Genomic DNA, 56,712 nt, shown 5'->3' on the forward strand with positions numbered 1-56,712 from the left:
TGTGTGTGGGGGTCGTGTTTAGCTTCCCGTCCGCTGGGGGTCCGCGCGGCCGCCCCCGCCCGCCGGGCCGGCCCCCCCCCCCCCTTCCACTCGACGGCCAGCGGCCAGCGGCCAGCGGCCAGCGGGCCAGCGGGGTCGGCGGGTCAGGCTGCCGTGGTGGCGCCGAGGCGGGTCGTGGTGTCCGCGGCGAGGGCCGCGGGGTCCACGCCGCAGCGGCGGAGCAGCGCGTGGCCGTCGGTGTCGTCGAGGCGGATGATCGCGAGCAGCACGTGCCCGGCCTCGATGCGCCGGTGCCCGAGCCGGAGCGCCTCGCGGAGCGCGACCTCGAGCGTCTTCTTCGCGTCCCGGGTGAACGGCAGGTGCCCGGGGGTGCGGCGCGGCCCGCGGGCCCGGGGGTGGGCTCTGTCGAGGGCGCCGGCGCCGAAGGTGCTGTCGGTGGAGCGGCGCACCGCGTCGAGGTCGATGCCGAGCGCGGCGAGGGCGCCCGCGTCGAGGCCGTCGGTGTCGAACCGGTCGAGCAGCGTCTCCCGGTCGGCGCCGTGCGCGGCGAGCGCCGCCCGGGTGCCCGGGTCCGCGTCTGTGAGCGCGACCAGCAGGTGCGCGGGCGTGATCCGGGGGTCGCCGAGGTCGCGGGCGACCTGCTGGGCCTGCACGACGGCCTCGCGGGCGCCGGTGGTGAACCGTTCGAACATGGGTCTGCTCCTCTGCGCGGTGACGGGTGGTCAGGGGGTGCGGCGGTGGTGCTTCTGGTGCACGGCCTGACGGCTGACGCCGAGGGCCTCGGCGATGTCCTGCCAGGACCAGCCGAGCTCGCGGGCTCGGCCGACCTGGAGGGTCTCGAGCCGGTCGGCGAGGACGCGCAGGGAGCGCACGGCGCGCAGGCCGGTGGCGGGGTCGCCCGCGGTGGCGGCGGTCAGGGTGCCCGCGGTGTCGTCGGCGTCGTCCATGCCGTCAAGGTTGGTTGACGCCCGGCGATCTGTCAAGACGTGTTGACGGTGCGACCCGGGTCACATATCTCGACGTGGAGATAAACCCCGGGCCCCGGGCTACGATCGTCCGCGGCAGAGCAGCCGATCCCGCAGGGATGCAGGGCGACGGAAGGACCGCGACAGGTGGACCTGTTCGAGTACCAGGCACGCGACATGTTCGAGAAGCACGGGGTGCCCGTCCTGGGCGGGATCGTCGCGACGACGCCCGCCGAGGCGCGCGCGGCGGCCGAGACCCTGCTGGGCGCCGACGGCGCCACGGGCGTGGTCGTCGTGAAGGCGCAGGTGAAGACGGGCGGCCGCGGCAAGGCGGGCGGCGTGAAGCTGGCCCGTTCCGCGCAGGAGGCCGAGGAGCGCGCGGCCGAGATCCTCGGGATGGACATCAAGGGCCACACCGTCCACCGCGTGATGATCGCGGCGGGCGCCAGCATCGCGACGGAGTACTACTTCTCGCTGCTGCTCGACCGGGCCGAGCGCCGGTACCTCGCGATGGCGAGCGTCGAGGGCGGCATGGAGATCGAGCAGCTGGCGGTCGAGCGGCCCGAGGCGCTGGCCAAGGTCGCCGTGGACCCCCGGGTCGGCATCGACCAGGCCAAGGCCGACGAGATCGTCGCCGCCGCGGGCTTCGACGCGGACGTCGCGCCGAAGGTCGCCGCGGTCCTGACGAAGCTGTGGGACGTGTACCGCGAGGAGGACGCCACGCTGGTCGAGGTGAACCCGCTCGTGCTCACCGAGGACGGCCGGGTCGTCGCGCTCGACGGCAAGGTGACCCTCGACGGCAACGCCGAGTTCCGCCACGAGGACCACGCGGCCCTCGAGGACGCCGCCGCGGCGGACCCGCTGGAGGCCCGCGCGAAGGAGAAGGACCTCAACTACGTCAAGCTCGACGGCGAGGTCGGGGTCATCGGCAACGGCGCGGGTCTCGTCATGAGCACCCTCGACGTCGTCGCGTACGCCGGGCAGCAGCACGGCGGCGTGAAGCCGGCGAACTTCCTCGACATCGGCGGCGGCGCCTCGGCCGAGGTGATGGCCGCGGGCCTGGACATCATCCTGTCCGACCCGCAGGTGAAGTCGGTGTTCGTCAACGTCTTCGGCGGCATCACCGCCTGCGACGCGGTCGCCAACGGCATCGTCGCGGCGCTGGGCATCCTGGGCGACCACGCCACGAAGCCGCTGGTCGTGCGGCTCGACGGCAACAACGTGGTCCAGGGCCGGCGGATCCTGCGCGACGCCGCGCACCCGCTGGTGACCCTCGCCGAGACGATGGACGGGGGCGCCGCCGAGGCCGCCCGTCTGGCATCCGTCTGACCTCCCGAACCTCCTGACGCAGCGACGCGAGAGACGAGACAGCACACACATGGCGATCTTCCTGACCGCGGAGTCCAAGGTCATCGTGCAGGGCATGACCGGGTCCGAAGGCAGCAAGCACACCACCCGCATGCTGGCGGCGGGCACCACCGTCGTCGGCGGCGTGAACCCCCGCAAGGCGGGCACCAGCGTCGAGTTCCCGCGCGGTGACGGCTCCGGCCTCACCGTCGCGATCCCGGTGTTCGGCTCGGTGGCGCAGGCCGTCGAGTCGACCCGCGCCGACGTGTCCGTGATCTTCGTGCCGCCGGCCTTCACCAAGGCCGCGGTCATCGAGGCCGTGGACGCCGGCGTCCCGCTGATCGTGATCATCACCGAGGGGGTGCCCGTCGCGGACACCGCCGAGTTCTTCGCCTACGCGCAGGCCAAGGGCGTGCGGCTGCTCGGCCCGAACTGCCCCGGCCTGATCAGCCCCGGGAAGTCCAACGTCGGCATCATCCCGTCGGACATCACCGGCCCGGGCCGCATCGGCCTCGTGTCGAAGTCCGGCACGCTCACCTACCAGATGATGTACGAGCTGCGGGACCTCGGGTTCTCGACGGCCGTCGGCATCGGCGGCGACCCGATCATCGGCACGACGCACATCGACGCCCTCGCGGCGTTCGAGGCCGACCCCGAGACCGACCTGATCGTCATGATCGGGGAGATCGGCGGGGACGCCGAGGAGCGCGCCGCGGCGTACATCGCCGAGCACGTGACCAAGCCGGTCGTCGGCTACGTCGCCGGGTTCACCGCCCCCGAGGGCAAGACGATGGGCCACGCCGGCGCCATCGTCTCCGGCTCCGCGGGCACCGCCCAGGCCAAGAAGGAGGCCCTCGAGGCGGCCGGGGTCAAGGTCGGCACCACGCCGACCGAGACCGCCGAGCTCGCCCGGGCGCTGCTGTCCTGACCCACCACGCGACCGCCGTGGCGCCGCGCACCCGCGCGCGCACCGGCGGTCGCGTGCTGCCCGGGCGGGCGTGGGGGACGCCACGCGCGGCGCGCCGGGCCGGTTGGGACCGTGCGGGCGCCACCGCGGGGACGATGGGGGAGTGAGCAGCGCACCCGGCACCCGGCCCGACCGCCGCGCCCCGTCGGGCGCCCGGTCGCGACGGCGGCTGCTGGACGACACGCCCGCGTCGGGGTTCTTCGTGAGCGACCTCGACGGGGCGCCGCGCTGGGTCGGCGGCGCGCTGGCGGGGCTGCAGGCCGCCCTGCTGCCGCTGCTCGTGGTGGTGCTGCCCGCCGTGGCCGCGTACGTCGCGACCTCCGCCGCGCCGGCGACCACGGGCGTGCCGTGGACCCGCGCCGTGCAGGTGGCCGCCGGGCTGTGGCTGCTCGCGCACGGCGTCCCGCTGACGCTGGCCCCCACGGTGACGCTGGTCCCGCTGGGACTGACGCTGCTCGCGGTGTTCGGCTGCTACGCGTCGGCCCGGCGGTCCGGGTACGCGACGCGGTCCTCGCTCGGTGCCGGGGTCGCGGCCTACGCGGGGGTGGTCCTGGTCGTCGGGCTCACGACCGGCACCTCCCTGCTGCACCTCGGCGCGGGCCTGCTCGGCGCCGTGCTGGTCGCGGTCACCGGGCTGGGCGCCGGGCTGCTGCGCCGGCCCGAGGCGCCCCGGCTGCGCGACGTGCTCGACCCGCTGGTCACCCGGCTTCCCGCACCGGTCGCGCACGGCGTCGCCGCGGGCCTCGCCGCCCTCGCGTCGCTGGTGCTGCTGGCGGCGCTGCTCACGACGCTCTGGGTCGTGACCGGGCGCACGATGATCGCCGAGATGGTGCAGGGCATGCGCATGGACGCGGTCGGTGGCGTCGTGCTCGCCGTCGGCGAGCTCGCCTACGTGCCGACCCTGGTGCTGTGGGCGTTCTCGTGGCTCGCGGGGCCCGGGTTCGCCGTCGGCACCGGGACGGTGTTCGGCGTCGCCGAGGTGCAGGCGGGCGCCCTGCCCGCCGTCCCGCTGCTGGGCGCGCTGCCGGAGCCGGACGTGGTCGGCGGCGTGCTGGTCCTCGTGCCGGTGGTGACCGTGCTCGCCGGGGCGGTCGCCGCGCTCGTGCTGCGCCGGCGCCTGGCGACGGAGCGGGCGCTCGACCCGCTGGTGGCGGGGCTGGTGACCGCGGCGACCGCCGGGCTCGGCGCCCTGGTGCTCGCGGCGCTGTCCCGCGGCGGCATCGGGCCGGGCCGGATGACCGAGCTCGGGCCGCAGCCGCTGCTGGTCGCGCTCGCGGTGGCCGCCGGGGTGGCGGTCGGTGCGCTCGTGGTGCTGCTCCCGGGGGACCGGCACGTCCGCGGCGCGGTGCTCGGCCTCGCGCGGCGCACGGGGGCTGCGGCGGCGGGCGCGGTCCGCCGAGGGTGACGCGGGCGGGCGGGCGGGCCTCAGGGCCTGCCCGTCAGACCGCCGGTCAGCCCGCCGCTGAGGTCGTCGAGCCCGTCCTGGTAGGCGCGCTCGCACGCGGCCTCGGCGGACCGGGTGAGCGCGCCCTGCAGGCACGCCTGCCGGTCGGTGTCCAGGTCCCAGGTGAGCAGGGACCCGAACGTCCCCACCAGGAGGATGCCCACCATCACCAGACCGGCGGTGAGCAGCGGCAGCAGGCCGCCGCGCAGCCGTGCGGTGCCCACGGCGACCAGCGCCCGGACGCCCGCCCAGCCGGCACCGACCAGGAACGCCACCGTCGCGAGCCGCCACGGCAGCGGCAGCAGGCCGACGACGACGCCCGCGACCAGCCACACGCCGAACTGCCGCACGAGCCGGCCGATCCGGGCGAGCACCTCCGGCGGCGGGGTCGGGGCGGGCGGCGGCGGGGTCGCGCCTGGGCGCGGGGTCGCGCCGGGGCGCGGGGTCGCGCCGGGGCGCGGGTCGCGTCGCGGGGTCGCGTGCGGGGAGGCGTCCCCCGGGGAACCGCCCTGCGCCGGCCCGCCCTGCGCCGGTGCGACCGGTCCCGGCGCCCGCTCGCCGTCCTGCGCGGGGCTGCCGTCGGGCGTGCGGTCCGGGGACGGCGGGGCGTACGGGTTGCTCACCGGCCCATTCTCGCGCACGCGCCGGTTAGGGTCGGGCCCCATGAGCGCCCCCGACGCCCCGCCCCGTCCCGCGACCCGCTCCGGCGGCCGACTCGTCGTCCTCGTCTCCGGCGCCGGCAGCAACCTCGCCGCGCTGCTGGCGGCCCACGACCGGCCCGGCTACCCCGCGCGGGTGGTCGGCGTGGTGGCGGACCGGGCGTCGGCCGGGGGCCTGGAGCTCGCGCGCCGGGCGGGGGTGCCGACGGCGGTCGTCGCGCCCGCGGACTTCGCGGACCGGGCGGCGTGGGACGCGGGGGTCGCCGAGGCGATCGCGGTGTTCCGGCCCGACCTCGTCGTGTCCGCCGGGTTCATGCGGATCCTCGGTGCGGCGGTGCTGGACCGGTGGCCCGGGCGCGTGGTCAACACCCACCCCGCGCTGCTGCCGTCGTTCCCGGGAGCGCACGCCGTCCGCGACGCGCTGGCGTTCGGGGCCAAGGTCACCGGCTGCACGCTGCACGTCGTCGACGCGGGCGTCGACACCGGCCCCGTGATCGCGCAGGTCGCGGTCGCCGTGGAGCCGGGTGACGACGAGGCGGGCCTGCACGAGCGGATCAAGGTCGCGGAGCGCGCGCTGCTGGTCGACTGGGTCGCGCGGGTGGTCGCCGGCGGGATGCGGGTCGACGGGCGCGTGGTCACGGTCGGCTGACCTGCGGCTCCGCCCGCGTCGGTGGACCTCGCGCGGGCCTCCGGTAGGCTCGTCCCCAGGTCGTGACTGGCGCGAGGTGGAACTGACCACCGGGGAGCGGCCGCAGCAGTTCCGCCGTCGCACCGGCCGCCTGGGTGCTCGGGTCCTGACACCGTCGCACCCGCACGGGTGCCGTCCGACCCGGAGGACCTGATGTCCCACGCCTCGCTGCCCGCCGTGCCCACCGTCGCCGACCCGACCGCCGACAGCACCCGCCGCCCCGTCCGCCGCGCGCTGCTCTCCGTCTACGACAAGTCCGGCCTGGTCGAGCTCGCTGCGGCGCTGCACGAGGCCGGCGTGGAGCTGGTGTCCACCGGCTCCACCGCGGGCACCGTCGCCGCCGCGGGGATCCCGGTGACGCGCGTCGAGGACCTGACCGGGTTCCCCGAGTGCCTGGACGGCCGCGTGAAGACGCTGCACCCCCGGGTGCACGCCGGCATCCTCGCGGACACCCGCCGCCCCGAGCACCTGGCGCAGCTGGACGAGCTCGGCGTGGCGCCGTTCGAGCTGGTGGTGGTGAACCTGTACCCGTTCACGGCGACCGTCGCCTCGGGCGCGACCCCGGACGAGTGCGTCGAGCAGATCGACATCGGCGGGCCGTCGATGGTCCGCGCCGCGGCGAAGAACCACCCGAGCGTCGCGGTCGTCGTCGACCCCGCCGCGTACGGCGACGTGGTCGAGGCCGTCCGGGCCGGGGGCTTCACCCTGGCGGCGCGCACCCGGCTCGCCGCGCAGGCGTTCGTGCACACCGCGAGCTACGACGTCGCCGTGGCGTCGTGGATGGGGAACGTCGCGACCACGACGGACGAGGTCGACGGCGTCGCCACCGGGTTCCCGGCGTGGATGGGGGCGACCTGGGAGCGCGCGGACGTGCTGCGCTACGGCGAGAACCCGCACCAGCGCGCGGCCGTCTACACCGCGGGCCACGGCGCGACCGGTCTCGCGCAGGCGACCCAGCTGCACGGCAAGGCGATGAGCTACAACAACTACGTCGACGCCGACGCGGCCTGGCGCGCGGCGCACGACCACGAGGGCCCGGCGGTCGCGATCATCAAGCACGCGAACCCCTGCGGCATCGCGGTCGGCGCCGACGTCGCGGACGCGCACGCCCGCGCCCACGCCTGCGACCCGGTGTCCGCGTTCGGCGGCGTGATCGCGGCGAACGCGACCGTCACCCTCGCGGCGGCCGAGCAGATCGCGGAGGTGTTCACCGAGGTCGTCGTGGCGCCCGGCTACGAGCCCGCCGCGCTCGAGGTCCTGCAGCGCAAGAAGAACATCCGCCTCCTGGTCGTCGAGGGCGCGCCGTCCGCGGGCGTCGAGACCCGGCCGATCAGCGGCGGCCTGCTGGTGCAGGAGGTCGACCGCGTCGACGCCCCCGGCGACGACCCGACCACGTGGACGCTGGCCGCCGGCGAGCCCGCCGACGCGGCGACGCTCGCCGACCTGACGTTCGCCTGGCGGGCGGTGCGCGCGGTGAAGTCGAACGCGATCCTGCTCGCGGACGGCGGCGCCTCGGTCGGCGTCGGCATGGGCCAGGTCAACCGGGTCGACTCCTGCCGCCTGGCGGTGGAGCGCGCGAACACCGGCGACGCCGAGCGGGCGCGCGGCGCGGTCGCCGCGTCGGACGCGTTCTTCCCGTTCGCCGACGGCCTGCAGGTGCTGCTCGACGCCGGGGTCCGGGCGGTCGTCCAGCCCGGCGGCTCCGTGCGCGACGAGGAGGTCGTCGCGGCGGCCCAGGCGGCCGGCGTGACGCTCTACCTGACCGGGACGCGCCACTTCGCGCACTGACGTCGGCATAATGCGACGCACCCCCGGTCGCGTCGGCGCGACCTGAGCGCCGGACCGGGGCCGCCCCGGGGCCGACCCGGTGCGGAGCCGACGGGAGGGGCGGGCATGCGCCGCGGGACCAACCTGCCCCGGATGGGCGACTTCAACCAGACCGTCGTGCTGGACGTCATCCGGCGCGCCGGCGGCGGGCTGGCCCGCGCGGAGGTGGCGCGCCGGACGGGACTCTCGGCGCAGACCGTCACCAACGTGGCGCGCCGCCTGCTCGACCTCGGCCTGGTGGTCGAGGAGGGCGAGGCGGCGCGCCGCGGCCCGGGCCGCCCCGGGACGCTGCTGCGGCTGAACGCGCCGAGCCGGTTCGCCGTCGGGGTGCACCTGGACCCCGCGACGATGACGTTCGTGCTGCTGGACCTGTCGGGCGCCGTGGTGGCGCGGGCGCAGTCGCCGACCCCGGTGCCGGAGGACCCGCAGGCCGTCGTCGACGGGCTGGTCGCCGAGATCGAGGGGCTGATCGCCGCCGCCGGGGTGGACCGGGACCGGGTGCTGGGGGTCGGGATCGCCGCGCCCGGGCCGATCGACGTCGAGGCGGGCGTCGTGCTGGACCCGCCGCACCTGCCCGGCTGGCACGACGTGCCGCTGCGGGACGCCGTCGCGGAGCGGACCGGGCTGCGCGCCGTGCTCGACAAGGACGTGATCGCCGCGGCGTGCGCGCACCTGTGGGCGCCCGCTGACGCGGCCGGCGCGGGCCCCGCGCACCCCTCGGACTTCGTGTTCTGCTACCTCGGCACGGGCGTCGCGGTGTCGATCGTGCTGCGCGACGAGGTGGTGCGCGGCATCTCGGGCAACGCGGGGGAGTCGGGCCACCTGGTCGCGGACCCGGACGGTGCGCCGTGCTGGTGCGGGCGGCGCGGCTGCCTGGGGGCGGTGCTCCGCGCGGAGGCGCTGGCGCAGCAGGGCCGCGCGGCCGGGGTCGACCTGCCCGACTGGGGCGACGGCACCGACCCGCGCGCCGTCGACCGCGCGGTCGCCGGGCTCTGCGCGGCCGCGGACGCCGGGCACGCGGGGGCGCGGGAGGTGCTGGCGCTCGCAGGCCGGCGGCTCGGGGCCGCCGCCGGGGTGCTCACCGACCTGCTCGACGTCGGCAGCGTCCTGGTCGGCGGGCCGCTCTGGGACCGGATCGCCCCGTACGCGGAGCCCGCGCTGACCGAGACGGTCGCGCAGCACCCGGTGCCCGGCGCGCACGCCGTGACGGTGTCGTCGTCCGGGTACGGCCCGCAGGTCGGTGCCGTGGGGGCCGGGTGCATCCTGCTGGGGCGGGCGTTCACGCCGCGGCCGAGCGATCTGCTGCTGGTCAGCTGAGCGACCTGCTGCTCGTGGGCTGACGCACCCGGTCAGGCGACCCGCAGCACGACCTTGCCGCGCGCCGCCCCGGACGCGAGGTGGTCGATCGCGGCACCGGCCTCGGCGAGCGGGAAGGTGCGGTCCACCACGGGCACGAGGCTGCCGTCGGCGAGCAGGTCCCGCAGCCGGGCCAGGTCGGTCGGGTTCGCCCGCGCGACGACGCTGCGCAGGCGCTGCCGGACCCACGGGTCGAGGGCGGCGGCGCGGGCCTGCCGGGCGAGCCCGCCGCCGACCACCGTGCCCCCGCCCTCGGCGCCGACCAGCACGAGGGTCCCCCGGGGGCCGAGCAGGCGCCGCAGGTCGCCCAGCGGGGTCAGGCCGCCGGTCACGAGCACGACGTCGAAGCCGCCACCCGACCCGGTCGGCAGGTGCTCCCGGTCCACCACCGCCGCGGCGCCGAGGCCGCCCAGGGCGTCGGCCTTCGCGGCGGTGGTCGCCGCGGTCACCTCGGCGCCCGCGAGCACGGCGAGCCGCACCGCGAGCGACCCGACCCCGCCGCCCGCGCCGAGCACCAGCACCCGGTCCCCGGGCGCGACCCGGCCGGACCGCAGGGCGTGCAGGGCGGTCGTCCCGGCCAGCGGCGTGGCGGCCGCGCGGTCGCCGGGCACGTGCGCGGGCAGCGTCACGAGGCGGTGCTCGCGGGTGAGCGCCTGCTCGGCGAACGCGGCGTCGCCCGTGCCGAGCACCCGGTCGCCGGGCCGCAGCGCGCGGACGTCGGGCCCGACGGCCTCGACCGTGCCCACCAGGTCCTGCCCGAGCCCGTGCCGCCGGGGAGCCCGCAGGCCGAGAGCCAGCCGCGCCACCGACGGCAGCCCGGTCATCAGGTGCCACTCGGCCATGTTCACCCCGGCCGCCGCCACCCGGACCAGCGCCTGGTCCCCGGTGGGCGCCGCGAGCTCGCGGTCGACCACCCGCAGCACCGACGTGTCCCCGTAGGTCTCCCGCTCGACCGCTCTCATGTCCCGCTCCCGTCCGGCTCGTACGCGAACACCTGGTCGATCGGCCGTCCGAGGACGTGCGCGATCTGGAACGCCAGCTCGAGCGAGGGCGACCAGCGTCCCTGCTCGACGGCGATGACGGTCTGCCGGGTGATCCCGAGCGCCTGGGCGAGCTGCGCCTGGGTCAGACCGCGCTCGGTGCGCAGCGCCCGGATCGTGTTGGTGACGGCGGTCGGCCTCACCACGGGCCGGCTCCGGACCGGGATGCCGCGACCCGCGCGACCGCCGACAGCACCGCCGAGGCCACGAAGCCCAGGTAGAGCGCGTTCGCGATCCAGAACCTGTCGGCCTCGGCGAGCGCCAGGGCGAGCCCGGCCACGCCGCCGAGCACCAGGAACGCCTGACCGACGCGGGTGCCGAGCCGCTCGATCTCGCGCTCGCGCTCGTCCCGGACACCCCGCTCGGCCCCGGCGAGGGCGCCGAGCACGACTCCGGTCAGGATGCCGGCGACGACCGCGGCGCCGACGCTGACCAGCAGCGGCCCGGCGTACGGGACCGCGGTCAGCGGCCCGCCCGCCGCGCGGGTGAGGACGACGGCGAGGTAGGCGGCGTAGCCGAGCACGGCGATCACGCCGGACGCCCACGCGCTGCGCTCCTGGTAGGACATCGTCGCTCCCGTCGTCCGTGTCAAAGATCTTTGACACCCGGACCGTAGGGCCGTGGCGTCGCCGTGTCAAACATCTTTGACACGGCAGGGGTGGGCCCCGGTTCGTCACGGCCCGGTCACGGTCCGGCCCGACCCCTTGACAGCAATTCATCCAGACGTTGTAGTTATCGGGTCCCGGCAGCGCCGCCCGGACCGTGCACGTGGAGCAAAGGAGCATCCATGCGTCAGCAAGCCCTCATCGCCTCGTCCGGCGTCCTCGCCCTCACGATCGGCCTCGCTGCGTGCAGCAGCGGCGGCGGCGGGGGCGGGCAGGACGACTCGACGATCACCGTCGCCTACCAGCGGACCGCCCAGTTCGTGCAGCTCGACGAGCTGCTGAAGAAGGCCAAGGAGGAGTACGAGGCCGCGAACGAGGGCATGACGATCGACCTCGTCGCCATCGAGGCCGAGCAGGACCAGTACTTCACCAAGCTCGCCCTGATGAACGGCTCGCCCGACACCGCCCCCGACGTCATCTACGAGGACACGTTCCAGATCCGGTCCGACGCCGCCGCCGGCTACCTGCTGCCGATCGACGAGTACGTCGAGGCGTGGGAGGACTGGGACCAGTTCCCGGAGAACGCCCGGCAGGCCGGCCTCGGCGACGACGGCAAGGTCTACGGCGTCTCGATGGGCACCGACACCCGCGGCATCTACTACAACAAGGACCTGTTCGCGCAGGCCGGGCTCCCGACCGACTGGCAGCCCGAGACCTGGGACGACATCCTCACCGCCGCGCGCACCGTCAAGGAGAAGCTGCCGGACGTCACCCCGCTGAACGTCTACGCCGGCAAGGCGGCCGGTGAGGCCACGACGATGCAGGGCTTCGAGATGCTCCTGTACGGGACCGGCGACGAGCTCTACGACGCCGACAGCCAGAAGTGGGTCACCGGCTCGCAGGGCTTCACCGACTCGCTCGCGTTCCTCGAGACGATCTACTCCGAGGGCCTGGCGCCGTCGCTCGACGTCGCGCTCGACGCCTCCGTGGGCGCGCGCGTCGCCACCGAGCTGCTGCCCGAGGGCAAGCTCGCGATGGCGGTCGACGGCTCGTGGCTGCCCGGCGGCTGGATCGAGGGCGACAACGCCTGGCCCGAGTGGGAGCAGACCCTCGGCATGGCGGCGATGCCCACGCAGGACGGCCAGGAGCCCGGCTTCACCTCGATGTCCGGCGGCTGGACGCTGTCCGTCGGCGCGAACGCGGGCGACCCGCAGGCGGCCTTCGACTTCATCGCGACCGCGCTGAACCGCGAGAACTCGCTCAAGTACGACACCGAGAACAGCCAGATCGCGGTCCGGACCGACGTCGCCGAGGACCCGGAGTACCTGGGCTACAACCCGTCGTTCGAGTTCTTCAGCTCGCTCGTCGAGTACACGCACTTCCGCCCGGCCACGCCGGACTACTCGCAGATCTCGTCGAACATCCAGGTCGCCGCGGAGTCCGTGGCCACCGGCCAGCAGACCGCCGAGGAGGCCGCGGCCACCTACGACGACGGTCTGCTGTCCATCGTCGGCGAGGACGCGACCCAGGCCGCCGGCTGATGACGGCCGCCACCCTGGACCGGGCGACGGCGGCGGGCCCCACCCGCCCCCGCCGTCGCCCGGGGCGGGCCGCCCTGCGGCTGCTGCCGCTGCTGCCCGCCGTCGTGCTGATGCTGGTGTTCCTCGCCGGGCCGGTGCTGTGGTCGTTCTACGGCTCGCTCACCAACCAGGCGCTCACCGGCTACCGGGCCGCGGCCCCGGAGTTCGTCGGCCTCGACAACTACGTCGCGCTGCTCGGCGACGACGGGTTCTGGAAGTCCGTCGTCCTGACCGTGGTGTTCGTCGGGGCGTCGGCCGTGGTCGGGCAGAACGTGCTCGGCATGGGCCTGGCGATGCTGCTCCGGGCCGCCGCGAAGCCGCTGCGCGCCACGGTGTCCGCGATCGTCGTCATGGCGTGGGTGCTGCCGGAGATCGTCGCCGCGTTCGCGCTGTACGCGTTCTTCTCCACCGACGGCACGCTCAACCAGGTGCTCGGCTGGTTCGGGCTGACCGGCCCGACCTGGCTGATCTCCGTGCCGATGCTCGCGGTGATCCTCGCGAACATCTGGCGCGGCACCGCGTTCTCGATGATGGTCTACGGCGCCGCGCTGGCCGAGGTGCCGCCCGACGTCACCGAGGCCGCCGCCATCGACGGTGCCACCGGCCCGCAGCGGTTCTTCCGGATCACGCTGCCGATGATCCGGCGGTCCATCTCGACCAACCTCATGCTCACCACGCTGCAGACGCTCGCCGTGTTCACCCTGATCTGGGTGATGACCGGCGGCGGTCCGGGGACCGACTCCTCGACCCTGCCCGTGCTGGCCTACCAGGAGGCGTTCAAGTTCGCGCAGGTCGGCTACGGCACGGCCATCGCGACGGTGACCCTGCTGGTCGGCGCGGTGTTCTCGCTCGTGTACATCCGCGTGCTCAAGCCGGAGGTCGACTGATGACCGCGCTCACCGCCCCGCCCGCCGCGACCGGGACCCGGCGGGCCCGGCCCGTCCCGTCGGTCGCCTCGCCCCGCCGGCGCACCGGCCGGCTGCTCGTCACGCTCGCCCTGCTGGTCGTGGCCGTCGCGTTCCTCGTGCCGCTCGCGTGGATCGTCCTCGCGTCGCTCGACCCCGCCGCGACGGTCTCGGTGAAGCTGCCGGAGCGCCTGACGGGCGACAACTTCAGCCAGATCCTCACCTGGGACGCCACGTTCCGGCCGCTGTGGAACTCCACGGTGCTGTCCGGCGGCACCGCCGTCCTGACGGTGCTGGCGTCGCTGCTCGCGGCGTACCCGCTGTCGCGGTACCAGATGCGGTTCCGCAAGTCGTTCCTCTACGGCATCCTGTTCGGCACCTGCCTGCCGATCACCGCGATGATGGTCCCGGTCTACGCGCTGTTCGTGTACCTCGGGATGCTCGACTCCGTGCCGGGCACCGTGTTCTTCCTGGCCGCGACGTCGCTGCCGATGGCCATCTGGATGACCAAGAACTTCATGGACTCCGTGCCGGTGTCCCTGGAGGAGGCCGCGTGGGTCGACGGCGCCGGGTCGATGACCGCGCTGCGCCGGATCGTCGTCCCGCTGATGCGGCCCGGCATCGCGGTGGTGTTCATCTTCGTGTTCACCGGGGCGTGGGGGAACTTCTTCGTCCCGTTCGTGCTGCTCTTCTCGCCCGACAACCAGCCCGCCGCCGTCGCGATCTACAGCTTCTTCGGCACGTACGGCACCGTCGCCTACGGCCGGCTCGCGGCGTTCTCGATCCTCTACTCCGTCCCCGTCCTCGTGCTGTACCTCGTGGTGCAGCGGTTCTCGGGGGGCTCGTTCGCCATGTCCGGGGCGGTCAAGGGCTGACGCCCGGCCCGCGCCCCACGCACCCCTCCCGCACCCCACGCACTCGTCGCACCCCTGATCCCCGGAGGTCCCTCCATGCCCGTCGACGTCGACGTCGCCCGTGTCGTCCAGCGCGTGCAGCGCTTCCTGCACGAGCGCCTCACCCCCGCCCTGGTCGCCGACCGCGCCCCCCTCACCGTCACGGCGTGGACCGCGCCGGGGGAGCCGGTGCCGTTCGCCGAGGCGGTCGCGCAGGACTACGCGCCCGCCCCGCTCGGCACCCCCTGGGGCGCGCCGTGGAGCACCACCTGGTTCCGGATGACCGGCGACGTCCCCGCGGCCTGGGCCGGCTCCGCCGAGGTCGCCGCCGGGCGGCACGCCGTCGAGCTCGCGATCGACCTCGGGTTCACCACCACCCAGCCCGGCTTCCAGGCGGAGGGCCTCGTGCTCCGTCCGGACGGGGTCGCGGTCAAGGGCCTGTCCCCGCTGAACCAGGCCGTGCCGTGGTCCGACCCGGTCGTGGACGTGTACGTCGAGGCCGCGGGCAACCCCGACGTCGGCAGCAGCACCTGGTACGGCCCGACGCCGCTCGGCGACCCGCTGACCGCCGGCACCGACCCGCTGTACGCGCTGCGGTCCGCGGAGGTCGTGCTCCGCGACGTCGAGGTCTGGGAGCTGTGGCAGGACCTGCTCGCGGTGCAGGGGCTGGTCGAGGTGCTCGACGCCGGCTCCACCCGGCACGCCCGGGCGCTGCGCGCGCTCGACCTCGTGGTCGACGCGATCGACCCGTTCGACGTCGCCGGGACGGTCGCCGCCGGGCGCGCGGTGCTGCGGCCGGTGCTCGACGTGCCCGCCGGCGCCGGCGGGCACCGGGTGCTCGCCACCGGGCACGCCCACATCGACTCGGCCTGGCTCTGGCCCGCCCGGGAGACGGTCCGCAAGTGCTCCCGGACGTTCGCGAGCGTCGTGGCGCTGATGGACGAGCGCGAGGACTTCGTGTTCGCCTGCTCGTCCGCGCAGCAGTACGCGTGGGTCGCCGAGCGGCACCCCGAGCTGTTCGAGCGGATCCGCGCGAAGGTCGCCGCGGGGCAGTTCGTGCCGGTCGGCGGGATGTGGGTCGAGTCGGACACCAACATGCCCGGCGGCGAGGCCCTGGCCCGGCAGATGGTCGAGGGCAAGCGGTACTTCCTCGACGAGCTCGGCGTCGAGACGCAGGACGTCTGGCTGCCCGACTCGTTCGGCTACACCGGGGCGCTGCCGCAGATCGTCCGCGCCGCCGGGTCGCGGTGGTTCCTGTCGCAGAAGCTGTCCTGGAACGACACCAACCGGATGCCGCACCACACCTTCCGCTGGGAGGGCATCGACGGCTCCCGGGTGCTCGCGCACTTCCCCCCGGTCGACACCTACAACTCCGACCTGTCGCCGCGCGAGCTCGCGCACGCCGAGCGGGAGTTCCGCGACAAGGACGTGGCGACCGAGTCGCTGGTGCCGTTCGGCTGGGGCGACGGGGGCGGCGGGCCGACGCGCGAGATGCTCGCGGCCGCCGACCGCGCCCGGTCGCTGGCCGGCCTGCCCGAGGTCGAGCTCGGCTCGCCGAACGACTTCTTCGCGCGCGCCGAGGCCGAGCTCGACGAGGCCGAGGCCGCCGAGCCCGGCCGGTCGTCGGTGTGGTCGGGGGAGATGTACCTCGAGTACCACCGCGGCACCTACACCTCGCAGGCCCGGACCAAGCGCGGCAACCGGCGCAGCGAGCACCTGCTGCGCGAGGCCGAGCTCTGGGCCGCGACCGCCGCCGTGCGCACCGGCCACGCCTACCCGGCCGACGAGCTCCGCGCCCTGTGGCGGGTGGTGCTGCTGCACCAGTTCCACGACATCCTCCCGGGATCGTCCATCGGCTGGGTCTACCGGCAGGCCGAGGAGGCGTACGCGGACGTCGAGCACCGCGCGGAGGCCGTGATCGGGGCGGCGCTCGCGGCCCTGGCCGGCGACGGCGACGGCACCGTCCGGCTCAACGCCGCGCCGCACGCCCGCGACGGGGTCCCGGCCCTGGGCGGGGTGCTCGCGTCCGACGAGGGCACCGCGACCGGCACGGTCGAGGTGCTGCGCGCCGACGACGGCACCCTGCGCGTCCGCACCGACGTGCTCGACGTCCGGCTCAGCGCCGGCGGGCAGCTCGCGTCCGTCCGGGACCTCGCCGCGGACCGCGAGGCCGTCGCGCCGGATGCCCTCGCGAACCTGCTGCAGGTGCACCGCGACGTGCCGCGGCAGTGGGACGCGTGGGACATCGACGCCGAGTACCGCCGCACCGTGCAGGACCTGCTCGACGCGGACTCCGTCGAGGTCGTCGCCGAGAAGCCCGACCGCGCGGTGATCCGCACCTCCCGCACCGTCGGGGCCTCGACGATCGTGCAGGAGCTGACGTTCCGGCCCGGCACCCGCGCGGTCGACATCAGCACCGAGGTCGACTGGCACGAGCGGCAGCTGCTGCTCAAGCTCGCGTTCCCCGTCGACGTGCACGCCGACCGGTCCGCGGCGGAGACCCAGTTCGGCCACGTGCTGCGCCCGACCCACACCAACACGTCCTGGGACGTCGCCCGGTACGAGATCTGCGCGCACCGCTGGGTGCACGTCGGGGAGCCCGGCTACGGGGTGGCGGTCGCCAACGACGCCACCTACGGCCACGACGTCACGCGGTCGGTCGCACCGGACGGCGGCACGTCGACCGTCGTCCGGCAGTCGCTGCTGCGCGCACCGCTGTTCCCCGACCCCGAGGCCGACCAGGGCCGGCACGTGTTCCGGACCCTGCTGCACGTCGGCGCGGGCATCCCCGAGGCCGTCGTCGACGGCTACCGGGCGAACCTGCCGGTGCGGGAGGTCCGCGGGTCCCGGCCGGTGGACCCGCTGGTGACGGTCGACGCGCCCGGGGTGGTCGTCGAGGCGGTCAAGCTCGCCGACGACGGGTCCGGCGACGTCGTCGTCCGGCTGTACGAGGCGCACGGCGCCCGCGCCCGCGCGCGGGTCGGCTGGGGCTTCGCCGCCGGCGCGGTCACCGAGGTGGACCTGCTGGAGCGCGAGGTCCCGGCCCGCGCGGTCCGGGGGGCCGCCGGGTCGGACGGGGCCGTGGACCTCGAGCTGCGGCCGTTCCAGCTGCTCACCCTCCGCGTCGCCCGCGCCTGACGTCCGTCGTCCCCGCACCCGCCCCCCGCCGCCGTTCCCGCACCGGGACGGCGGCGGGGGCGGCTATCGTCCCGGTATGGGTACCTGGGGCTCTGGACCGTTCGACTCCGACAGCGTGGGCGACCTGCTCGACAGCATCCGGAAGGGCACGTTCACGTTCGCGGACGTGGAGGAGTACGCCGAGGACGACGAGTACCTCGACGCGGACGGCGGCCAGGCGGTGCTGGCGCTCGTCGAGATCGCGCTCGCGCTGCGCGGGCTGCCGCACGCGGAGGTCCCGGACGAGGCGGAGGTGCTCGCGGCGGCGGCCCCGCACCTCACCGCGGAGCGCACCGCCTGGCTGCTGGTCCAGGCCGACCGGGCGCTCGCGGACGCCGACACCTCGGAGCTCTACGAGCTGTGGGACGAGGTCGGCGTCGACGAGTGGCGGGTCCCGGCGCTCGAGTCGGTCGCGCGGCTCCGGGCGGCCACCGCCGGCTGAACCCCGCGGGACGACCGCGGGCGGCCCGGCTCAGCCCGCGACGGTGCGCGGCAGCGGGACCGCCGGGTCCGCGGCCAGCGCGCGGTCGAGCACCGGCAGCGCCGCTCCGGCGAGCAGCCGGCGCGCCCCGCCGACGTCGCGCGGGCGGTCGACGGCGAACACCGCGGTCAGCCGGTCGGTCCCGGGCGCGAACCACAGCGCCGTCCAGCCGTCGCCCGCCGCGGGGTCCCCGCGCAGCAGCACCTCGTCGTCGACTCCCGGCGTGCCGTAGAGCGCCAGCTCGTGCCCCAGCTGGGTGGAGAACACGTAGGGCGCGAGGTCCGGCTCGGCGGGCTCGTGGCCCAGCAGCCCGGCGACCGCCACCGCCGGCCCGCGCAGCGCCGCGTCCCAGTGGCCGCCGGGCACCCAGCCGTGGCGGGGGGACCGGCGTCGGGCCGCGTCGCCGACGACCCGGACCCGCCAGGACCCGTCCACCGGCGCGTGCCGCTCGTCCACCACGACCGCGCCGACCGCGTCGACGGCGACCGGCGCGCCCGGGGTGTCGGGACCTGCGCTGTCGGGACCCGGGCCCGCCAGCCACGCGGTCGCGGGTCGGGCGCCGACGGCGGCGAGCACCACGTCGGCGGGCAGCACCGTGCCGTCGGCGAGCGTCACGGCACCGGCCGACGTGCCGCTGCCCGGATCCACGGCGGCGACCGCCACGCCGGTCCGCAGCCGCACGCCCGCCGCGGCGAACCAGGGGGCGGTCAGCCCGCCGACCCGCTCGCCGAGCGCCGCCGCCAGCGGCACCGACCGGGCCTCCACCACCGTGACGTCGACCCCCGCCGCCGTGGCGACCGTCGCGACCTCCGCGCCGATCCACCCGGCACCGATGACGACGAGGCGCCGGGGACCGCCGTCGGCGCCGGTCCCGGCCAGCGCCTCCCGCAGCCGCTGGGCGTCCGCGGCGGTGTGCAGCGTGAGCGCCGAGGGCCAGGCGGGCGGGTGCACGGCGGCGGCCCCGGTGGCCACGACCACCGCGTCGGCGCGCACCGGCCCGGCGTCGGTGTGCACGGTGACGCCGTCCTCGTGCACCCGCAGGCCCGTGGCCCGCGTCGCCAGCCGGACGTCGTCGGCCTGGGCGAGCGCGTCGACGCCCAGCTCGTCGGCGAGCCACGCCGGCGCGGGCCGGTCCAGCAGGTGCTTGGACAGCGGCGGCCGGTCGTAGGGGGCGACCGGCTCGGCGCCCAGCACCGTCACCCGGCCGGTGAAGCCCTGCGCCCGCAGCTCCAGCACGGTCCGGACCCCGGCGAGCCCGGTCCCGACGACCACCACGTGCCCGAGCGGGCCGCGGGCCGTCGGCGCGGCGGGTGCGTCGGGACGGGTGGAGAAGGTGGCGTGAGGTCCGGGATCAGGCACGACGCCACCGTAGCCCCGGGACGACCAGGTCCGGGCGGTACCCTCGGTGGCTGGTGCGCGGCCCGAGCCGCGCCGGTGGACGGTCCCGGTGCACGGGCCCGGCGGACGGGGCTGGAGGCGGCGATGAGCCAGGACGGCGCGGCGACCCCGCTCCCGGAGGACAGGTTCGACTCCGAGGGCCGCCCGCTCGACCCCCGCGCCATCGCCCGCGCGTCGCTCGCCGCGGACCGGAACTGGTCGCTGTGGGTCATCCTCGGGGCGGTGCTGGGCAGCGTCGGGCTCGCGCTGCTCGCCGGCACCTCGGTCGGGGCGCTCGCGCTGGCGGCGTTCCTGGTCTGCTGCGCCGTGGTGCGCGGCGTGGTCCGCGGCGGTCCGGCGGCGCTGGTCGTGCGCAGCCGGGTCACCGACGTCACCGTGCTCGCCGGGCTCGCGCTGGCGATCGGCGTCCTGTCGCAGATCGTGCCGACGATCGTCCGCTGACGCCCCGCGGGACCGACCGCCGCCGTGCCCGCCCCACCGCCGCCGCAGCGACGAGCCTTCCGCACCGTCGACGCAGCGACGCCGAGACAGGTCCGCCGCGCCGAGGGAGGACCGTGGAGGGTCCTGTCTCGGCGCGGACGTCCTGTCTCGGCGTCGGGGGGTGGGGATGGCGGCGTCAGCGCGCCGGGTGCACCTCGACCTCGACCTCGTCGAGCTCCAGCTCGAGCTCCTCGTCCAGCAGGTCGTCCTCGGCGGGAGCCGTCGCGAACGCCCGGTACAGCAGCGCGGCGAGCGCGGCGCCGACCAGCGGCGCGACCCAGAACACCCAGATCTGGCCCCACGCCCACGACTCGGCGAAGATCGCCGCCGCGGTGGACCGGGCCGGGTTCAGGCCGCCGCCGGTGACCGGGTAGGCCACGAGCACGGCGAACGCGAGCGTCAGGCCGACCGCGAACGCGGCCTGGTGGCGCGCGCCGGTGCGGTGCGTCGCGCCGAGGTACACGCCGACCAGCACGGCCGCGAGCACGACCTCGATCAGCAGGGCGGCGATCAGCTCGAAGCCCGTGCCGCCGGTGGACGCGGCGATCGGCGAGTGGTCGCCGTAGCCGTTCGCGAGCGCGCTGAAGAACGTCCGCTCGTTGCCGCTGAGGGCGGGCAGCGAGGACCAGGTCACGAACAGCACGGCCGTCGCGAGCGCGCCGCCCACGAGCTGCGCGAGCCAGTAGGGCAGCACGTGCGTCCACGGCGTGCGTCCGGCCAGCGCGGCGCCGAGCGTGATCGCCGGGTTGAAGTGGCCGCCGCTCACGTGCGACACGGCGAGGAACGCGCCGATCGTGCCGAAGCCGAAGGCCAGCGCGACGCCGGGGACGTCCGTGCCGGTCAGCGTGAGGAACATCGCGGCGCCGAGCCCCGCGAGCAGCACGACGAACGTGCCGAACAGCTCCGCGCCGACGCGCGCGACCAGCGACGGGCCGGTCACGGTGGTCCGCAGCGCGGCGACCGCGACCTCGTCGTCCAGCGGGTCGACGTCCGCGACCGGGCGGGCCGTGCCGTAGCCGCTGGCGGCGCCGAAGCCCGTCGGGATCGCGGCGGGCGCGGGGGCGGCGGCCGGGGCGGGCGCGGCCGTCGGGGCCGGGCTCGTCGCCGGCGCCGTCCCGGTCGTCGCGGGCTCGGGGGCCGCGGTGGGCTCCTCGGCCGTGGTGCGCTCCGGGGCCGTGGCGGGCTCGGGCGCCGTCGCGGGCTCCGGCGCCGTGGGCTTCGCGGCCTCGGTGGGCTCGGGCGTGTCCTGGGGCATGGTCATCCGTTCGTCCGGGGGTGACGGGCGCGAGGCCCGTGCGATGTCGGGCGCGGGCCCCGGGGGGGCGCTGCGCGCCGGTGCGGCTCCGGGGCCGTCGTGGCGGCCGCCCGGGGTCGGGGCACGGCTGTCAGCATGCCAGGGTTCGCTGTGCCGTGCCTGGACGTCGGGCGACCCAGCGCCCGCGAAGTCTCTCGACGTCAAGTAATCTGGCCCGCATGGCGAAGATCAAGGTGGTTGGACCGGTCGTCGAGCTCGACGGTGACGAGATGACGCGGATCATCTGGCAGTTCATCAAGGACCGCCTGATCCATCCGTACCTGGACGTGGACCTGCGGTACTACGACCTGTCGATCGAGAACCGCGACGCGACGGACGACCAGGTGACGGTCGACGCGGCGCACGCGATCCTCGAGCACGGCGTCGGCGTGAAGTGCGCGACGATCACGCCCGACGAGGCGCGGGTCGAGGAGTTCGGGCTGAAGAAGATGTGGCGGTCCCCGAACGGGACGATCCGCAACATCCTCGGCGGCGTCGTGTTCCGCGAGCCCATCATCATCAGCAACATCCCGCGGCTGGTGCCGGGCTGGAACAAGCCGATCATCATCGGCCGCCACGCCCACGGCGACCAGTACAAGGCGACGGACTTCGTGGTGCGGGGCGGTGGCACGCTGACCCTGACGTTCACGCCGGCGGACGGCTCCGAGCCGATCCAGCAGGAGGTCGTGACGTACCCCGAGGGCGGCGGCGTCGCGATGGCGATGTACAACTTCGACGAGTCGATCCGCGACTTCGCGCGGGCGTCGTTCGCGTACGGCCTGCAGCGCGGGTACCCGGTGTACCTGTCGACCAAGAACACGATCCTCAAGGCCTACGACGGCCGGTTCAAGGACCTGTTCCAGGAGGTCTTCGACGCCGAGTTCGCGTCGGCCTTCGCCGAGAAGGGGCTCACCTACGAGCACCGCCTCATCGACGACATGGTCGCCTCGGCCATGAAGTGGGAGGGCGGGTACGTCTGGGCCTGCAAGAACTACGACGGCGACGTCCAGTCCGACACCGTCGCGCAGGGCTTCGGCTCGCTGGGCCTCATGACGTCCGTCCTCATGACCCCGGACGGGAAGACCGTCGAGGCCGAGGCCGCGCACGGCACCGTGACCCGGCACTACCGCCAGCACCAGCAGGGCAAGCCGACGTCGACCAACCCGATCGCGTCGATCTTCGCCTGGACCGGTGGCCTGAAGCACCGCGGCAAGCTGGACCAGACCCCCGAGGTCACCGAGTTCGCCCAGACGCTCGAGGACGTCGTCATCAAGACCGTCGAGAGCGGCAAGATGACGAAGGACCTCGCGCTGCTCGTCGGCCCGGAGCAGGCCTGGCTCACCACCGAGGACTTCCTCGCCGCGCTGGACGAGAACCTGGCCGCCCGCCTGGGCTGACCGCCTCGACCGCGACCCGACGGCCGCCGCCCGCACCCGCGGACGGCGGCCGTTGCCGTCACCCCCTGAACGCACCCCGGCGACCCCGCCCGGGCGGTGCCGGGGTGCCTCGTCCGCCTGTATCCTCGGCTACGTGGGCACTGAGAGGGTGACCCCGGGTTCGCAATCTTCACTGCGTGAAGCCAACCGCGCCCGGATCGTGAGTGCCGTCCAGCAGCGTGGCTCCCTCACGCAGGTCGAGCTGGCCGGTGTCACGGGGCTGTCACCCGCCACGGTGTCGAACATCGTCAAGGAGCTCACGGGCGCCGGGGTCCTGCACACCGCGCCCACCTCCCGCAGCGGCCGCCGCGCCCAGGAGGTCACGCTCGCCCGCAACCTCGGGCTGGTCGGCGGCATCCACTTCGGCTCCCGCTCGCTGCGCGTCACCGTCGCCGACGTCGCGCACCGGGTCGTCGCGGACCAGCGGATGCCGCTGCCGCCGGACCACCGCGCCGACGCGGGCCTGGAGCGCGCGTCCCTGCTGCTCACCGAGCTGGTCGACTCCGTCGGCACCACCGTCTCGGAGGTGCTCGCCGTCGGGGTCGGCGTGCCCGCCCCGGTCGACCCGGAGACGGGCCGGATCGTCTCGGTCGGTGTGCTGCGCGGCTGGGACGGCGTCTCGGTCTCCGACGTGCTGGAGCGCCGGCTCGGGGTGCCCGTGCGGGTCGACAACGACTCGAACCTCGGGGCGCTCGCGGAGCTGCGGCACGGCGCCGCGCGGGGTCGCCGGCACGTCGTCTACCTGAAGGTGTCGCACGGCGTCGGCAGCGGCCTGGTCGTCGACGGGCGCGTGTTCCACGGTCGAACCGGAGCGGCCGGCGAGTTCGGGCACATCACGATCGACGAGAACGGCCCGATCTGCCGGTGCGGGAACCGCGGCTGCCTGGACGCGCTGATCGGCGCGCCCGCGCTGCTGCGGATGCTCGAGTCCAGCCACGGGCACCTGACGCTGGCCGACGTGATCTCCCGCGCGCAGGAGGGCGACCCCGGGTGCCGGCGGGTGATCTCCGACGCCGGTCGGCTGCTCGCGGTGGCCGCCGCGAACACCTGCAACCTGTTCGACCCGGAGCTCGTCGTGGTCGGCGGACGGCTCGCGGAGGCGGGCCCGATCCTGCTGGACACGTTCCGGAACGTGCTGGCGCAGCGCACGCTGCCGAGCACCGCCGGGCCGGTCGAGGTGGTCGTCTCCGAGCTCGGCACCGCCGCGGAGGTCCGCGGGGCGCTGGACCTGGCGCTCGACCACGCGGGCATCGCCCGGACGATGGCGGTGGCAGGATGAACCGGTGCAGCACGGCACGCGGCAGGGACGCAGCGGAGGAGGACCAGTGAGCTCACCCGCGGCTGCGTCGACGAGCACGCCGGTCCTGTCGGTGCGGGGGGTGTCCCGCAACTACGGCGCGGTGCGTGCCCTCGTCGACGTCGACCTCGACATCCACCCGCACGAGGTCGTCGCGATCGTCGGCGACATCGGCGCGGGCAAGTCGACGCTCGCGCGGGTGATGTCGGGTGCCCTGGCCCCCGACTCCGGGCACATCGAGCTCGACGGGTCGGCGGTGCAGCTCGCGTCGACCCGCGTGGCCCGGGAGCACGGCATCGCCGCGGTGTTCCAGGACCTCGCGCTGTGCGAGAACCTCGACGTGGTGCAGAACCTGTTCCTCGGCCAGGAGCTCCGGCGCGCCGGGATGCTCGACGAGCGGCAGATGGAGCGGCGCGCCTGGGAGGTGCTCAGCCAGCTGGCCGCGCGCGTGCCCTCGGTGCGTGCGCCCGTGCGGGCCCTGTCCGGCGGCCAGCGCCAGGCGGTGGCGGTCGCGCGCAGCCTGGTCGGCAACCCCCGCGTGGTCGTCCTGGACGAGCCGCTGGCGTCGCTGGGCATCTCGCAGACCGCCGAGGTGCTCAACATGGTCGAGCGCCTCCGGGAGAGCGGCCTCGGCGTCGTCATGATCAGCCACTCGATGGTCGACGTGCAGGCCGTCGCGGACCGGATCGTGGTGCTGCGCCTCGGCCGGATCAACGGCGACTTCGACGCGCAGCACGCCTCCTACGAGGACCTGATCGCGGCGATCACCGGCATCACGCCGACCGGGCGGATGCCGCGCCCGACGAGGCCCGCGGCGCTCTGACCCGGGCGCGCGGCCTCATGCGGGCAGCGACGTCCCGGATCAGCGGAAGACGATCGTCCGGTGCCCGTCCAGCAGCACCCGGTGCTCCGCGTGCCAGCGCACCGCGCGGGCCAGGGCCCGCCGCTCGACGTCCTGGCCCAGCGCGACCAGGTCCGCGACCGCGCGGCTGTGGTCCACGCGCTCGACGTCCTGCTCGATGATCGGGCCCTCGTCGAGGTCGCCGGTCACGTAGTGCGCCGTCGCGCCGATCAGCTTCACGCCGCGGTCGTGGGCCTGCGCGTAGGGGCGGGCGCCCTTGAACGACGGCAGGAACGAGTGGTGGATGTTGATGACCCGGCCGCTCAGCGCGCGGCACAGGTCGTCCGACAGGATCTGCATGTAGCGGGCCAGCACGACCAGCTCGACGTCGAGCTCCTCGACCAGGGCGAGCAGCCGGGCCTCCGCCGCGGCCTTGGTGTCCCGGGTGACGGGGACGTGGTGGAACGGGATCGCGTAGAACGCCGCGAGGTCGGCCAGGGCGGTGTGGTTCGACACCAGCCCGACGATGTCGATCGGCAGCCCCTCGGACCGCTGCCGGAACGCGAGGTCGTTGACGCAGTGCGCCGCCGTCGAGCCCAGCACGAGGGTCCGCATCTTCCGGCCGGCGACGTCCAGCGACCAGTCGAGCCCGAACCGCGGCGCCAGGGCCGACAGCGCCGCCTCCAGGTCCGCGCGCGGGCTCGTCGACGCGACCTCGACGCGCATGAAGAACAGCCCCGACAGCGGGTCCCCGAACTGCTGGGACTCGGTGATGTTGCCCCCGTGCTCCGCGAGCAGCCCCGCGACCGCGGCGACGATGCCGGGCTGGTCCGGGCAGGACAGCGACAGGACGAACGAGGTGGGGTCGGGCGCGGAGGTCTGCACGAGGGTCGAGCGTACCGGCGGGGTCTCGTGGGGCCGGGCCGGGTGTCCGACGGGTGGAATGTTCGTGAGCACGGGACCTCTGGGTGGTCCTGCGCGCGGAGCGGCTGAGACGATGGGGGCATGAGCGAGCCCGAGGTGACCATCCGGCCCGTCGTCGACGCGGACGCCGGGGAGCTGCTGACCCTGCGCCGTGCGGCGTTCGTCACCGAGGCCCAGCAGTACGACGACCCGCACATCCCGCCGCTGACCCAGACGCTCAGCGAGCTGCGCGCGGACCTCGCCGCGGAGGGCGTCGTGACGCTCGGCGCGTGGGCCGGTCACCGGCTCGTCGGCTCGATCCGGGTGGTGCTCGAGGGGCCGAAGGCCACGCTCGGCCGGTTCGCGGTCGCGCCCGACCAGCAGGGCCACGGCATCGGGACCCAGCTGCTGCTCGCGATCCTGCCGCACCTGCCCGAGGGCGTGGAGGAGATCTGGGTGTTCACCGGCCGCGACTCCGTGCAGAACCTCGCGGTGTACGAGAAGCACGGCTACACCCACGAGCACGACCAGACGGTCGGGGACCTCACGTACGCGTACCTGCGCCGCATCCTCGGCGACCCGGACGAGGCCCAGGCGCCCGCCTGACCTCACCCGTCGTGAGACACCCCGCCCGGGACGGCGGGGACGTTGCTAGGCTGACGGGGTCGCGACTGGCGCAGAGGTGGGTCACCACCGGGGAGCGACGCAGCAGCATGACGTCGGGTCGGACGCCTGGGCCCCGCGGTCACCCCACACCATCGGTGTGCGGTCGACAGACCGCGCACGCCGACGCCGAGGAGACGCATGAGCGCCGAGAACACGCCCCTGCTCGACCAGAACCTGTCCGAGGTCGACCCGGAGATCGCGGCCGTCCTGGACGGCGAGCTCGCCCGCCAGCAGGGCACGCTCGAGATGATCGCCAGCGAGAACTTCGTCCCGCGCGCCGTCCTGCAGGCGCAGGGCTCCGTGCTGACCAACAAGTACGCCGAGGGCTACCCGGGCCGCCGCTACTACGGCGGCTGCGAGCAGGTCGACATCGCCGAGGACCTGGCGATCACCCGCGCGAAGGACCTGTTCGGCGCCGAGCACGCCAACGTCCAGCCGCACTCCGGCGCCACCGCGAACGCCGCGGTCCTGCACGCGCTCGCCGACGCCGGCGACCGCATCCTGGGCCTCGAGCTCGCGCACGGCGGTCACCTGACCCACGGCATGAAGATCAACTTCTCCGGCAAGCTCTACGACGTCGGCGCCTACGGCGTGAACCCCGACACCTTCCTCATCGAGCCGGAGGCGATCCGCGAGGCGGCGCTCAAGCACCGCCCGCAGGTCATCATCGGCGGCTGGTCCGCGTACCCGCGGCACCTCGACTTCGCCGCGATGCGCGAGATCGCCGACGAGGTCGGCGCGAAGCTCTGGGTCGACATGGCGCACTTCGCGGGCCTGGTGGCCGCGGGCCTGCACCCGTCGCCCGTGCCGTACGCCGACGTCGTGTCGTCCACCGTGCACAAGACCATCGGCGGCCCCCGCTCCGGCTTCATCCTGAGCAAGCAGGAGTACGCCAAGAAGATCGACTCCGCCGTGTTCCCGGGCCAGCAGGGCGGCCCGCTCATGCACGTCATCGCCGCCAAGGCCGTGTCGTTCAAGATCGCCGGCGGCGAGGACTTCAAGGACCGCCAGCAGCGCACCATCGACGGCGCGCGGATCATCGCCGACCGCCTCGTGGCCCCCGAGGTCGCGGCCGCGGGCGTCTCCGTGCTGACCGGCGGGACCGACGTGCACCTCGTGCTCGTCGACCTGCGGAGCTCGTCGCTCGACGGCCAGCAGGCCGAGGACCTCCTGCACGACGTGGGCATCACCGTGAACCGCAACGCGGTGCCGTTCGACCCGCGCCCCCCGCGCGTCACGTCCGGCCTGCGGATCGGCACGCCGGCGCTCGCGACCCGCGGGTTCGGCGACGCCGAGTTCACCGAGGTCGCCGACATCATCGCCACGGCGCTGGTGGACGGCGCGTCGGCCGACGTCGAGGGCCTGCGGGCGCGGGTGGCCAGGCTGGCCGACGCGTACCCGCTGTACCCCGGCCTGCAGCAGTACTGAGAGGCGCGCTGATGACGGCGAAGACGCTCGACGGCAAGGCCACCGCGGCCACGATCAAGGCCGAGCTGCGGACCCGGGTGGAGGCGCTCGCGGCCCGCGGCGTCACCCCGGGCCTCGGCACGCTGCTGGTGGGGGAGGACCCGGGTTCGCTGTCCTACGTGGCCGGCAAGCACCGGGACTGCGCGGAGGTGGGCATCGCCTCCATCCGCGAGGACCTGCCGGCCGACGCCACGCAGGAGGAGATCGAGGCCGCGGTGCGGCGCCTGAACGAGGACCCGGCGTGCACGGGGTTCATCGTGCAGCTGCCGCTGCCGCGCGGGATCGACGCCAACCGGGTGCTCGAGCTCGTCGACCCCGACAAGGACGCCGACGGCCTGCACCCGACGAACCTGGGCCGGCTGGTGCTGCGGGTCAACGAGGAGATCACCTCCCCGCTGCCCTGCACGCCCCGCGGCATCGTCGAGCTGCTGACCCGGTACGGCATCGGGCTCGACGGGGCGGACGTGACGGTGGTCGGGCGCGGCACCACGGTGGGGCGGTCCATCGGGCTGCTGCTGACCCGGCGCGAGGTCAACGCCACGGTCACCCTCACGCACACCGGGACGGTCGACCTCGGCGAGCACACCCGCAACGCGGACGTGATCGTGGCCGCGGCCGGCGTCCCCGGCATCGTCACCGCGGACCTGGTCAAGCCGGGTGCCGTCGTGATCGACGTCGGCGTCTCGCGGGTCACCGACGTGGACTCGGGCAAGGCCCGGATCGTCGGCGACGTCGACCCGGGCGTGGCGGAGGTCGCCGCGTGGGTCTCCCCGAACCCCGGCGGCGTGGGCCCGATGACCCGGGCGATGCTCCTGGCGAACGTGGTCGAGACGGCCGAGCGCCGGCGCTGACGCCCGTCCCGCGAGGTCGAGGGTTTCGCCCGCTGGAGGGGGCTGAAACCCTCGACCTCGCGTGAAACCCTCGACCTCGACTGCCGACCCCGCCGGGTCAGGTGCGGGAGAGCAGCGCGCGGGCCGTGGGCGTCGGCACGACGTCCGCCAGGGGGGCGTAGAGGCGGATCGCGTCCAGGGCGCGGGCGTGCGCGGCGTCGTCGGAGCCCGCGCAGCCCTCGGCGACGACGCGGACCGCCACGCCCGCGTCCGCCGCGGCGAGCGCCGTCGACAGCACGCAGCAGTCCGTCGAGACGCCGACCAGCAGCATCGTGTCGCCCGGCGCGACGTGCGCCGCGAGGTCCGGCCCCCACTTGCCGAACGTGGTGGCGGTGACGACCGCGGTCTCCGCAGCCAGGTCCGCGAGGCCCGGGACCACCCGGTACGCGGGCGCGTCCGGGGGCTGGAGCGCGAACGGCCAGTCCGCGTAGTACGCGACCCACGCGCCCGCGGGCTCGTCGGGGGCCACGAACCGGGTGAACACCGTCCGGTCCGGCCCGGCCGCCTCGGCGAGCTCCCGGACGACCGGCAGCGCCTCGGCGAACCGCGGCGCCGCCCACGGGCTGCCGGCGTCGGCGAACACGGGCTGCATGTCCACCACCACCAGGACGGTGCGCCCCGGCCCGCCCGCGCCGGTCACCGCAGCGCCTCCTGCCGGCGCACCGCGCCGGACTCCTGCCGGCGCACGGCGCCGCGGCGCAGCAGCAGCGTCCCGCCGAACCCGACGACCAGCGCGACCAGCACCCCGAGGTTCGCGTACGCCCACGCGCCCTCGGTCCCGCCGAGCCCGAGCGGACCGAGCAGGTAGCCCTGCCAGCCCAGCCACGCGGCCGAGCCGTTCGTCACGAGCCCCCAGCCCAGCAGCGTGCCCGCGCCGAGCAGGGCGAGCGGGACGGCGGGCGCCCGGCCGTAGCGCCCCTCGGGCCGGTACAGGTCGAGGTCGTCGTAGTCGCGGCGCCGCAGCAGCACGTCGGCGAGCATGATCCCCGCCCACGCCGCGATCGGGACGCCGAGGGTGATGAGGAAGCCCTGGAACACCCCGAAGAACGAGTCGGACCCGAACACGATGTACACCGTGCCGAGCACCATGATGACGCCGTCGATCCCCGCGGCGACGGGCCGGCTGACCGGCAGGCCGGTGGAGACCAGGGCCAGGCCCGAGGAGTAGATGTCCAGCACCGCCCCGCCGACCAGGCCGAGCACGGCGACGACCGCGAACGGCACCAGGTACCAGGTGGGCAGCACGGTGGTGAGCGCGCCGATCGGGTCGGCGCTGATCGCGGTCCGCAGCTCGGGGTCGGACCCGGCCAGCAGCAGCCCGAACACCAGCAGCACGACCGGCGCGAGCGAGGCCCCGAACGTCGTCCACACGACGACGCCGCGCCCGGAGGTGTGCCGGGGCAGGTAGCGGGAGTAGTCCGCCGCCATGTTGACCCAGCCGAGGCCGAACCCGGTCATCATGAACACCAGCGCGCCGATGAACGCCTGCGCGGTGCCCGCCGGGATCGCGGTGACCGCGTCGAGGTCCACGTGGTCGAGCACGAGCAGCACGTACCCGACGGTCAGCACCGCGGTGACGACGGTGATGACCGTCTGCATGCGCATGATGAGGTCGAACCCGAACACGCCGCCCGCGATGATGAGCGCGGCGACCACGAGCAGCGCGACGACCTGGACGGCGGACCCGCCGCCCCAGCCGAGGGCCTCCACGACGGTCGCGGTGGCGAGGGTCGCCAGGGCGGTGAGGATCGTCTCCCAGCCGACCGTCAGCAGCCACGACAGGACGGCCGCGACCCGGTTGCCGTGCACCCCGAGCGCGGCGCGGGACAGCACCATCGTCGGCGCGGACCCGCGCTTGCCGGCCAGGGCGACGACCCCGCAGAGCAGGAACGAGAACACGATCCCGACGACGCTCGCGACCACCGCCTGGCCGAACGACACCCCGAAGTCCAGCACCCACGCGCCGTAGGACAGGCCGAGCACGGAGACGTTCGCCGCGAACCACGGCCAGAACAGCTGCCGGGGCGTGCCCTTGCGGTCGGCGTCGGCGATGACGTCGACGCCCGCGGACTCGACGGTCAGGGCGCCGCCGGTGCTGCCGGCGGTGGTGGGGACGGTCATCGGACCTCCTGGGTGCGGCGGTGAGGTGCCCATCCCACCACCCGCGCGGGCCCGGCGGGAGGGGTGGTGGGTGTGGTGTCGGTGGCATGCGCCAGGATGGTCCGCGTGCTGACGGTAGCGACTGTGAACGTGAACGGGATCCGGGCCGCCTTCAAGCGGGGGATGGCCGACTGGATCGAGGCCCGACGGCCGGACGTCCTGCTGCTGCAGGAGGTGCGCGCGACGGACGAGATCCTCGGCGACCACCTCGCGGCGGACGGCTGGCACCTCGCCCACGAGGCGAGCGAGACGAAGGGGCGGGCGGGGGTCGCGATCGCGTCGCGGCTGCCGATGCACGCGGTGCGGATCGGCATCGGCACCGGCGTCCCGACCGACAGCGGCCGGTGGGTGGAGGCCGACCTCGAGCTCCCGGGCGGCGAGCTGCTGACGGTGGTGTCCGCGTACGTCCACTCCGGGCAGGCGGACACGCCGAAGATGGCCGAGAAGTACGCGTTCCTCGACGTGATGACCAAGCGGATGGCCGAGCTCGCGGGCCCCGACGCGCGCGCCGTGGTCGCGGGGGACCTCAACGTCGCGCACCGCGAGGTCGACATCAAGAACTGGCGGGGCAACCGCAAGGCCGCCGGGTTCCTCCCGGAGGAGCGCGCGTACCTGGACCGCTGGTTCGACGAGCAGGGCTGGCGCGACCTGGGGCGCGAGCACGGCGGCGAGGGCCCGGGGCCGTACACGTGGTGGTCGTGGCGCGGGCAGGCGTTCGACAACGACTCCGGCTGGCGGATCGACTACCAGCTCGCGACCCCGGCGCTCGCGGACCGGGTGCGCACGGTCGAGGTCGACCGCGCGGCGACCTACGACGCCCGGTTCAGCGACCACGCCCCGGTGGTCGTCGCGTACGACGTCTGAGGCGCGCCCGGGCGCGCGGGCTCAGCCCGCGTGCTCGGCCTCCCAGGCCGCCGACTGCGAGCCGGGCGCCCCGCCGCGCATCGACACGATCGCGCCGGTCGCGTCGGCGGTGACCCAGCCGTCGTAGTAGTCGTCGTCGACGGACAGCACGATCTCGACCGGGGCGATCGCGTCCGACGCCGTCCCCCGTCGGACGTACACGACCGGGCCGTCGGCGTCGTCGATGCCGGTGAGCTCCGTCATCTGCGCGGTCAGGCGCTCCACCACGGACCAGTCGAGGTCGCGGACGTCGTAGAGCGCGGCGGGCAGGTCGGCGGGGTCGGGCTGGATCAGCTCGGCGCCCTCGCGCACGGCGCCGCCGTCGCGCCAGCTGAACGAGTCGGTGGTGGTCGCCCCCGGGGAGGTCGGCGCCTCCGCCACCGCGTAGGTCCGGAACAGCACGACGTCGACGAACTGGGTCCCGCCGGCGACCTGGGCGAGGTCGTCGACGACCTGCTGGGTGCGCGCGGCCGGGAAGATGCTCGCCGCCTCCGCGCGGGCGCGGTCGCCCTGCTCGCGGGCCTCGTCGAGCGACGTGCCCTGGACGAGCGCGACGACCAGGTCCCGCTCCGGCCACGCCCGCGCGCCGAGGCCGACGACGAACGCCAGGAGCAGCAGCGCCGCGGGGATCCGCAGCAGGCCCTGCCGGTCGCGGCCGCGAGCGGGCGCGACCTCCCAGGCGGGCGGCTCGGGCATCGCGGCCACGGTCGTGTCGCGGTCGGCGGCGGCCTGCCAGTCGCCGGGGGCCGGGTCCAGCAGCGCGACGTCGGGCCGGTCGGCGTGCAGCTGCGCGACCACCACGACGGCACCGCGCTGCAGCGACGGCAGCCGGCCGAGGTTCACCAGGGCGCGCGTCGACGTCGTGTACGCCGGCCGGGTGCGGGACGCCACGGCCAGGCGGATGTCGCACAGCGGCTGGTCGTTGACGGAGCTGCCGGTGGCGCGGGTCTCGATCACCCGGGCCAGCGAGACGCGGTTCTCCCGGACCGCGGCCTCGACGTCGGCCGCGCTCGCGCCACGGACCCCCGCGAAGCCGCGGCCGATCGAGACGACGACGAGCAGGATCGTCATCAGCGCACCCGAGACGGGCACGGCCCAGGGCCAGGCGTCACCTCCGACATCGGCGGTGAGGAGGACGACGGACGCGGTGAAGAAGCCGATGGTCGCGGCGAGCAGCAGGCGGAGCACGTCCAGCATCCTGCCTGCGGGCGCGGCGCCGGTCCACCCGAGCGGCCCGCTGACGTGCGAGGACGCGGTCAGGCCGGGGTCGGCGCACCCGGCAGGTCCCGCATCCGCAGCAGCGGGGACAGCAGCACGGGCAGCGCCGCCAGCACCGCACCGCCGGCGGCGACCCACAGCGCGGGCAGCACACCCCAGGAGTGCCCGATCCACCCGCCGAGCAGCGCCCCGAACGGCGTCGTCCCCCAGACGATGAACCGGACGGAGGCGTTCATCCGGCCGAGCAGCGCGGGCGGGCAGACCCGCTGCCGGAAGCTGACCTGCGCGACGTTGTAGACGACCACGGCGAAGAAGAACAGCACGCCGCCGACGACCAGCGTCACCTGGGGGTCGACCGGCAGCACCGACGCGAGCGGCGTCAGCGCGGCGCCCGGGGCGAACGCCAGCGCGGCGAGCGGGATCAGCCGCCCCTCGCCGACCCACCGCTGCAGCCGGTCGGCCGCGACGGCCCCGGCCAGCCCGCCGACCGCGGACGCCGACAGGACGGTGCCGTAGGCGGCCGCGTCCAGCCCGAGGACGCGCAGCGCGTAGATGACGCCGACCGCGGCGCCGACGGCGGAGAACAGGTTGCCGACCGCCGTGCAGGCGACGATCCGGCGCAGCAGGGGCTGGTGCACCACGAAGCGCAGGCCCTCGGCGATCTCGACCCGCAGCGGGCGCCGGTCGGCGACGGGCGGCAGCTGCTCGACCTGCCGGATCCGGCCGACCGCGAGGGCCGAGACCAGGTACGTCACGGCGTTGACCGCGATCACCGCCGGCGCGGGGACGACCCGCAGGAGGGCGCCGCCGAGCGCCGGGGCGGCGACGTGCGCGACCGACGCGGTCGCCTGGAGCTTCGCGTTGCCCTCGCCGATGTGCTCCAGCCCGACCAGGCCCGGCACGTAGGACTGGTGCGCGACGTCGAAGAACACCGTCGCCGCGCTGATCACCAGCGCGCCCGCGTACAGCACGGGCATCGACGCCAGCCCCGCGAACGCGAGCGCGATCACCGCCGCGAGGGTCGCCGCCCGGACCAGGTCGGCCGTGACGAGGACGCGCCGCTTGCGCATCCGGTCGACCCACGCGCCGGTCGGCAGGCCGATCACCAGGAACGCGGCGGTCTCGGCGGCGGTGAGCACGCCCATCTGCCACTCGGTGGCGGCGAGGTCCCGCACCGCGAGCACCGGCAGGGCGATCCCGGTGAGCTGTGCCCCGAGCTGGCCGAGCGCGTCCCCGACCCACAGGCGCCGGAAGTCCGGGTGGTGGACGAGCGAGCGCCGGCGCGGCGGTGCCTCGGTCCCGGTCATGGCGGTCAGCATGGCGCCACTGATTGGGAAGTGTCAATCAGTGGCTAGGATCGGCGCATGACGCAGCCCGCCGACGCCGACGCCGACGACCACGCCGAGCTCGACGCCGACGCGCGGGCGCTCGCCTCGGTGCTCCGGCTGCGGATCCTGCGGCTCTGCCTCGACGAGGCGCTGACCAACCGGGAGATCGCCGAGCGGCTGGGTCGCAACCCCGCGACCGTGCTGCACCACGTCCGCACCCTCGTGGACCGCGGGTTCCTCGCGGCCGACCCGGTGCGCCGCGGGGCCCGGGGCTCCCGCGAGGTGCCGTACCGCGCGACGAGGAAGTCCTGGCGCGCCCCCGACTTCCCCGGCAAGTGGCAGCTGATGGCGGCCACGTTCCTCGAGGAGCTGCACGAGTCCGACCCGGCGACCGTGCGGATGACCCGGCTCGGTGTCCGGCTCAGCGCGGCCGAGCGGGACGAGCTCCTGGCGCGGGTGGACGCGTTCGTCGAGGAGCTCGCCCAGCGGCCGCCGACCCCGGGAGGGCGGCCGTACTCGCTGCTGGTCGCGATGCACGAGGACGCGGCGCGGCTGCCGCGGCCCGACGCGCTGCCCGACGAGCGGCCCGGGCGGTAGCGCGACGACGGCCGCCGCCCGCACGGTGGCGGGCGGCGGCCGTCGGCACGCCGGGTGGGTCGGCGGGAGTCGCGGGATCGTCCGCGGGGGAGCGACCGGTCAGGCCGCGGGGCCGCTCGCCGTCGCGACCAGGAACGCCGGGGCGTGCAGGTCCTGCGCCGCGAACGCGTCCGCGACGGCCGCGGCCACCGCGTCGACCGCGTCGGCGCGCACGAGCGCGATCGCCGAGCCGCCGAAGCCGCCACCCGTCATCCGCGCGCCGAGCGCCCCGGCCGCGCGCGCGGCCTCGACGGCGACGTCCAGCTCGCGGCAGGAGACCTCGTAGTCGTCGCGCAGCGAGGCGTGCGACGCGTCCATCAGGTCGCCGACCTCCTCGACGCGGTCCTCGTCCAGCAGCGCGACGAACTGCGTCACGCGCTCGATCTCCGTCACCACGTGCCGGACGCGGGTGACCAGCACCTCGGCGTCGCCGGAGCCGTCGCCCACCGGGCCGGTGCCGTGCGCGAGCGTCGCGAGGGCGTCGCCCAGCCGGTCCGGGGCGATCTCCCGGAGCGTCGGCACGCCGAGGATCGCCGCGGCCTCGTCGCACGCGGCGCGGCGCGCGGCGTACTGGCCGTCGACGAGCGCGTGCTCGGCCTTCGTGTCGATGACGAGCAGCGCCAGGTCGTGCGCGGCCAGGTCGAACGGCACGTGCCGCACCGACCCGTCCCGGCAGTCCAGCAGCAGGGCGTGCCCGGCGCGGCCGCGCAGCGACACCGACTGGTCCATGCCGCCGGTGCTCGCGCCCGCGATCTCGTTCTCGGCGCGGATGGACGCCGCGGCGAGGACCGTCCGCCCGGCGTCGTCCGGCTCGTCCGCGGTGCCCGCCAGGCCCAGCCCGTAGAGCGCGTCGATCGCGACGGCGGCGGCGCACTCCAGCGCGGCCGAGGACGACAGGCCCGCGCCGTAGGGCACGCACGAGTCCACGGCGACGTCGAACCCGCCGACCTCGTGGCCCGCCTCGCGCAGCGCCCACGCGACGCCGACCACGTACGCCGGCCAGCCGCTGACGGTCCCGGGGGCGACCTCCGACAGCGCGACCTCGCGGACGCCCGTGGCCTCCTGCGCCGAGACGAGGCGCACGGTGTCGCCGTCGGTCCGGCGCACGGCGACGTACGTGCGGTGCGGCAGGTCGAACGGCAGGCACAGGCCGCCGTTGTAGTCGGTGTGCTCGCCGATGAGGTTCACCCGGCCCGGCGCCGACCACGTGCCGTCGGGCTCCGCGCCGAACCGGTCCGCGAACAGGGCGCGCACCCGCGCGGCACCGTCCGTGGGCTCCCAGGCACCGACCCACACGGGGGTGGTCGCGGGCTCGTGCTGCTGCTCCATGAAGGTCATCGCTCCTCGGCGTGGGGTGGTGCGGGGTGTGGTGCGGTCGGGGTCAGGCGGTCCGGGTCAGGCGGGGTCGGGCGTCAGCAGCGTGCAGCCCGCGTCGGCGAGGACCGCGCGTGCGGGCTCCGGCAGCGCGGCGTCGCTGACCAGCACGTCGACCTCCTCCAGCGCGGCGATCCGGGCCAGGCCCATCACGCCCCACTTGGTGTGGTCGGCCAGTACGGTCACCGCGGCCGAGCAGTGCAGCAGCGCCCGGTCGGTCGCGGCCTCGGCCAGGTTCGGTGTCATCAGACCCGACTCGTCCAGCCCGTGCACGCCGAGGAACAGCCGGTCGACCCGCAGCGTCGCCAGGGCGGTGTCCGCGACCGGGCCGACCAGGGCGTCCGACGGCGTCCGGGTGCCGCCGGTGAGGATCACGTCCAGCGCCCCCGCGCCCGGGACCGCCCGGTGCAGGGTCTGCGCGACGGGCAGGGAGTTCGTCACGACGGTGAGCGGGCGCAGCGCCGGGTCGGCGGCGATCCGCTGGGCCAGCAGGTGCGTCGTCGTGCCCGCGGACAAGGCGATCGCCTGCCCGGGCTCGACGGTCGCCGCGGCCAGGTCCGCGATGGCGTCCTTCTCGGCCGTCGACCAGGTGCTCTTCGCCTCGAAGCCGGGCTCGTCCGTGGGCCGGCTCGCCCCGTCGACCGCCACCGCGCCGCCGTGCACCCGCCGCACGAGGCCCGCGCGGTCGAGCTCGGTGATGTCCCGGCGCACGGTCATCTCGGAGACGTCGAGCTGCTCCACCAGGTCGGCCACCCGGACCGCCCCGTGGGCGCGCACCTCCGCGACGATGCGGTCCTGCCGTTGACTCGCGAGCACGGGGCCAGTATCCACCAGGAACGAACAGGAACCAACACGCCCGACCGGCGCCTGCCGCCCCTGCCTACCGCCCGACCGGCGTCAGCCCCAGCGACTTCCCCGCCAGCCCGCGCGACCGCGACGTCAGCGTCGTCGCGACCTGCCGCAGCGCGACCGCGGCGGGGGAGTCGGGGTCGGTGAGCACGACGGGGGTGCCGCCGTCGCCGGCCTCGCGCAGCCGGATGTCGAGCGGCACCTGGCCGAGCACCGGCACGGTCGTGCCGGTCGACCGGGTCAGGCCCTCGGCGACCCGCGCGCCGCCGCCCGAGCCGAACAGCTCGAGCCGGCTGCCGTCGGGCTGCTCCAGCCACGCCATGTTCTCGACGACGCCGACCACGGACTGCCGGGTCTGGGTGGCGATCGACCCGGCGCGCTCGGCGACCTCCGCGGCGGCGAGCTGCGGGGTGGTGACGACGACCAGCTCCGACCCGGGCAGCAGCTGCGCGACCGAGATGGCGATGTCGCCGGTCCCGGGCGGCAGGTCCAGCAGCAGCACGTCCAGGTCGCCCCAGAACACGTCCGCGAGGAACTGCTGGAGCGCGCGGTGCAGCATCGGCCCGCGCCAGACGACGGGCTGGCCGGGCGGCACGAACATGCCGATCGAGATGACCTTCACGTCGTGCGCGATCGGCGGCAGCAGCATCTCGTCCACGCGGGTCGGCGGCTGGGTCACGCCCAGCATCCGGGGGATCGAGAAGCCGTAGATGTCGGCGTCCACGACGCCGACCCGCAGGCCGTCCTGCGCCATCGCGACCGCGAGGTTCGCGGTGACGGACGACTTGCCGACGCCGCCCTTGCCGGACGCGACCGCGAACACCTTGGTCAGCGAGGTGGGCTTGCTGAACGGGATGACGGGCTCCGCGCCGCCGCGCAGCCGCTCGGTGAGCGCGGCGCGCTGCTCGGGGCTCATCACGCCCATCGCCATCCGCACGTCCGCGACGCCCTCGACGGTGAGCACCGCGGCGGTGACGTCCTTCGTGATCGTGTCGCGCAGCGGGCAGCCGGCGGTGGTGAGGTCGATGCCGACGGTTACGCGGGTGCCCTCGGGCGCGGCGGTGTCCACGTCGACCGAGCGCACCATGCCGAGGTCGGTGATCGGTCGCCGGATCTCCGGGTCGAGCACCCGGGTCAGGGCCTGGCGGACGGCAGCGGCGACGGCCTCGGGGTCACGGGTGTCCGGCATGCGCCCATCGTAGGTCGGCCGCGGTGTGCACCCGGCGGGACCGGCGTCAGGACGGCTCGGTCGACCGACGGTCCCGGCGCTCGGTGCGGCGCTCCTGGGCGCCGTCGGAGTCGGACTCCGCGTCGTCCCGGTCCTCGAGCAGCTCCTCCATGAGGTTGCGCAGCTCGGACCGCACGAAGTCGCGGGTGGCGACCTCGGACAGCGCGATGCGCAGCGCGGCCATCTCCCGGGCCAGGAACTCGGTGTCCGCGAGGTTCCGCTCCGCGCGCTGCCGGTCCTGCTCGGCCTGGACGCGGTCGCGGTCGGTCTGCCGGTTCTGCGCGAGCAGGATCAGCGGCGCCGAGTACGACGCCTGCAGCGACAGCATCAGCGTCAGGGCGGTGAACCCGTTCGCGGCCTTGTCGAACCGCAGGCCCTCCGGGCCCCACGAGTTCCACGCCAGCCACGCGACGCAGAACAGGCTCAGCCAGAGCAGGAACCGCGGGGTGCCCATGAACCGGGCGATCCCCTCGGAGACCTTGCCGAACGCGTCGTCCTCCAGCTTGGGCAGCCAGGTCCGGCGCGCGGTCTTCGGGGTGTCCAGGCGCTCAGCCACGGCGGCCTCCCCGGGGGGCGGGCGCTCCGACGTGCCGGGGTCCGGCGGGGGCGGCCGGGGCGGGCTGCACCTCCTCGTCGGTCTCGCGCCAGTCCTCGGGCAGCAGGTGGTCGAGCACGTCGTCGACGCTGACCGCGCCGAGCAGGCGGCGCTCGTCGTCGACGACCGGGATCGCCAGCAGGTCGTAGGTCGCGAGCCGCCGGGTGACGGCGAGCAGCGGCGCGTCGGCGGGCACCGGGTCGATGTCGGTGTCCACCAGCGAGCCGATCGCCTCGTGCGGGGGCTCGCGCAGCAGCCGCTGCAGGTGCACGACGCCGATGAACCGGCCGGTCGGCGTCTCCAACGGCGGGCGCACGACGAACACCATCGAGGCGAGCGCGGGCGTGAGCTCGCGGCGGCGGACGTGGGCCAGCGCGGCGGCGATCGGCGTCTCCGGCCCGAGGACCACCGGCTCCGTGGTCATCAGACCGCCGGCGGTGTTGTCCTCGTAGGCGAGCAGCCGCCGGACGTCGCGGGCCTCCTCGGGCTCCATCAGGCCCAGGAGCTCGGCCTGCTGGTCGTCGGGCAGCTCGCCGAGCAGGTCGGCGGCGTCGTCGGGCTGCATCGCCTCGAGCACGTCGGCCGCGCGGGACCGGGCGAGGCCGGACAGGATCGCGACCTGGTCGTCCTCGGGGAGCTCCTCCAGGACGTCCGCGAGCCGCTCGTCGTCGAGCGCGGTCGCGACCTCGAGGCGGCGGGTGGCGCCCATGTCGTGCAGCACGTCGGCGAGGTCGGCGGGCTTGAGCTCGTCGTACTGCGCGAGCAGCAGGGTCGCGTCCTGCGCGTCCGCGGCGGTGCGCGCCAGGCCCGCGATGGCGTCGATGTCCAGGAGCTCCGGCTCGCCCCGCCGGCGCAGCAGGCCGCCGCGTCCGGGCCGGTGCTTGCGGACGAACACCTTCGACACCAGCCAGTCGCCGTTGCGCTGCCGCTCGATCGCCACGTCCTCGACCGCGGCGGAGCCGGAGCCGTCCGCCAGCTGCACGGTGCGGTCGAACAGCTCGCCCACGACCAGGGTCTCGAACGGGCGCTGCTCGAACCGCCGCATGTTCACCAGGCCGGTCGAGAGGACCTGCCCCGCGTCGATCGCGGTGACCCGGGTCAGCGGCACGAACACGCGGCGCTTGCCGGGGACCTCGACCACGAGGCCCACGGCGCGCGGGGCGCCCTTGGGCCGGAGCAGCACGACGACGTCGCGCACCCGGCCCACCTGGTCGCCGATCGGGTCGAAGACGGAGGTGCCGGCGAGCCGCGCGACGAACACTCGGGTCCCGGAGGCGCTCACGGGGGCCAGCGTAGACGCCGCGTCCGGTGCCCCGCAGGGCCGGGGTCGGGTGACCGCCGTCACGTCCCGGGTCGCTGACAGGAACCTGGACGTCGGCCATGAGGTTCCTGCGTCCTGGCCCGGACACCTGGCGGCGGCACCGCGGGATCGGCAGGATGGGGCCATGTCCTTCTCCAGCCGCTCGCGCGTCCCCGGGACGCCCACCCTCCCGCAGGGCGAGACCGTCGCGTCCTACGGCACCTACCTCGAGGCGCAGCGCGCGGTCGACCACCTGTCCGACCGGCAGTTCCCCGTCCAGCTGGTGACGATCGTCGGGACCGACCTGCGCATGGTCGAGCGCGTCACCGGCCGGCTCACCTACGCCCGCGTCGCGATCACCGGGTTCGGCTCGGGGGCGTGGTTCGGCGTGTTCGTCGGCCTGCTGTTCCTGCTCACCAGCAGCAACGCCGGGATCCTGTTCACGTCCGTGCTCGTCGGCGGCGGGTTCGGGCTGCTGTTCTCGGTGATCTTCTACGCGTTCACCGGCGGCAAGCGGGACTTCACGTCCCAGAGCCAGATCGTCGCCTCGCAGTACGCGGTGCTGTGCCAGACGGAGAAGGCCGGCGACGCGCGCCAGCTGCTCCGCGAGCTCCCCGGCGGGCGGCCCGGACCCGGCGCCCCCGCGGCGCCGACCGGCCCGGTCGCCGGTCGGCCGTCCGACCCGTCGGCGACCTACCCGCAGCCGGGCGCCCCCGGCGCGCCGGTGCCGCCGCCCGCGCAGCCGACCACGCCGACGCAGCCGCCCCGCTACGGCCAGCTGGCGCCCCAGCCCGGCGCCGAGGCGGGCGAGCCGCGCTACGGCCAGCGCGCCCCGCAGCCTCCGACGACGCAGCCCCCGACGCCTCAGCACCCGACGCCTCCGGCCGACCAGCAGGACTGACGTCACGACGGCCCGGCACCCCCACCCGACGAGGGAGGGGTGCCGGGCCGTCGCGCGTCCCGGGGTCGGTGGTCAGCGCCCGGACAGCCCCGCCATCCACGCCTCGACGTCCGCCGGCGTCCGCGGCAGCGCCGCCGACAGGTTCTCGTTGCCGTCCGCGGTCACGAGCACGTCGTCCTCGATCCGCACGCCGATCCCGCGCAGCGCCTCCGGCACGCGCAGGTCGTCGACCTGGAAGTACAGCCCGGGCTCGATGGTGAACACCATCCCGGGCTCGATCACCGCGTCCAGGTACATCTCGCGCCGTGCCTGCGCGCAGTCGTGCACGTCCAGGCCGAGGTGGTGGCTGGTGCCGTGCACCATCCAGCGGCGGTGCTGCTGGCCCTCGGGGCTCAGCGACTCGGCGGCCGGCACGGGCAGCATGCCCCACTCGTCGAGGCGTGCCGCGATGACCTCCATCGCGGCGGCGTGCACGTCCCGGAACCGGTTGCCCGGGACGGCGGCGGCGAACGCGGCGTCGGCGGCGTCCAGCACCGCCTGGTACACCCGGCGCTGGTCGTCGGTGAACGTCCCGTCGACGGGGATCGTCCGGGTGACGTCCGCGGTGTAGAGGGAGTCGACCTCGACGCCCGCGTCGATCAGCACCAGCTCGCCGGGGCGGACCTGGCCGTCGTTGTCGGTCCAGTGCAGCGTCGTGGCGTGCGCGCCGGCCGCCGCGATGGTCTCGTAGCCGACCGCGTTGCCCTCGACGCGCGCCTGGGACAGGAACGTGCCCTCGATGACCCGCTCGCCGCGGCGGTGCGCGACCGCCTCCGGGAGCCGGCGCACCACCTGCTCGAAGCCCTCGGCCGTCGCGGCCACCGCCTTGCGCAGCTCCGCGACCTCGAGCTCGTCCTTGACCAGCCGCAGCTCCGACAGCGCCTCGACCAGGGCGGCGTCGCGCTCCCCGGCCTCCTCGGCGGCCCGGATGTCCGCCACGACGGCGTCGACGGACTCGTCCACGCCGGGGACCACGAGGACCTGGACCCCGTCGGCGCCCGCGTCCTTGGCCAGGGCGTCGCGCAGGTCGTCGCTGTGCGCGGTCCGGATCCCGGTGGTCGTCTCCATGTCCTCGAGCGTCGGCCGCGGGCCGACCCAGAACTCGCCGTACCGGGCGTCGGAGAAGAACTCCTCGGTGTCGCGGCCCGCGAGCGGGCGCATGTACAGCACCGCGTGGTGGGTCGACCGGCCGCCGCCGGGCAGCTCGTCGCCCTCGCCGTCGGCCGCCGGGTGCAGGACGAGCACCGCGTCGGGCTCCTGCTCCGCACCCAGGCCGGTCAGGTGCGCGAACGCCGAGTGCGGCCGGAACCGGTAGTCGGTGTCGTTCGACCGGACCTTGTACGTGCCCGCGGGCACGACCAGGCGCTCGCCGGGGAACCGGGCGCCGAGCCGGGCGCGGCGCGCGGCGGTGAACGGCGCCGCCTCGGCGGGGACCGCGCCGCTCGCGGGACGCTCCGCCCAGCCCGACGTCACCCAGTCGAGGAACGCGGCGGACTGCGGGCGCTGGCTGCGGTTCGACCCGCGGTCGGCGAGCGTCTGCTCGGCCGGGACCTGGGCGGGCGCGGAGGACTCGGGAGTCGTGTCGGTGGCCATGCCCCCAGTCTGGCACCGCCCCGGGCGCGCGGGTGAGTACGCTTCCGCGGTGCGCATCGACCTCCACACCCACTCGTCCGCCTCGGACGGCACCGAGCCCCCGGGCGGCGTGATCGCCTCCGCGGCGGCCGCCGGGCTGGACGTCGTCGCGCTGACCGACCACGACACGACGTCCGGCTGGGCGGCGGCGGGCGAGGCCGCGGTGGCCCACGGCGTCGTGCTCGTCCCCGGCACGGAGGTGTCCGCGCTGTCCCGCGGGGTCAGCGTGCACCTGCTGTCCTACCTGCAGGACCCGGCCGCCCCCGCGCTCGCCGACCTGATCGCGCAGACCCGCGAGGCACGCCTGCACCGCGGCCGGGCGATCGTGGAGCGGCTGGCCGAGGACCTGCCGATCACCTGGGACGACGTCCTCGCCCAGCAGCAGCCCGGGACCGTCGTCGGTCGCCCGCACATCGCCGACGCCCTGGTCGCGCTCGGGGTCGTCGCCGACCGCACCGCCGCGTTCGACGACCTGCTGTCGACCCGCGGCCGCTACTACGTGCCGTACTACGCGCCCGAGGCGGTCGAGGCCGTCGAGGCGATCCGCGCCGCCGGGGGCGTCCCCGTGTTCGCGCACCCCGGCGCCGACGGCCGCGGCCGCGTCGTGCCGGACTCCGACATCGCGGCGCTCGCCGAGGCCGGTCTGGCCGGGCTCGAGGTGCACCACCGCGACCACACGCCCGCGCAGGTCGAGCGGCTCACCGCGCTCGCGGACCGGCTCGGGCTGCTCGTCACCGGCTCCAGCGACTACCACGGCGCCGGCAAGCCGAACCTGCTGGGGGAGAACCTGACCGCGCCCGAGGTGCTGGCCGAGATCGAGCGCCAGGGACGCACCGGCGTCGTCGGCCGCCCGGGGGTGGGACGATGAGCGCCGTGCTCGACTGGCGACTCCTCTCCGAGGTCTTCATCACCCTGTTCGTCATCATGGACCCGCCGGGGACGGTGCCGATCTTCCTCGGCCTGACCGGCGCGATGACCCGGCAGCAGCGCAACCGCGCGGCCCGGCAGGCGATCCTCGTGGCGTTCGGCGTGATCCTCGCGTTCGCCGTGTTCGGGCAGAGCCTGCTGTCGTACATGCACATCTCGCTGCCCGCGCTGCAGGCGTCCGGCGGCCTGCTGCTGCTGCTCGTCGCGATGGAGCTGCTGACCGGCAAGTCCGAGGAGCCCCAGCCGTCCGGCAACGCCAAGGTCAACGTGGCGCTGGTGCCGCTCGGCACGCCGCTGCTCGCCGGGCCCGGCGCGATCGTCGCGGTCATGGTGTTCGTGCAGCAGAGCGACGGAACCCTCGCGGACTGGCTGGCGATCGCCATCGGCATCGTGCTCGTGCACATCTGCCTCTGGCTCGCGATGCGGTTCGCGGGCGTTATCCACCGCCTGCTCGGCGACTCCGGCACGACGCTCGTCACCCGGATCGCCGGTCTGCTGCTCGCGGCGATCGCCGTCCAGCTGGTGGCCGACGCGGTGAAGGCGTTCATCCAGGCCGCCTGACGCCCGGGTCGCGGTGTCCGGGTCGCGCTGACGCCCGGGTCGCGGTGCCCGGGTCGCCGGACGCGGTGCGCGGGGCGAGGATCGGCGCGTGACCACCTCCACCCCCACGCTGCGCGGCCGGCTCGGCGGCGAGCTGTTCGCCCGCGTCGCCGGCCCGCGCGGACCCCAGGTCCGCGACCGCATCCACGGCACCCCCGGCGAGCGCTGGTTCGGCCCGGACGACGCCATCCGCCGGGTGCACGGCGACGCGTCGATGTTCGTCGGCGGGCTCACCGCCCTGCTCCTGCAGTCCTGGCACCCGCTCGCGATGGCGGCCGTCGCCGCGCACTCCGGCTACCGGGGCGACCCGTGGGGACGGCTGCAGCGGACCAGCACGTTCCTCGCCGTCACCACGTTCGGCACCGTCGAGCACGCCCAGCAGGCGATCGGGATGGTCCGCCGGATCCACGACGGCATCGTCGGGACCACCGCCGACGGCGAGCCCTACGCCGCCTCCGACCCGCACCTGCTGCGCTGGGTGCACGTCACCGAGGCGCACGCGTTCCTCACCGCCCACCAGCGCTACGGCGCCCGGCCGCTCGACGCCGCGGGCTGCGACGACTACGTCGCCCAGGGCGCGCGGGTCGGGCGCGCGCTCGGCGCCACCGACCTGCCCGAGACCGCCGCCGGGCTGCGCGACGCGCTCGACGCGTACCGCCCGGAGCTGCGCGGCACCCCCGAGGCCCGCGAGGCGGCTCGGTTCCTGCTCGTGCACCCGCCGCTGCCGGTCGCGGCGCGGGTGCCGTACGGCGTGCTCGCGGCCGCTGCGGTCGCCGGGCTGCCGCGGGCCTCCCGAGGCCCCCTGGGGCTGCCGGACGTGCCGTGGCTCGACGCGACGGTCTCCCGCGCCGCGGGGCACGGGATGACCCGCCTGATCCGCTGGGCGCTGGCGACCCAGCCCCCGCCCCCGACGCCCGAGCCCTGACGCCCCGCCGAGGTCGCACCCACCGGCCGAGGTCGCCCCGTGCACCGGGAGACCTCGGCACAGCGCGAGGGCGCCCTCACCGGTGGTGGGGGCGCCCTCGTGGCGTGCTGCGGTGCGGGTCAGGCCTCGGTGGCCGGGGCCTGCTCGGCGCCCTGCTCGCCGCCGCTGCGGGTGCGGCGGCGGTTGCGACGCCGGCGCGGGGCGGCGCCGTCCTCGGTGCGACCCTCGGCGGGTCCGGTCGAGCCCGTCGAGCCCTCGGTGGGGCCGGTCGAGGCCTCGGTGCCCTCGGCCGCGCGCTCGCCGCCGCGGCGACGGCGCTGCCGGCCCTCGCCCTCGGCGCGGGGAGCCCGCTCCTCGCCCTCGGCCCGCGGGGCACGGCCGCCGTCACGGCCACCACGCCCGCCGTCGCGCCCGCCACGCCCGCCGTCGCGGCCGCCGCGGTCGGCGTCGCGGCCGGACGTGTGCCGCTTGCCGGTCTCGCCGAGGTCCTCGAGCACCTCGGCGCCCAGGCCCTCGCGGGTCCGCTGCGAGCGGGGGAGCCGCCCGGTGGTGCCGGCGGGGATGTTGAGGTCGGTGAACAGGTGCGGCGAGCTGGAGTACGTCTCCTGCGGCTCGGGGAAGCCGAGCTCGAGCGCCTTGTCGATCAGGCCCCAGCGGGGGACGTCGTCCCAGTCGACGAACGTGACGGCCGTGCCCTTGTTGCCCGCGCGCCCGGTGCGGCCGGTGCGGTGCAGGTAGGTCTTCTCGTCCTCGGGGCACTGGTAGTTGACCACGTGCGTGACGTCGTCCACGTCGATGCCGCGCGCGGCGACGTCGGTGGCGACCAGGACGTCGACCTTCCCGTTGCGGAACGCGCGCAGCGCCTGCTCGCGGGCGCCCTGCCCGAGGTCGCCGTGCAGCGCGCCGGCGGCGAACCCGCGGTCGACCAGCTCGTCCGCGACCTTCGCCGCGGTGCGCTTGGTGCGCGCGAACACGATCGTCAGGCCGCGGCCCTCGGCCTGCAGGATGCGGGCCAGCACCTCGACCTTGTCCAGCGCGTGCGCGCGGTAGACGACCTGCTTGATGTTCTTGACGGTCTGGCCGATGTCGTCCGGCTCGCTGGCGCGGATGTGGGTCGGCTGCGTCATGTAGCGGCGGGCCATCGCGACGACGGCGCCCGGCATGGTGGCCGAGAACAGCATGGTGTGCCGCGACGCGGGGGTGCGGGACAGCAGCTTCTCGACGTCGGGCAGGAAGCCGAGGTCGAGCATCTCGTCGGCCTCGTCGAGCACGACGCACTTGACGCGCGACAGGTCCAGGTGGCCCTGGTTCATGAGGTCGATCATGCGGCCGGGCGTGCCGACGACGACCTCGACGCCGCGCTGCAGCATGTCGATCTGCGGCTCGTACGCGCGGCCGCCGTAGAGCAGGCAGATGCGCACCGAACGGCGCTTCGAGGCGGTCTCCAGGTCGCCGGCGACCTGCACCGCGAGCTCGCGGGTCGGGACGATGACGAGGGCCTGCGGCTTGCCGGGGGCGGGCAGGGCGTCGAAGCCCTCCTCGTCCGGGGCGACCACGCGGTGCAGCAGCGGGACGCCGAAGCCGAGGGTCTTGCCGGTGCCGGTCTTGGCCTGGCCGATGATGTCGTGGCCGGAGAGGGCCACCGGCAGGGTCATCGCCTGGATCGGGAACGGGGTGGTGATGCCGGCGTCGGCGAGCGCGGCGACGATCTCCGGGCGGACGGCGAAGTCCGCGAAGGTCACGTCGGCGGCCTGCACCGAGGCGGCGGTCGGGGTGACGATGGTCTCCACCGCGACGTCCTCGGGGGCCAGGGCGTCGTCGGTGGTCGTGGGTTCGGTCGAGGTCACGGACTGCTCTTCACTCGTGAAGGTGGCGTGCCGCGCGTCGCGCCCAGGAGGGGTCCGCGACGGGCATCGCCACAGGTGGTCCGGCAGCCGATCGTGCAGGTCAGTCGAGGGCGGCCGGCGACGCCTGGGGCGGCGCGGCGCGCTCGGAGCACCGAGGTCGAGACGACCGGGCAACCGATGTACACCGTCATGGTACGCGGAGCGCGGCCCCGGGCGCGGGAACTGCGACGCCCGGGGCCGCGCGGGGTCGTGCCGCGGGGCTCGGCGCAGAGCTCGGCGCGGGCTCTCAGCGCGCCCCGACGGCCTCGGGCTCCGCGGCGACGGCCGGCTCCGGGTCGGGCCCGGCCGCCGCGCGGGCGCCGGCGAGCGCGGTCACCAGGCGACGCTGCTGGGTCGCGGCGAGCAGCAGGGCGACCACGGTCGCCGTGCAGGTCACGGCGAACGCCGCGGTGTGCCCGGACAGGTCGGCGAGCCGGCCCGCGACGCTCGAGCCCAGGGCGTAGCCGATGCCGGTCGCGCTCGCGAGCACCGTCATCGCCGCGCCGGCGCGGTCCTGCGGGACGACGTGCTCCCCGAGCGTGAACACGCCGATCATGTACGGCGCGATGGCGAACCCGAGCACCGCGACCGCCGCGGTGAGCGCGGGCAGCGTCCCGACCAGCAGCAGCGGCCAGGACAGCGCGACCATCGCCGCGGCGGCGACCAGGACCCGGCGCTCGTGCCCGAACCGGGCCGGCAGGAACGCCGTCCCGATGCCCGCCGCGGCGCTGCCGACGCCGAGCACCGCGTGGATGAGCCCCGCGAGGCCGGGCTGGCCGGTCTGCGTGGCGAGCACGGTCGTGCCGGTCTGGATGGATCCGAACAGCACGCCGACGGCGGACTGCGCCACGATCAGCACGGCGAACGCGCGCGTGAGCAGCCGACCCGTCGCGCGGACGTGCGGGCCGGTGGTCGTCCGGCGGGCGGTGGGGTGCAGGGCGAAGGCGGTGCCGAACACCGCGAGCAGGGCAGCGGCGGTGAGCAGCGACCCGGCGGGGGACAGCAGCACCGCGACGACGCCGACCAGGGCCGGGCCGAGCGCGAACGAGGCCTCGTCGGCGGCCCCCTCGTACGAGAACGCGGCGTCCACGAGCCGGCGCTGCTCGGGCCCGGTGCTCGCGGTGATCGGCCGCCACCGGACGCGGGCGAGCGGGCCGACCTGCGGCAGCACGAGGCCGGTCACCGCGGCGACCCCGACCAGGACGGGTGCACCGGAGCCGTGCTGGGCGAGCAGCGTCAGCGTGGCCAGCGACGCCGCCCCGGCCAGCGACTGCACCAGGACGACGACGCGCTGGCCGTACCGGTCGGCGAGGCCGCCGGCGACGGGCGCGCCGACCGCGTTCGCGACGGCGAGCGCGCCCGCGGCGAGACCGCCGAGGCCGTAGGTGCCGGTCGCGGTGGACACGAGCAGCAGGGTGCCGAGCTGGGCCATCGCCATCGGCAGGCGGCCGAGGAACGCGACCAGGACGTAGGCGGGACCGGCCAGCCGGAACAGGCGGGCGTAGGCGTGCAGGGCGGACACGAGGGCACCTCCGGGTGCGCGGAACGGGTGACGCGCCTCCCCGCCTCCAGGTCGCGTCCCGATGCCCTCAGCTCCGTCCATCCTACGGGCCGGTGTCCACCGCGGCGCTACGCTGCACGGATGACCGAGGCCGCCCCCGAAGCACAGCCGCAGCCGTCGACGCCCGCCCCCGGCGCCGACTCCGCGGACACCGTCGAGCTGCTCGGGCTGGTCGCCCACCTGCAGCACGTGGCGTTCAACCGGCTCGCCGAGGACGCGAGCGTCGCGCCCAGCACGGCGCAGCAGCTGGTGCTCAGCCGGCTCGCCGCCGCCGCGGTCGACCGTCGCGACCGGGTGCTCGTGCGCGTGGTCGAGCTCGGCGGCGACCCCGAGAAGTGCCTGGGCGCGTACGCCCGCCTGCTCGAGGACTTCGACTCCCGCACCCAGCCGAGCACCTGGTGGGAGCGCCTGCTGCGGACGTACGTGGCCGAGGGCGTGTCCGACGACTTCTGCCGGATCGCGGCCGCGACCGTCGACGAGCGCTCCCGCGTGCTGCTGCTCGACGTGCTCGACGACGCCGCGCACGCGAACCTCGCGGTGGGCGAGCTCGAGGCCGCCGGCGCCGACGACGAGGTGCTGGTGTCCCGGCTCGCGCTGTGGGGCCGGCGGCTCGTCGGCGAGGCGCTGGGCGTCGTGCAGCAGGCCATGTCGGCGCACCCCGGGCTGGGGCGCCTGGTGACCCGCCGCGGCGAGGCGCCCGCGGCCGCCGCCGACGTCCCCGCCGCCACGGAGCCCGCCGCCCCGCCCGCGGGCGCCGGTGACGACGGCGCGCCCGGCCGGCTGTTCGGCGAGCTCACCGCGGAGCACACCCGCCGCATGTCGCGGCTCGGCCTCACCGCCTGACCGCCCTGCTCGACCGGACGACCGGACCACCGCACGACCGGGCCACTGCACGACGGAGCCCCGCACCGTCCGGTGCGGGGCTCCGTGGTCGTGCGGGGTCGTGCGGCTCAGATCGCGCCGAAGCCGACCCGGCCCTTCGACTCCGTGCCGATCTCCACGTACCCGATCGACGCGGACGGCACGATGACGCGCCGGCCCTTGTTGTCGACCAGCTCGAGGACCGGCTTGCCGGTCAGGGCCTCCGTGACGGCGGCGGTGACCTGGTCGGCCGTCTGGTCCGACTCGATCACCAGCTCGCGCGGCAGGTTCTGCACACCGATCGTGATGTCCACGCTTCGTCGTCTCCTCGCTCGTCCGGGCCTTGCCGTCGTCATCCTAGGCCGGGCCGGGCGCCCCGGGTCCGTCCGGGGCGCCGCGTTCGCCCTCGGCCGAGAGCGGCCCGGCGTCCGGGGGCTGCGGCGGCACGAAGTCGGCCACCCCGCCCCACGCGAGCCGCGCGACCAGGGCCGCCGTCTCCCGCGCGGTCGTCGCCCCGGCCCGGTCGTCGGCGCGCAGGCGGCGGGTCGCGGCGGACTGGGCCATCGCCGCCAGGGACGGCGCGAGCACCTCCGCCGTCCCGCGCGGGACCCCGGCGACGTCGGTCAGCACCGCCTCGAGCCGCCGGGTGACCGCCTCGGTGGCGCGCTCGACGCGGGCCCGGACCTCGAGGTCGTGCCGGACGTCCGACTCGAACAGCAGCGCCGACGACTCGCCCGCGCCGTCCACGAAGTCGAGGTAGGCGCGCACCACGCCGGTGACGATGGCCCGGGCGTCGTGCGGCCGGACCTCGCCGGGCGGGTGCATCGCCACCGCCGCGTCCACGGCGGACAGCAGCTCGTCGCCGCGCGCGTCCACCACCGTGAGGTACAGGTCGAGCTTGGACGGGAAGTGCCGGTAGAGCACCGGCTTGCTGACCTCGGCGCGGTCCGCGATGTCGTCCATCGACACGTGGTGGAAGCCCTCGGAGGTGAACAGCTCCTGCGCGATCGCCAGCACCTGCGCGCGGCGGACCGCGCGGGGCATGCGCACCGGACGGCCGTGGCCGGGCGAGGGGTGGTCCATCGGGCGATGATAGCCAGCGCCCCCGGGTCGGCCACGGGCAGGTCCCGGGCGGTTCGGAGCGGTCCGGGCGGCGGCCCGGTGTCGGTGGCGTGTGATGGGATCGGGCCGTGACCCCGACCCCCGCCGCCCCCGCCGACGCGCCGTCCGGCGCGCCCGGGCTGCGGCTGGTGCGGCCGGCGCTCGCCGACGTGCCGCCACCGGTGCGCCTCGGCGCGGACCAGCAGGCCGTGGTGGACCGCCTGGTCACCGGCGCGGACCCCGCCCTGCTGGTGGTCGGCGCCGCGGGCACGGGCAAGTCGGTCCTCGCCGTCGAGGCCGTGGCCGCGGTCCTCGGCGCGGACGAGGACGCCCTGCTCCCGTCACCCGGCGCGCCGACGCCCGACGAGGTGCTGGTGCTGGCCGCGGGCCGGCGCGCGGCGGCGGAGCTGCGGGACCGGATCGGCGCGCGCGTCCGGCGGACCACGGGCCAGGCGATGGTGCGCACGGCGCCCGCCGCGGCGTTCGCGGTCCTGCGCGCCCGCGCCGCGCTGCTCGGCGACCCGGCCCCGACGCTCATCTCCGGCCCCGAGCAGGACCTGGCGCTCGCGGAGCTGCTGGCGGGGCACGCGGCGGGTGAGGGCGTGCCGCTGCGCTGGCCGGACGGCGTGCCGCCCGAGGCGATCGGGCTGCGCTCGTTCCGCGGCGAGCTGCGTGACCTCGTGATGCGGTCCGCCGAGCGGGGGCTCGCGCCGGAGGACCTCGCGCTGCTCGGGGAGCGGCACCATCGCCCCGAGTGGGTGTCCGCCGCGGCGCTGTACGCGGAGTACCTGGACGTGACGACGCTGCGCGCGGGGACCCCCGACGCGGGCGCCCGGCTCGACCCGGCCGTGGTCGTCGAGGAGGCCGCCGAGGCGCTGCTCGCCTGGGAGGAGGAGCTGCCGGGGCACCCGCGCCCGCGGTGGCGGCTCGTCGTCGTGGACGACTACCAGGAGGCGACCGAGGCGACCGCGCGGTTCCTGCGGGTGCTGCAGGACGACGGCGCGCGTCTGCTGCTGCTCGCCGACCCGGACTCCGCGGTGCAGACGTTCCGCGGCGCGACGCCGGCCCTCGTCGGGCGCGCCGACGTCCACGGCGACGGTCCGGGCGAGCTCGGCGCGCACCGGCTGGTGCTCGACGGGGTGCGGCGGCACGGGTCGGCGCTGCGGGCGGTCGCGGGTCGGGTCGCCGAGCGGATCGCGGTCGTCGGCGGAGCCGCGCACCGGCGGGCGCTGCCCGTGGCACGGGAGGTCCCGGCGCAGCACGTGGGTCCGGCGCACGACGCCGCCCCGGCGGAGCACGACGCCCCGGCGGAGCACGACGCCCCGGCGGAGCACGACGCACCGGCGGCGGTCGCCGACCCGGTGCGCGCCGCCGTGCTGCCGAGCGCCGCGCAGGAGGCCGCCTGGATCGCGCACGCCCTGCGCCGCGCGCACCTCGAGGACGGCGTGCCGTGGGCGCAGATGGCGGTGGTCGCCCGGTCGGGTGGCCAGGTGACGGCGCTGCGCCGGTCGCTGGGCGCCGCGTCGGTGCCGGTGTCGGTGGTCGGCAGCGACGTGCCGCTGCGCGACGAGCCTGCGGTGCGTCCGCTGCTGGACGCGCTGCGGTGCGCGCTGGGCCCGGACGCCGGCGGCGCCGCCCTGGACGCCGAGCTCGCGGCAAGGCTGTGCTGCTCGCCGCTCGGCGGGCTGGACGCGGTCGGCCTGCGCCGGCTGCGCCGCACGCTGCGTGCCGAGGAGGTCGCGGGCGGCGGCGGGCGGGCCAGCGACGACCTGCTGGTCGAGGTCCTGGGCTCGCCCGCCCGCGCGGCCCTGCTGCCGTCGGCGGTCCGCCGGCCGGTCGCGCGGCTCGCCACCGTCCTGGAGGCCGGTCGTGCTGCTGCCGCCGCTCCGGGCGCCGACGCGCAGACGGTGCTGTGGGCGTTGTGGGACGCGTCGGGGCTGGCGGAACCGTGGCGCCGCTCGGCGCTCGCCGGCGGGCCGGGCGCCGCGCGCGCGGACCGCGACCTCGACGCGGCGCTCGCGCTGTTCCGCGCCGCCGAGACGTTCGTCGACCGGATGCCCCAGGCGCGCGCCGCCGCGTTCCTGGAGTGGGTCGAGGCGCAGGAGCTGCCGTCCGACACGATCGCCGCGCGGGCCCGCCGGGACGCGGTGCAGGTGCTCACGCCCGCAGGCGCCGCCGGTCGCGAGTGGGACGTGGTGGCCGTCGCGGGGGTGCAGGAGGGGGTGTGGCCGGACCTGCGGCTGCGCGACTCCCTGCTCGGGTCGCAGGCGCTGGTCGACGTGCTCGCCGGCCGCGGCGGTCCCCGGCACGCGGACGCCGCCGCCCAGGCGCACGCCCAGGCGGCCGCCGGTGCCGCCGCGCGCGCCGCGGTGCTGGCCGACGAGCTCCGGTCGTTCCACGTCGCCGTGTCCCGCGCCCGGCGCACGCTGCTGGTCACCGCCGTGTCCGACGAGGACGACCAGCCGTCCCCGTTCCTCGACCTGGTGGAGCCGTGCGACGAGGACGACGACCCGCGCCGCACGTCGGCGCCCGCGCCCCTGGACCTGCGGGGGCTCGTCGCGCAGCTGCGCGCCCGCCTGGAGCAGTCCGTGCGGTGGGGCCGGACGGACGCCGAGGCGGTCGCGGTGCTCGCCCGGCTCGCCGACGCGGGCGTGCCCGGAGCCGACCCCGCCGAGTGGCACGGCCTCGTCGAGCCCTCCAGCGACGCGCCCCTGTACGGCCCGGGGCTGCGGGTGCCGGTGTCGCCGTCGCGGATCGAGACCGCCGGCACCTGCACCCTGCGCTGGGCCCTCGAGGCGGCGGGCGGCACGGCGCCGAGCAGCGCGCGGCAGTCGCTCGGCACGCTGGTGCACGCCCTCGCGCAGACGTACCCGCGCGGCGGTCGCGCGGAGCTGCTCGCCGAGCTCGACCGGCGCTGGCCCGAGCTCGGTCTGGGCGACGGCTGGCCCGCGACGCTCGAGCGGCGGCGGGCCGAGGCGATGGTCGAGCGGCTCGCGTCCTACCTCGCGCAGGCGGGGGAGCCGCTGGCCGTGGAGGCGCGGTTCGAGCTCGCGCTGGACCGGGCGCTGGTGCGCGGCTCCCTGGACCGGGTCGAGCGCGCCGACGACGGCGGTACCGGACCCGAGGGCACCGACCCGGAGCCCGCCCCACCCACGGTCCGGGTCGTCGACCTCAAGACCGGCCGGTCCGCGCCGTCCGCGCAGGAGGCCACGACCAACCCGCAGCTCGGCGCCTACCAGCTCGCGGTCGACGCCGGCGCGGTCGAGGGACTGCCCCCCGGGTCGCGCAGCGCCGGCGCCCAGCTCGTGTTCGTGTCCGACGTCAACAAGGCCAGGGCGGCGCTGCGCGAGCAGCCGGCGCTCGGGCCGGACAGCCCGGACGCGCCCTCCTGGGCGCGCACCCACATCGAGGAGGTGGCGGAGCGGATGGCCGCGTCGTCGTTCGCCGCGACGGCGAACCCGCTGTGCGACCGGTGCCCCGTGCGCCGGTCCTGCCCGCTGCGCGACGAGGGCGGGCAGGTCGTCGGATGACCCTCTCCCCGACGTCGCCGCCCGCCGCCGGCCCGACCCCCGACCGCGCCGCCGGCGGCGACCGCCCGCGCCTGTCCGCGCAGGACATCGCCCGCCTGCTGCGGCGCGACCTGCCGACGGACGAGCAGGTCGCGGTCATCGAGTCCCCGCTGCGCCCGGCCCTGGTGGTCGCGGGCGCCGGGTCCGGCAAGACCGAGACCATGGCCGCCCGGGTGGTGTGGCTGCTCGCCAACGGCCTGGTCGCGCCCGAGGAGGTGCTCGGGCTCACCTTCACGCGCAAGGCCGCCGGCGAGCTCGCCGAGCGGGTGCGGCGCCGGCTGCGGCACCTCGCGCGCGCCGCGGCGACCGAGGGGGTGCACCTGCCCGGGCTCTCGGTCGCGGAGGACGGCGCCGACGGCGGCGCGGCGCTGCTCACCGTGGCGCGACCGACCATCTCGACCTACAACGCCTACGCGGCGTCCCTGGTCGCCGACCACGGCCTGCGGCTCGGCGTCGAGCCCGCGGCCCGGCTGCTCGGCGAGGCGGCGCAGTGGCAGCTCGCCAGCGAGGTCGTGGAGTCGTGGACGGCGGACCTCGACTCGGCCGCGGCGGTCTCCACCGTCGTCGAGGCGGTGCTCACCCTGTCCGGCGCGCTCGACGAGCACCTGCTCGACGCGGGCACCGCCCGCCGGGGGATCGACGACCTCGTCGACGCGATCGAGGCAACCCCGCCCGGCACCCCGCCGCGCGCGCCGTACGCGAAGGTGCGCGAGCTCGTCGGGTCGCTGCGCGAGCGGCAGCGGATGCTCGACCTCGTCGCGGCGTACCGGGACCGCAAGCGCGCGGTCGACGCGCTCGACTTCGGCGACCAGGTGGCGATCGCCGCGCGGCTCGCCCGCGACGTGCCCGAGGTCGCCGCGGGGGAGCGGGCGCGGTTCCGCGTGGTCCTGCTCGACGAGTACCAGGACACCTCCTACGCGCAGCTCGTGCTGCTGTCCGCCCTGTTCGGCGGCGGGCACCCCGTCACGGCGGTCGGCGACCCGCACCAGTCCATCTACGGCTGGCGGGGTGCCAGCGCCGGCGGGCTGGAGCGGTTCCCGACGGACTTCCCCGACGTCGCCGACGACGGGGACCGGCGGCCCGCCGCGGTGTTCGCGCTCTCGACGTCGTGGCGCAACGACGTCGCCGTGCTCGACGCAGCGAACCACGTCGCCGCCCCGCTGCGCCGGGCCGAGCGGGCCCGGGTCGCGCTGCCGACGCTGGACGCGCGCCCCGGAGCCGGCCCCGGCGACGTCGTCGCGCACCTCGCCCCGACGCTGGAGGAGGAGGCGCAGGCCGTCACGGACTTCGTCGTCGCGCGGTGGCGCCCCGAGGGCGGGCCCGGGGTCGACGGCGGCGCCCCCGCACCGGGCGGGTCGCGGGTCACCGCCGCGGTGCTCTGCCGCAAGCGCGCGCAGTTCCCCGTGATCCACCGGGCGCTGCGCGCGGCCGGGCTGCCGGTCGAGGTCGTGGGGCTCGGGGGGCTGCTCGCCACCCCCGAGGTCGTCGACCTCGTCGCCCTGCTCCAGGCGTCGCACGACCCGTCGCGGGGCGACGCCCTCATGCGGCTGCTCACCGGCGCGCGGACCCGGCTCGGCGCGGCCGACCTGCACGCCCTCGCCGACTGGTCCGCGCACCAGGCCCGGGGTCTCGACCCGCGGGCCGCCGCCGCGCTCGCCCGCGACCGGGCCCCGTCGACGTCGCCCGCCGACGGCACCCGGTCCGGGTCCCCCGACGCCGCCGCACCCACGGACCCTGCACCCACGGACCCCGCGCCCGCCGACCCCGCGCCCGCCGACCCCGTGGTGGCCGACGTGGTGGACGAGCGCAGCATCGTGGACGCCGTCGACGCCCCGCCGCCCCCCGGCTGGACCAGCCCCGCGGGCCGCTCGCTCACCCCGGGCGGCCTCGCCCGGGTCACCGCGGTCGGTGAGGTGCTGCGCGCCGTCCGCCAGCACGCGTACCTGTCGCTGCCCGAGCTCGTCGGCCACGCCGAGCGGCTCTGGGGCCTGGACATCGAGGTCGCCGCGCGCCCCGGCGTCGCACCGGGCCGGGCCCGCGCGCACCTCGACGCGTTCCGCGAGGTCGCCGTGCGGTACGCCGACGCCACCGACGACCCGAGCCTCGGCGGGTTCCTCGCCTGGCTGGAGTCCGCCGACGCGCACGAGCACGGCCTCGACATGCCCGTCGCCGAGCCCGACCCCGACGCCGTCCAGCTCATCACCGTGCACGCGGCCAAGGGCCTCGAGTGGGACGCCGTCGCGGTCGCCGGCCTCGTCGACGGCGGCCTGCCCGCCACCCGCACCCAGGGCAAGGACGGCCCGACCGACTCCGCCTGGCTGACCGGCCTCGGCGAGCTGCCCTACCCGCTGCGCGGCGACCGGCACGACCTGCCGGAGCTCGTCCTCGCGGGCGCCGCCGACCCCAAGGACCTGGAGGAGCGGCGCAAGCAGTTCCTCCGCGACGCCGGGGACCACCAGGTCGCCGAGGAGCGCCGGCTCGCGTACGTGGCGTTCACCCGCGCCCGCTCGGCG

50 protein-coding genes and 2 riboswitches (1 of these 52 only partly in view) are annotated in these 56,712 nt (G+C 76.0%); of the genes, 27 read left to right on the forward strand and 23 right to left on the reverse strand.

Annotated elements, in window-relative coordinates; all coding sequences use genetic code 11:
- Positions 1-143 precede the first annotated feature (143 nt).
- Complete coding sequence (locus ACFVXN_RS01545) at positions 144-692, reverse strand: Clp protease N-terminal domain-containing protein (protein WP_389226194.1); 549 nt, start codon at positions 690-692, stop codon at positions 144-146.
- Positions 693-722: 30 nt separating this feature from the next.
- Positions 723-947, reverse strand: a complete 225-nt coding sequence (locus tag ACFVXN_RS01550; RefSeq protein ID WP_389226196.1) for a helix-turn-helix domain-containing protein — start codon at positions 945-947, stop codon at positions 723-725.
- A gap of 165 nt (positions 948-1,112) precedes the next feature.
- Here ACFVXN_RS01550 and sucC point away from each other — a divergent pair, with 165 nt between their 5' ends.
- The 3 genes from sucC (at position 1,113) to ACFVXN_RS01565 (ending at position 4,684) form a co-directional block, all read left to right on the forward strand.
- Positions 1,113-2,294 (forward strand): ADP-forming succinate--CoA ligase subunit beta, encoded by a 1,182-nt coding sequence (gene sucC, locus ACFVXN_RS01555; protein WP_389226199.1) that lies wholly within the window; start codon positions 1,113-1,115, stop codon positions 2,292-2,294.
- A 49-nt stretch (positions 2,295-2,343) separates the two neighbouring features.
- On the forward strand, positions 2,344-3,240 hold the full coding sequence (gene sucD / locus ACFVXN_RS01560; RefSeq protein WP_389226202.1) for a succinate--CoA ligase subunit alpha: 897 nt from the start codon (positions 2,344-2,346) through the stop codon (positions 3,238-3,240).
- 142 nt (positions 3,241-3,382) lie between these two features.
- On the forward strand, positions 3,383-4,684 hold the full coding sequence (locus tag ACFVXN_RS01565; RefSeq protein ID WP_389226205.1) for a DUF6350 family protein: 1,302 nt from the start codon (positions 3,383-3,385) through the stop codon (positions 4,682-4,684).
- 20 nt (positions 4,685-4,704) lie between these two features.
- Here the strand turns inward: ACFVXN_RS01565 and ACFVXN_RS01570 are convergent, their stop codons facing one another.
- Positions 4,705-5,346: a hypothetical protein gene (locus tag ACFVXN_RS01570; RefSeq protein WP_389226208.1), complete on the reverse strand. Its 642-nt coding sequence runs from the start codon at positions 5,344-5,346 to the stop codon at positions 4,705-4,707.
- Between the two features lie 40 nt (positions 5,347-5,386).
- On the opposite strand from ACFVXN_RS01570, the gene purN reads away from it, so the two are divergent.
- The 3 genes from purN to ACFVXN_RS01585 all read left to right on the forward strand — a co-directional run bounded on the left by purN (position 5,387) and on the right by ACFVXN_RS01585 (position 9,214).
- Positions 5,387-6,031, forward strand: a complete 645-nt coding sequence (purN, locus tag ACFVXN_RS01575) for a phosphoribosylglycinamide formyltransferase (protein WP_389226211.1) — start codon at positions 5,387-5,389, stop codon at positions 6,029-6,031.
- 52 nt (positions 6,032-6,083) lie between these two features.
- A riboswitch (ZMP/ZTP riboswitch) is annotated at positions 6,084-6,174 on the forward strand.
- 49 nt (positions 6,175-6,223) lie between these two features.
- Complete coding sequence (gene purH / locus ACFVXN_RS01580; protein ID WP_389226214.1) at positions 6,224-7,858, forward strand: bifunctional phosphoribosylaminoimidazolecarboxamide formyltransferase/IMP cyclohydrolase; 1,635 nt, start codon at positions 6,224-6,226, stop codon at positions 7,856-7,858.
- Between the two features lie 105 nt (positions 7,859-7,963).
- Positions 7,964-9,214, forward strand: coding sequence for an ROK family protein (locus ACFVXN_RS01585; protein ID WP_389226217.1), 1,251 nt, complete (start codon positions 7,964-7,966; stop codon positions 9,212-9,214).
- Between the two features lie 32 nt (positions 9,215-9,246).
- Here the strand turns inward: ACFVXN_RS01585 and ACFVXN_RS01590 are convergent, their stop codons facing one another.
- The 3 genes from ACFVXN_RS01590 to ACFVXN_RS01600 are packed head-to-tail and all read right to left on the reverse strand — an operon-like array spanning position 9,247 to position 10,861.
- Positions 9,247-10,215: a zinc-binding dehydrogenase gene (locus ACFVXN_RS01590; protein ID WP_389226220.1), complete on the reverse strand. Its 969-nt coding sequence runs from the start codon at positions 10,213-10,215 to the stop codon at positions 9,247-9,249.
- Positions 10,212-10,439: a helix-turn-helix transcriptional regulator gene (locus ACFVXN_RS01595; RefSeq protein WP_389226223.1), complete on the reverse strand. Its 228-nt coding sequence runs from the start codon at positions 10,437-10,439 to the stop codon at positions 10,212-10,214. Before ACFVXN_RS01595 ends, ACFVXN_RS01590 begins: the two co-directional genes overlap by 4 nt.
- Positions 10,433-10,861 carry a hypothetical protein gene (locus ACFVXN_RS01600; RefSeq protein WP_389226226.1) on the reverse strand — a complete coding sequence of 143 codons (429 nt, stop codon included), beginning with the start codon at positions 10,859-10,861 and terminating at the stop codon, positions 10,433-10,435. The genes ACFVXN_RS01595 and ACFVXN_RS01600 overlap by 7 nt, the downstream gene beginning before the upstream one ends.
- 219 nt (positions 10,862-11,080) lie before the next feature.
- On the opposite strand from ACFVXN_RS01600, the gene ACFVXN_RS01605 reads away from it, so the two are divergent.
- The 5 genes from ACFVXN_RS01605 (at position 11,081) to ACFVXN_RS01625 (ending at position 17,895) form a co-directional block, all read left to right on the forward strand.
- Positions 11,081-12,439 carry an extracellular solute-binding protein gene (locus ACFVXN_RS01605; RefSeq protein ID WP_389226229.1) on the forward strand — a complete coding sequence of 453 codons (1,359 nt, stop codon included), beginning with the start codon at positions 11,081-11,083 and terminating at the stop codon, positions 12,437-12,439.
- The gene (locus ACFVXN_RS01610; RefSeq protein WP_389226232.1) at positions 12,439-13,365 is read left to right on the forward strand and encodes a carbohydrate ABC transporter permease; all 927 of its coding nucleotides are present in this window, start codon (positions 12,439-12,441) and stop codon (positions 13,363-13,365) included. The genes ACFVXN_RS01605 and ACFVXN_RS01610 overlap by 1 nt, the downstream gene beginning before the upstream one ends.
- Positions 13,365-14,258, forward strand: a complete 894-nt coding sequence (locus ACFVXN_RS01615; RefSeq protein WP_389226235.1) for a carbohydrate ABC transporter permease — start codon at positions 13,365-13,367, stop codon at positions 14,256-14,258. Before ACFVXN_RS01610 ends, ACFVXN_RS01615 begins: the two co-directional genes overlap by 1 nt.
- A gap of 75 nt (positions 14,259-14,333) precedes the next feature.
- Positions 14,334-17,414 (forward strand): alpha-mannosidase, encoded by a 3,081-nt coding sequence (locus ACFVXN_RS01620; RefSeq protein WP_389226238.1) that lies wholly within the window; start codon positions 14,334-14,336, stop codon positions 17,412-17,414.
- A 76-nt stretch (positions 17,415-17,490) separates the two neighbouring features.
- Positions 17,491-17,895 (forward strand): DUF4259 domain-containing protein, encoded by a 405-nt coding sequence (locus ACFVXN_RS01625; protein ID WP_389226241.1) that lies wholly within the window; start codon positions 17,491-17,493, stop codon positions 17,893-17,895.
- 30 nt (positions 17,896-17,925) lie between these two features.
- Here ACFVXN_RS01625 and ACFVXN_RS01630 read toward each other — a convergent pair whose 3' ends face one another.
- Positions 17,926-19,293: an NAD(P)/FAD-dependent oxidoreductase gene (locus ACFVXN_RS01630; protein ID WP_389226243.1), complete on the reverse strand. Its 1,368-nt coding sequence runs from the start codon at positions 19,291-19,293 to the stop codon at positions 17,926-17,928.
- A gap of 123 nt (positions 19,294-19,416) precedes the next feature.
- Between ACFVXN_RS01630 and ACFVXN_RS01635 the strand changes: the two genes are divergently transcribed.
- Positions 19,417-19,773, forward strand: a complete 357-nt coding sequence (locus tag ACFVXN_RS01635) for a DUF3017 domain-containing protein (RefSeq protein WP_389226246.1) — start codon at positions 19,417-19,419, stop codon at positions 19,771-19,773.
- Positions 19,774-19,948: 175 nt separating this feature from the next.
- Here ACFVXN_RS01635 and ACFVXN_RS01640 read toward each other — a convergent pair whose 3' ends face one another.
- On the reverse strand, positions 19,949-21,073 hold the full coding sequence (locus ACFVXN_RS01640) for an aquaporin (RefSeq protein WP_389226249.1): 1,125 nt from the start codon (positions 21,071-21,073) through the stop codon (positions 19,949-19,951).
- Positions 21,074-21,285: 212 nt separating this feature from the next.
- Between ACFVXN_RS01640 and ACFVXN_RS01645 the strand changes: the two genes are divergently transcribed.
- The 3 genes from ACFVXN_RS01645 (at position 21,286) to ACFVXN_RS01655 (ending at position 24,662) form a co-directional block, all read left to right on the forward strand.
- Positions 21,286-22,503, forward strand: a complete 1,218-nt coding sequence (locus ACFVXN_RS01645; protein ID WP_389226252.1) for an NADP-dependent isocitrate dehydrogenase — start codon at positions 21,286-21,288, stop codon at positions 22,501-22,503.
- Positions 22,504-22,636: 133 nt separating this feature from the next.
- Positions 22,637-23,821: an ROK family transcriptional regulator gene (locus ACFVXN_RS01650; protein ID WP_389226255.1), complete on the forward strand. Its 1,185-nt coding sequence runs from the start codon at positions 22,637-22,639 to the stop codon at positions 23,819-23,821.
- Between the two features lie 46 nt (positions 23,822-23,867).
- The gene (locus ACFVXN_RS01655; RefSeq protein WP_389226258.1) at positions 23,868-24,662 is read left to right on the forward strand and encodes an ATP-binding cassette domain-containing protein; all 795 of its coding nucleotides are present in this window, start codon (positions 23,868-23,870) and stop codon (positions 24,660-24,662) included.
- A gap of 39 nt (positions 24,663-24,701) precedes the next feature.
- Here the strand turns inward: ACFVXN_RS01655 and purU are convergent, their stop codons facing one another.
- Entirely contained in the window at positions 24,702-25,565 is an 864-nt protein-coding gene (purU, locus tag ACFVXN_RS01660; RefSeq protein WP_389226261.1) for a formyltetrahydrofolate deformylase, read from the reverse strand.
- Positions 25,566-25,685: 120 nt separating this feature from the next.
- Between purU and ACFVXN_RS01665 the strand changes: the two genes are divergently transcribed.
- From ACFVXN_RS01665 to ACFVXN_RS01675, 3 genes are all read left to right on the forward strand, one after another.
- The gene (locus ACFVXN_RS01665; protein ID WP_389226264.1) at positions 25,686-26,189 is read left to right on the forward strand and encodes a GNAT family N-acetyltransferase; all 504 of its coding nucleotides are present in this window, start codon (positions 25,686-25,688) and stop codon (positions 26,187-26,189) included.
- A 51-nt stretch (positions 26,190-26,240) separates the two neighbouring features.
- Positions 26,241-26,328: riboswitch (ZMP/ZTP riboswitch) on the forward strand.
- Positions 26,329-26,387: 59 nt separating this feature from the next.
- Entirely contained in the window at positions 26,388-27,677 is a 1,290-nt protein-coding gene (gene glyA, locus ACFVXN_RS01670; RefSeq protein ID WP_389226267.1) for a serine hydroxymethyltransferase, read from the forward strand.
- Between the two features lie 11 nt (positions 27,678-27,688).
- On the forward strand, positions 27,689-28,567 hold the full coding sequence (locus tag ACFVXN_RS01675) for a bifunctional methylenetetrahydrofolate dehydrogenase/methenyltetrahydrofolate cyclohydrolase (RefSeq protein ID WP_389226270.1): 879 nt from the start codon (positions 27,689-27,691) through the stop codon (positions 28,565-28,567).
- Between the two features lie 97 nt (positions 28,568-28,664).
- On the opposite strand, the gene ACFVXN_RS01680 is transcribed toward ACFVXN_RS01675, so the two are convergent.
- On the reverse strand, positions 28,665-29,246 hold the full coding sequence (locus tag ACFVXN_RS01680; RefSeq protein WP_389226273.1) for a cysteine hydrolase family protein: 582 nt from the start codon (positions 29,244-29,246) through the stop codon (positions 28,665-28,667).
- Positions 29,243-30,727, reverse strand: a complete 1,485-nt coding sequence (locus ACFVXN_RS01685) for a purine-cytosine permease family protein (RefSeq protein WP_389226276.1) — start codon at positions 30,725-30,727, stop codon at positions 29,243-29,245. Before ACFVXN_RS01685 ends, ACFVXN_RS01680 begins: the two co-directional genes overlap by 4 nt.
- Positions 30,728-30,832: 105 nt before the next feature.
- Between ACFVXN_RS01685 and ACFVXN_RS01690 the strand changes: the two genes are divergently transcribed.
- Positions 30,833-31,630: an exodeoxyribonuclease III gene (locus ACFVXN_RS01690; RefSeq protein ID WP_389226279.1), complete on the forward strand. Its 798-nt coding sequence runs from the start codon at positions 30,833-30,835 to the stop codon at positions 31,628-31,630.
- A gap of 21 nt (positions 31,631-31,651) precedes the next feature.
- On the opposite strand, the gene ACFVXN_RS01695 is transcribed toward ACFVXN_RS01690, so the two are convergent.
- Positions 31,652-32,857 carry a hypothetical protein gene (locus ACFVXN_RS01695; protein ID WP_389226282.1) on the reverse strand — a complete coding sequence of 402 codons (1,206 nt, stop codon included), beginning with the start codon at positions 32,855-32,857 and terminating at the stop codon, positions 31,652-31,654.
- 68 nt (positions 32,858-32,925) lie between these two features.
- Complete coding sequence (locus tag ACFVXN_RS01700) at positions 32,926-34,194, reverse strand: MFS transporter (protein ID WP_389226285.1); 1,269 nt, start codon at positions 34,192-34,194, stop codon at positions 32,926-32,928.
- Between the two features lie 57 nt (positions 34,195-34,251).
- Here ACFVXN_RS01700 and ACFVXN_RS01705 point away from each other — a divergent pair, with 57 nt between their 5' ends.
- Positions 34,252-34,812: a helix-turn-helix domain-containing protein gene (locus ACFVXN_RS01705; RefSeq protein WP_389226288.1), complete on the forward strand. Its 561-nt coding sequence runs from the start codon at positions 34,252-34,254 to the stop codon at positions 34,810-34,812.
- 99 nt (positions 34,813-34,911) lie between these two features.
- Here the strand turns inward: ACFVXN_RS01705 and galK are convergent, their stop codons facing one another.
- The 5 genes from galK to ACFVXN_RS01730 form a co-directional block, all read right to left on the reverse strand.
- Positions 34,912-36,180, reverse strand: coding sequence for a galactokinase (gene galK, locus ACFVXN_RS01710; protein ID WP_389226292.1), 1,269 nt, complete (start codon positions 36,178-36,180; stop codon positions 34,912-34,914).
- A gap of 66 nt (positions 36,181-36,246) precedes the next feature.
- A complete protein-coding gene (locus ACFVXN_RS01715) occupies positions 36,247-37,041 on the reverse strand; it encodes a DeoR/GlpR family DNA-binding transcription regulator (protein ID WP_389226295.1) in 795 nt (264 codons plus the stop codon).
- Positions 37,042-37,105: 64 nt separating this feature from the next.
- On the reverse strand, positions 37,106-38,263 hold the full coding sequence (locus ACFVXN_RS01720; RefSeq protein WP_389226298.1) for an Mrp/NBP35 family ATP-binding protein: 1,158 nt from the start codon (positions 38,261-38,263) through the stop codon (positions 37,106-37,108).
- 46 nt (positions 38,264-38,309) lie between these two features.
- Entirely contained in the window at positions 38,310-38,858 is a 549-nt protein-coding gene (locus ACFVXN_RS01725) for a DUF1003 domain-containing protein (RefSeq protein ID WP_389226301.1), read from the reverse strand.
- Positions 38,851-40,179: a magnesium transporter MgtE N-terminal domain-containing protein gene (locus tag ACFVXN_RS01730; RefSeq protein WP_389226304.1), complete on the reverse strand. Its 1,329-nt coding sequence runs from the start codon at positions 40,177-40,179 to the stop codon at positions 38,851-38,853. The genes ACFVXN_RS01725 and ACFVXN_RS01730 overlap by 8 nt, the downstream gene beginning before the upstream one ends.
- 163 nt (positions 40,180-40,342) lie before the next feature.
- On the opposite strand from ACFVXN_RS01730, the gene ACFVXN_RS01735 reads away from it, so the two are divergent.
- Entirely contained in the window at positions 40,343-41,098 is a 756-nt protein-coding gene (locus ACFVXN_RS01735) for a general stress protein (protein WP_389226307.1), read from the forward strand.
- 72 nt (positions 41,099-41,170) lie between these two features.
- Here the strand turns inward: ACFVXN_RS01735 and ACFVXN_RS01740 are convergent, their stop codons facing one another.
- A complete protein-coding gene (locus tag ACFVXN_RS01740; protein ID WP_389226310.1) occupies positions 41,171-42,730 on the reverse strand; it encodes an aminopeptidase P family protein in 1,560 nt (519 codons plus the stop codon).
- Between the two features lie 49 nt (positions 42,731-42,779).
- Here ACFVXN_RS01740 and ACFVXN_RS01745 point away from each other — a divergent pair, with 49 nt between their 5' ends.
- From ACFVXN_RS01745 to ACFVXN_RS01755, 3 genes are all read left to right on the forward strand, one after another.
- Positions 42,780-43,637, forward strand: a complete 858-nt coding sequence (locus ACFVXN_RS01745; RefSeq protein ID WP_389226313.1) for a PHP domain-containing protein — start codon at positions 42,780-42,782, stop codon at positions 43,635-43,637.
- A complete protein-coding gene (locus tag ACFVXN_RS01750; protein WP_389226316.1) occupies positions 43,634-44,257 on the forward strand; it encodes a MarC family protein in 624 nt (207 codons plus the stop codon). Before ACFVXN_RS01745 ends, ACFVXN_RS01750 begins: the two co-directional genes overlap by 4 nt.
- A gap of 88 nt (positions 44,258-44,345) precedes the next feature.
- Entirely contained in the window at positions 44,346-45,221 is an 876-nt protein-coding gene (locus tag ACFVXN_RS01755; RefSeq protein WP_389226319.1) for an oxygenase MpaB family protein, read from the forward strand.
- Positions 45,222-45,340: 119 nt separating this feature from the next.
- On the opposite strand, the gene ACFVXN_RS01760 is transcribed toward ACFVXN_RS01755, so the two are convergent.
- Both ACFVXN_RS01760 and ACFVXN_RS01765 read right to left on the reverse strand, forming a co-directional pair.
- Positions 45,341-47,068: a DEAD/DEAH box helicase gene (locus ACFVXN_RS01760; RefSeq protein ID WP_389226322.1), complete on the reverse strand. Its 1,728-nt coding sequence runs from the start codon at positions 47,066-47,068 to the stop codon at positions 45,341-45,343.
- 286 nt (positions 47,069-47,354) lie between these two features.
- Entirely contained in the window at positions 47,355-48,629 is a 1,275-nt protein-coding gene (locus tag ACFVXN_RS01765; protein WP_389226325.1) for an MFS transporter, read from the reverse strand.
- Between the two features lie 120 nt (positions 48,630-48,749).
- On the opposite strand from ACFVXN_RS01765, the gene ACFVXN_RS01770 reads away from it, so the two are divergent.
- Positions 48,750-49,511, forward strand: a complete 762-nt coding sequence (locus ACFVXN_RS01770) for a ferritin-like fold-containing protein (RefSeq protein WP_389226328.1) — start codon at positions 48,750-48,752, stop codon at positions 49,509-49,511.
- A 107-nt stretch (positions 49,512-49,618) separates the two neighbouring features.
- Here the strand turns inward: ACFVXN_RS01770 and ACFVXN_RS01775 are convergent, their stop codons facing one another.
- Entirely contained in the window at positions 49,619-49,843 is a 225-nt protein-coding gene (locus ACFVXN_RS01775) for a DUF3107 domain-containing protein (protein WP_389226331.1), read from the reverse strand.
- A gap of 43 nt (positions 49,844-49,886) precedes the next feature.
- Positions 49,887-50,612, reverse strand: a complete 726-nt coding sequence (locus ACFVXN_RS01780; RefSeq protein WP_389226334.1) for a TetR/AcrR family transcriptional regulator — start codon at positions 50,610-50,612, stop codon at positions 49,887-49,889.
- A 107-nt stretch (positions 50,613-50,719) separates the two neighbouring features.
- Here ACFVXN_RS01780 and ACFVXN_RS01785 point away from each other — a divergent pair, with 107 nt between their 5' ends.
- Positions 50,720-54,160, forward strand: coding sequence for an ATP-dependent helicase (locus ACFVXN_RS01785; protein ID WP_389226337.1), 3,441 nt, complete (start codon positions 50,720-50,722; stop codon positions 54,158-54,160).
- On the forward strand, positions 54,157-56,712 hold the 5' portion of the coding sequence (locus ACFVXN_RS01790) for a UvrD-helicase domain-containing protein (protein WP_389226340.1). It continues 1,017 nt past the right edge of the window; the window shows 2,556 of its 3,573 coding nt (coding positions 1-2,556); its start codon is at positions 54,157-54,159; the stop codon falls past the right edge of the window. Before ACFVXN_RS01785 ends, ACFVXN_RS01790 begins: the two co-directional genes overlap by 4 nt.

The organism is Cellulomonas sp. NPDC058312 (assembly GCF_042880135.1).
Taxonomy (GTDB): domain Bacteria; phylum Actinomycetota; class Actinomycetes; order Actinomycetales; family Cellulomonadaceae; genus Cellulomonas.

Coding starts and splice junctions, on each gene's coding strand:
- ACFVXN_RS01545 (WP_389226194.1), bottom strand. CDS start 692: ATGTTCGAACGGTTCACCACCGGCGCCCGCGAGGCCGTCGTGCAGGCC.
- ACFVXN_RS01550 (WP_389226196.1), bottom strand. CDS start 947: ATGGACGACGCCGACGACACCGCGGGCACCCTGACCGCCGCCACCGCG.
- sucD (WP_389226202.1), top strand. CDS start 2,344: ATGGCGATCTTCCTGACCGCGGAGTCCAAGGTCATCGTGCAGGGCATG.
- purN (WP_389226211.1), top strand. CDS start 5,387: ATGAGCGCCCCCGACGCCCCGCCCCGTCCCGCGACCCGCTCCGGCGGC.
- purH (WP_389226214.1), top strand. CDS start 6,224: ATGTCCCACGCCTCGCTGCCCGCCGTGCCCACCGTCGCCGACCCGACC.
- ACFVXN_RS01585 (WP_389226217.1), top strand. CDS start 7,964: ATGCGCCGCGGGACCAACCTGCCCCGGATGGGCGACTTCAACCAGACC.
- ACFVXN_RS01590 (WP_389226220.1), bottom strand. CDS start 10,215: ATGAGAGCGGTCGAGCGGGAGACCTACGGGGACACGTCGGTGCTGCGG.
- ACFVXN_RS01600 (WP_389226226.1), bottom strand. CDS start 10,861: ATGTCCTACCAGGAGCGCAGCGCGTGGGCGTCCGGCGTGATCGCCGTG.
- ACFVXN_RS01605 (WP_389226229.1), top strand. CDS start 11,081: ATGCGTCAGCAAGCCCTCATCGCCTCGTCCGGCGTCCTCGCCCTCACG.
- ACFVXN_RS01610 (WP_389226232.1), top strand. CDS start 12,439: ATGACGGCCGCCACCCTGGACCGGGCGACGGCGGCGGGCCCCACCCGC.
- ACFVXN_RS01615 (WP_389226235.1), top strand. CDS start 13,365: ATGACCGCGCTCACCGCCCCGCCCGCCGCGACCGGGACCCGGCGGGCC.
- ACFVXN_RS01620 (WP_389226238.1), top strand. CDS start 14,334: ATGCCCGTCGACGTCGACGTCGCCCGTGTCGTCCAGCGCGTGCAGCGC.
- ACFVXN_RS01625 (WP_389226241.1), top strand. CDS start 17,491: ATGGGTACCTGGGGCTCTGGACCGTTCGACTCCGACAGCGTGGGCGAC.
- ACFVXN_RS01635 (WP_389226246.1), top strand. CDS start 19,417: ATGAGCCAGGACGGCGCGGCGACCCCGCTCCCGGAGGACAGGTTCGAC.
- ACFVXN_RS01640 (WP_389226249.1), bottom strand. CDS start 21,073: ATGACCATGCCCCAGGACACGCCCGAGCCCACCGAGGCCGCGAAGCCC.
- ACFVXN_RS01645 (WP_389226252.1), top strand. CDS start 21,286: ATGGCGAAGATCAAGGTGGTTGGACCGGTCGTCGAGCTCGACGGTGAC.
- ACFVXN_RS01665 (WP_389226264.1), top strand. CDS start 25,686: ATGAGCGAGCCCGAGGTGACCATCCGGCCCGTCGTCGACGCGGACGCC.
- glyA (WP_389226267.1), top strand. CDS start 26,388: ATGAGCGCCGAGAACACGCCCCTGCTCGACCAGAACCTGTCCGAGGTC.
- ACFVXN_RS01675 (WP_389226270.1), top strand. CDS start 27,689: ATGACGGCGAAGACGCTCGACGGCAAGGCCACCGCGGCCACGATCAAG.
- ACFVXN_RS01685 (WP_389226276.1), bottom strand. CDS start 30,727: ATGACCGTCCCCACCACCGCCGGCAGCACCGGCGGCGCCCTGACCGTC.
- ACFVXN_RS01700 (WP_389226285.1), bottom strand. CDS start 34,194: ATGACCGGGACCGAGGCACCGCCGCGCCGGCGCTCGCTCGTCCACCAC.
- ACFVXN_RS01705 (WP_389226288.1), top strand. CDS start 34,252: ATGACGCAGCCCGCCGACGCCGACGCCGACGACCACGCCGAGCTCGAC.
- galK (WP_389226292.1), bottom strand. CDS start 36,180: ATGGAGCAGCAGCACGAGCCCGCGACCACCCCCGTGTGGGTCGGTGCC.
- ACFVXN_RS01720 (WP_389226298.1), bottom strand. CDS start 38,263: ATGCCGGACACCCGTGACCCCGAGGCCGTCGCCGCTGCCGTCCGCCAG.
- ACFVXN_RS01735 (WP_389226307.1), top strand. CDS start 40,343: ATGTCCTTCTCCAGCCGCTCGCGCGTCCCCGGGACGCCCACCCTCCCG.
- ACFVXN_RS01740 (WP_389226310.1), bottom strand. CDS start 42,730: ATGGCCACCGACACGACTCCCGAGTCCTCCGCGCCCGCCCAGGTCCCG.
- ACFVXN_RS01750 (WP_389226316.1), top strand. CDS start 43,634: ATGAGCGCCGTGCTCGACTGGCGACTCCTCTCCGAGGTCTTCATCACC.
- ACFVXN_RS01770 (WP_389226328.1), top strand. CDS start 48,750: ATGACCGAGGCCGCCCCCGAAGCACAGCCGCAGCCGTCGACGCCCGCC.
- ACFVXN_RS01780 (WP_389226334.1), bottom strand. CDS start 50,612: ATGGACCACCCCTCGCCCGGCCACGGCCGTCCGGTGCGCATGCCCCGC.